58 protein-coding genes and 1 pseudogene (1 of these 59 cut by a window edge) are annotated in these 54,619 nt (G+C 63.2%); 32 read left to right on the top strand and 27 right to left on the bottom strand.

The window, feature by feature from the left end; all coding sequences use genetic code 11:
- The 7 genes from B5V02_RS03770 to B5V02_RS03740 all read left to right on the top strand — a co-directional run.
- Positions 1-99: the 3' portion of a type II toxin-antitoxin system RelE/ParE family toxin gene (locus B5V02_RS03770; RefSeq protein WP_208647038.1), read on the top strand. 204 nt of this gene lie to the left of the window's left edge; only the last 99 of its 303 coding nucleotides appear in the window; its start codon lies beyond the left edge, outside the window; its stop codon occupies positions 97-99.
- An 81-nt stretch (positions 100-180) separates the two neighbouring features.
- Positions 181-1,035 carry a prolipoprotein diacylglyceryl transferase gene (gene lgt / locus B5V02_RS03765; protein ID WP_111542888.1) on the top strand — a complete coding sequence of 285 codons (855 nt, stop codon included), beginning with the start codon at positions 181-183 and terminating at the stop codon, positions 1,033-1,035.
- Positions 1,032-2,120, top strand: coding sequence for a class I SAM-dependent methyltransferase (locus B5V02_RS03760; RefSeq protein WP_111542887.1), 1,089 nt, complete (start codon positions 1,032-1,034; stop codon positions 2,118-2,120). The genes lgt and B5V02_RS03760 overlap by 4 nt, the downstream gene beginning before the upstream one ends.
- A gap of 133 nt (positions 2,121-2,253) precedes the next feature.
- On the top strand, positions 2,254-3,048 hold the full coding sequence (pgeF, locus tag B5V02_RS03755) for a peptidoglycan editing factor PgeF (RefSeq protein ID WP_111542886.1): 795 nt from the start codon (positions 2,254-2,256) through the stop codon (positions 3,046-3,048).
- Entirely contained in the window at positions 3,048-4,199 is a 1,152-nt protein-coding gene (locus tag B5V02_RS03750; RefSeq protein WP_111542885.1) for a M24 family metallopeptidase, read from the top strand. The genes pgeF and B5V02_RS03750 overlap by 1 nt, the downstream gene beginning before the upstream one ends.
- A 43-nt stretch (positions 4,200-4,242) precedes the next feature.
- Positions 4,243-4,857, top strand: coding sequence for a hypothetical protein (locus tag B5V02_RS03745; protein ID WP_111542884.1), 615 nt, complete (start codon positions 4,243-4,245; stop codon positions 4,855-4,857).
- Between the two features lie 155 nt (positions 4,858-5,012).
- Positions 5,013-5,948: a ribose-phosphate pyrophosphokinase gene (locus B5V02_RS03740; RefSeq protein WP_019860650.1), complete on the top strand. Its 936-nt coding sequence runs from the start codon at positions 5,013-5,015 to the stop codon at positions 5,946-5,948.
- Between the two features lie 36 nt (positions 5,949-5,984).
- Here B5V02_RS03740 and B5V02_RS03735 read toward each other — a convergent pair whose 3' ends face one another.
- Positions 5,985-6,881: an SDR family oxidoreductase gene (locus B5V02_RS03735; RefSeq protein ID WP_111542883.1), complete on the bottom strand. Its 897-nt coding sequence runs from the start codon at positions 6,879-6,881 to the stop codon at positions 5,985-5,987.
- 125 nt (positions 6,882-7,006) lie between these two features.
- On the opposite strand from B5V02_RS03735, the gene B5V02_RS03730 reads away from it, so the two are divergent.
- Positions 7,007-7,981 (top strand): AraC family transcriptional regulator, encoded by a 975-nt coding sequence (locus B5V02_RS03730; protein WP_111542882.1) that lies wholly within the window; start codon positions 7,007-7,009, stop codon positions 7,979-7,981.
- Positions 7,982-7,996: 15 nt separating this feature from the next.
- Here the strand turns inward: B5V02_RS03730 and B5V02_RS03725 are convergent, their stop codons facing one another.
- On the bottom strand, positions 7,997-8,875 hold the full coding sequence (locus tag B5V02_RS03725) for an AraC family transcriptional regulator (protein WP_111542881.1): 879 nt from the start codon (positions 8,873-8,875) through the stop codon (positions 7,997-7,999).
- A gap of 153 nt (positions 8,876-9,028) precedes the next feature.
- On the opposite strand from B5V02_RS03725, the gene B5V02_RS03720 reads away from it, so the two are divergent.
- On the top strand, positions 9,029-10,273 hold the full coding sequence (locus B5V02_RS03720; protein WP_167458358.1) for an MFS transporter: 1,245 nt from the start codon (positions 9,029-9,031) through the stop codon (positions 10,271-10,273).
- A 227-nt stretch (positions 10,274-10,500) separates the two neighbouring features.
- Positions 10,501-11,250, top strand: a complete 750-nt coding sequence (locus B5V02_RS03715; protein ID WP_111542879.1) for an SDR family oxidoreductase — start codon at positions 10,501-10,503, stop codon at positions 11,248-11,250.
- Positions 11,251-11,316: 66 nt separating this feature from the next.
- Here B5V02_RS03715 and B5V02_RS03710 read toward each other — a convergent pair whose 3' ends face one another.
- A complete protein-coding gene (locus B5V02_RS03710; RefSeq protein WP_111542878.1) occupies positions 11,317-12,180 on the bottom strand; it encodes an alpha/beta fold hydrolase in 864 nt (287 codons plus the stop codon).
- A gap of 152 nt (positions 12,181-12,332) precedes the next feature.
- Between B5V02_RS03710 and B5V02_RS03705 the strand changes: the two genes are divergently transcribed.
- Positions 12,333-12,761 carry a MarR family winged helix-turn-helix transcriptional regulator gene (locus tag B5V02_RS03705; RefSeq protein ID WP_111542877.1) on the top strand — a complete coding sequence of 143 codons (429 nt, stop codon included), beginning with the start codon at positions 12,333-12,335 and terminating at the stop codon, positions 12,759-12,761.
- Between the two features lie 222 nt (positions 12,762-12,983).
- On the opposite strand, the gene B5V02_RS03700 is transcribed toward B5V02_RS03705, so the two are convergent.
- Positions 12,984-14,978, bottom strand: a complete 1,995-nt coding sequence (locus B5V02_RS03700) for a putative bifunctional diguanylate cyclase/phosphodiesterase (protein WP_378917703.1) — start codon at positions 14,976-14,978, stop codon at positions 12,984-12,986.
- Positions 14,979-15,284: 306 nt separating this feature from the next.
- On the opposite strand from B5V02_RS03700, the gene B5V02_RS03695 reads away from it, so the two are divergent.
- From B5V02_RS03695 to B5V02_RS03665, 7 genes are all read left to right on the top strand, one after another.
- Positions 15,285-16,319: a class I SAM-dependent methyltransferase gene (locus B5V02_RS03695; RefSeq protein ID WP_111542876.1), complete on the top strand. Its 1,035-nt coding sequence runs from the start codon at positions 15,285-15,287 to the stop codon at positions 16,317-16,319.
- A gap of 165 nt (positions 16,320-16,484) precedes the next feature.
- Positions 16,485-17,126, top strand: coding sequence for a 50S ribosomal protein L25/general stress protein Ctc (locus B5V02_RS03690; protein ID WP_111542875.1), 642 nt, complete (start codon positions 16,485-16,487; stop codon positions 17,124-17,126).
- A gap of 23 nt (positions 17,127-17,149) precedes the next feature.
- Positions 17,150-17,890 carry an aminoacyl-tRNA hydrolase gene (pth, locus tag B5V02_RS03685; protein ID WP_111542874.1) on the top strand — a complete coding sequence of 247 codons (741 nt, stop codon included), beginning with the start codon at positions 17,150-17,152 and terminating at the stop codon, positions 17,888-17,890.
- A 186-nt stretch (positions 17,891-18,076) separates the two neighbouring features.
- Entirely contained in the window at positions 18,077-19,180 is a 1,104-nt protein-coding gene (gene ychF / locus B5V02_RS03680) for a redox-regulated ATPase YchF (RefSeq protein WP_111542873.1), read from the top strand.
- 272 nt (positions 19,181-19,452) lie between these two features.
- Entirely contained in the window at positions 19,453-20,427 is a 975-nt protein-coding gene (corA, locus tag B5V02_RS03675) for a magnesium/cobalt transporter CorA (RefSeq protein ID WP_111542872.1), read from the top strand.
- Between the two features lie 124 nt (positions 20,428-20,551).
- On the top strand, positions 20,552-21,022 hold the full coding sequence (locus tag B5V02_RS03670) for a MaoC family dehydratase (RefSeq protein WP_111542871.1): 471 nt from the start codon (positions 20,552-20,554) through the stop codon (positions 21,020-21,022).
- Positions 21,019-21,489: a MaoC family dehydratase gene (locus B5V02_RS03665; RefSeq protein ID WP_111542870.1), complete on the top strand. Its 471-nt coding sequence runs from the start codon at positions 21,019-21,021 to the stop codon at positions 21,487-21,489. Before B5V02_RS03670 ends, B5V02_RS03665 begins: the two co-directional genes overlap by 4 nt.
- Positions 21,490-21,658: 169 nt before the next feature.
- Here B5V02_RS03665 and B5V02_RS03660 read toward each other — a convergent pair whose 3' ends face one another.
- The 6 genes from B5V02_RS03660 to petA all read right to left on the bottom strand — a co-directional run bounded on the left by B5V02_RS03660 (position 21,659) and on the right by petA (position 27,131).
- Complete coding sequence (locus B5V02_RS03660) at positions 21,659-22,204, bottom strand: adenine phosphoribosyltransferase (RefSeq protein WP_111542869.1); 546 nt, start codon at positions 22,202-22,204, stop codon at positions 21,659-21,661.
- A gap of 9 nt (positions 22,205-22,213) precedes the next feature.
- Positions 22,214-23,359: an alpha-hydroxy acid oxidase gene (locus B5V02_RS03655; RefSeq protein ID WP_111543717.1), complete on the bottom strand. Its 1,146-nt coding sequence runs from the start codon at positions 23,357-23,359 to the stop codon at positions 22,214-22,216.
- Between the two features lie 168 nt (positions 23,360-23,527).
- The gene (locus B5V02_RS03650; RefSeq protein ID WP_111542868.1) at positions 23,528-24,223 is read right to left on the bottom strand and encodes an acid phosphatase; all 696 of its coding nucleotides are present in this window, start codon (positions 24,221-24,223) and stop codon (positions 23,528-23,530) included.
- Positions 24,224-24,352: 129 nt separating this feature from the next.
- A complete protein-coding gene (locus tag B5V02_RS03645; protein WP_111542867.1) occupies positions 24,353-25,225 on the bottom strand; it encodes a cytochrome c1 in 873 nt (290 codons plus the stop codon).
- Positions 25,226-25,252: 27 nt separating this feature from the next.
- On the bottom strand, positions 25,253-26,554 hold the full coding sequence (locus B5V02_RS03640; RefSeq protein WP_111542866.1) for a cytochrome b: 1,302 nt from the start codon (positions 26,552-26,554) through the stop codon (positions 25,253-25,255).
- Between the two features lie 16 nt (positions 26,555-26,570).
- On the bottom strand, positions 26,571-27,131 hold the full coding sequence (gene petA, locus B5V02_RS03635; RefSeq protein ID WP_111542865.1) for a ubiquinol-cytochrome c reductase iron-sulfur subunit: 561 nt from the start codon (positions 27,129-27,131) through the stop codon (positions 26,571-26,573).
- A gap of 260 nt (positions 27,132-27,391) precedes the next feature.
- Here petA and B5V02_RS03630 point away from each other — a divergent pair, with 260 nt between their 5' ends.
- From B5V02_RS03630 to B5V02_RS03620, 3 genes and pseudogenes are all read left to right on the top strand, one after another.
- The gene (locus tag B5V02_RS03630; protein WP_111542864.1) at positions 27,392-27,667 is read left to right on the top strand and encodes a type II toxin-antitoxin system Phd/YefM family antitoxin; all 276 of its coding nucleotides are present in this window, start codon (positions 27,392-27,394) and stop codon (positions 27,665-27,667) included.
- Positions 27,667-28,089 (top strand): type II toxin-antitoxin system VapC family toxin, encoded by a 423-nt coding sequence (locus tag B5V02_RS03625; protein ID WP_111542863.1) that lies wholly within the window; start codon positions 27,667-27,669, stop codon positions 28,087-28,089. The genes B5V02_RS03630 and B5V02_RS03625 overlap by 1 nt, the downstream gene beginning before the upstream one ends.
- 6 nt (positions 28,090-28,095) lie before the next feature.
- Positions 28,096-28,439: pseudogene (locus B5V02_RS03620) on the top strand (cupin domain-containing protein).
- 58 nt (positions 28,440-28,497) lie between these two features.
- Here the strand turns inward: B5V02_RS03620 and B5V02_RS03615 are convergent.
- Genes B5V02_RS03615 through B5V02_RS03595 form a run of 5 tightly spaced genes read right to left on the bottom strand, consistent with a single transcriptional unit; the run spans position 28,498 to position 33,646 of the window.
- Entirely contained in the window at positions 28,498-28,809 is a 312-nt protein-coding gene (locus B5V02_RS03615; RefSeq protein ID WP_111542862.1) for a DUF6665 family protein, read from the bottom strand.
- 1 nt (position 28,810) lies between these two features.
- The gene (locus B5V02_RS03610; protein ID WP_111542861.1) at positions 28,811-29,278 is read right to left on the bottom strand and encodes a GNAT family N-acetyltransferase; all 468 of its coding nucleotides are present in this window, start codon (positions 29,276-29,278) and stop codon (positions 28,811-28,813) included.
- Positions 29,279-29,282: 4 nt separating this feature from the next.
- Positions 29,283-31,166 (bottom strand): ABC transporter ATP-binding protein, encoded by a 1,884-nt coding sequence (locus B5V02_RS03605; RefSeq protein ID WP_111542860.1) that lies wholly within the window; start codon positions 31,164-31,166, stop codon positions 29,283-29,285.
- Between the two features lie 10 nt (positions 31,167-31,176).
- Positions 31,177-33,060 (bottom strand): ABC transporter ATP-binding protein, encoded by a 1,884-nt coding sequence (locus B5V02_RS03600; RefSeq protein ID WP_111542859.1) that lies wholly within the window; start codon positions 33,058-33,060, stop codon positions 31,177-31,179.
- 28 nt (positions 33,061-33,088) lie between these two features.
- Positions 33,089-33,646 (bottom strand): hypothetical protein, encoded by a 558-nt coding sequence (locus B5V02_RS03595; protein WP_167458357.1) that lies wholly within the window; start codon positions 33,644-33,646, stop codon positions 33,089-33,091.
- A 285-nt stretch (positions 33,647-33,931) separates the two neighbouring features.
- On the opposite strand from B5V02_RS03595, the gene B5V02_RS03590 reads away from it, so the two are divergent.
- Positions 33,932-34,390, top strand: a complete 459-nt coding sequence (locus tag B5V02_RS03590) for a tRNA (cytidine(34)-2'-O)-methyltransferase (protein ID WP_111542858.1) — start codon at positions 33,932-33,934, stop codon at positions 34,388-34,390.
- Between the two features lie 219 nt (positions 34,391-34,609).
- Entirely contained in the window at positions 34,610-35,080 is a 471-nt protein-coding gene (gene soxR, locus B5V02_RS03585; RefSeq protein ID WP_111542857.1) for a redox-sensitive transcriptional activator SoxR, read from the top strand.
- Positions 35,081-35,182: 102 nt separating this feature from the next.
- On the opposite strand, the gene B5V02_RS03580 is transcribed toward soxR, so the two are convergent.
- Entirely contained in the window at positions 35,183-35,440 is a 258-nt protein-coding gene (locus B5V02_RS03580) for a hypothetical protein (protein ID WP_013529975.1), read from the bottom strand.
- A 115-nt stretch (positions 35,441-35,555) separates the two neighbouring features.
- Here B5V02_RS03580 and hemF point away from each other — a divergent pair, with 115 nt between their 5' ends.
- From hemF to B5V02_RS03565, 3 genes are all read left to right on the top strand, one after another.
- Positions 35,556-36,470: an oxygen-dependent coproporphyrinogen oxidase gene (gene hemF, locus B5V02_RS03575; RefSeq protein ID WP_111542856.1), complete on the top strand. Its 915-nt coding sequence runs from the start codon at positions 35,556-35,558 to the stop codon at positions 36,468-36,470.
- Positions 36,471-36,782: 312 nt separating this feature from the next.
- Positions 36,783-37,043, top strand: a complete 261-nt coding sequence (locus B5V02_RS03570; protein WP_095091696.1) for a DUF1344 domain-containing protein — start codon at positions 36,783-36,785, stop codon at positions 37,041-37,043.
- A 227-nt stretch (positions 37,044-37,270) separates the two neighbouring features.
- Positions 37,271-37,456: a DUF1059 domain-containing protein gene (locus tag B5V02_RS03565; protein ID WP_111542855.1), complete on the top strand. Its 186-nt coding sequence runs from the start codon at positions 37,271-37,273 to the stop codon at positions 37,454-37,456.
- A 62-nt stretch (positions 37,457-37,518) separates the two neighbouring features.
- Here B5V02_RS03565 and B5V02_RS03560 read toward each other — a convergent pair whose 3' ends face one another.
- The 3 genes from B5V02_RS03560 to B5V02_RS03550 are packed head-to-tail and all read right to left on the bottom strand — an operon-like array spanning position 37,519 to position 40,042.
- Entirely contained in the window at positions 37,519-38,784 is a 1,266-nt protein-coding gene (locus tag B5V02_RS03560) for a CCA tRNA nucleotidyltransferase (RefSeq protein WP_111542854.1), read from the bottom strand.
- Complete coding sequence (locus B5V02_RS03555; protein ID WP_111542853.1) at positions 38,781-39,413, bottom strand: CoA pyrophosphatase; 633 nt, start codon at positions 39,411-39,413, stop codon at positions 38,781-38,783. The genes B5V02_RS03560 and B5V02_RS03555 overlap by 4 nt, the downstream gene beginning before the upstream one ends.
- Entirely contained in the window at positions 39,413-40,042 is a 630-nt protein-coding gene (locus tag B5V02_RS03550; RefSeq protein WP_111542852.1) for a DUF1285 domain-containing protein, read from the bottom strand. Before B5V02_RS03550 ends, B5V02_RS03555 begins: the two co-directional genes overlap by 1 nt.
- Before the next feature lie 142 nt (positions 40,043-40,184).
- On the opposite strand from B5V02_RS03550, the gene B5V02_RS03545 reads away from it, so the two are divergent.
- The 4 genes from B5V02_RS03545 to B5V02_RS03530 all read left to right on the top strand — a co-directional run bounded on the left by B5V02_RS03545 (position 40,185) and on the right by B5V02_RS03530 (position 47,097).
- The gene (locus B5V02_RS03545) at positions 40,185-41,189 is read left to right on the top strand and encodes an AAA family ATPase (RefSeq protein ID WP_111542851.1); all 1,005 of its coding nucleotides are present in this window, start codon (positions 40,185-40,187) and stop codon (positions 41,187-41,189) included.
- Positions 41,189-42,151 carry a DUF58 domain-containing protein gene (locus B5V02_RS03540; protein WP_111542850.1) on the top strand — a complete coding sequence of 321 codons (963 nt, stop codon included), beginning with the start codon at positions 41,189-41,191 and terminating at the stop codon, positions 42,149-42,151. The genes B5V02_RS03545 and B5V02_RS03540 overlap by 1 nt, the downstream gene beginning before the upstream one ends.
- Entirely contained in the window at positions 42,148-44,955 is a 2,808-nt protein-coding gene (locus tag B5V02_RS03535) for a DUF4159 domain-containing protein (RefSeq protein ID WP_111542849.1), read from the top strand. Before B5V02_RS03540 ends, B5V02_RS03535 begins: the two co-directional genes overlap by 4 nt.
- 63 nt (positions 44,956-45,018) lie before the next feature.
- On the top strand, positions 45,019-47,097 hold the full coding sequence (locus B5V02_RS03530; RefSeq protein WP_111542848.1) for a hypothetical protein: 2,079 nt from the start codon (positions 45,019-45,021) through the stop codon (positions 47,095-47,097).
- 2 nt (positions 47,098-47,099) lie between these two features.
- Here B5V02_RS03530 and clpS read toward each other — a convergent pair whose 3' ends face one another.
- The 4 genes from clpS to B5V02_RS03510 all read right to left on the bottom strand — a co-directional run bounded on the left by clpS (position 47,100) and on the right by B5V02_RS03510 (position 48,703).
- Complete coding sequence (gene clpS, locus B5V02_RS03525; protein WP_111542847.1) at positions 47,100-47,405, bottom strand: ATP-dependent Clp protease adapter ClpS; 306 nt, start codon at positions 47,403-47,405, stop codon at positions 47,100-47,102.
- A gap of 139 nt (positions 47,406-47,544) precedes the next feature.
- Positions 47,545-47,910, bottom strand: coding sequence for a hypothetical protein (locus tag B5V02_RS03520; protein ID WP_111542846.1), 366 nt, complete (start codon positions 47,908-47,910; stop codon positions 47,545-47,547).
- Positions 47,911-48,127: 217 nt separating this feature from the next.
- Entirely contained in the window at positions 48,128-48,361 is a 234-nt protein-coding gene (locus B5V02_RS03515; protein WP_111542845.1) for a hypothetical protein, read from the bottom strand.
- 39 nt (positions 48,362-48,400) lie between these two features.
- The gene (locus B5V02_RS03510; RefSeq protein ID WP_111542844.1) at positions 48,401-48,703 is read right to left on the bottom strand and encodes a hypothetical protein; all 303 of its coding nucleotides are present in this window, start codon (positions 48,701-48,703) and stop codon (positions 48,401-48,403) included.
- A 233-nt stretch (positions 48,704-48,936) separates the two neighbouring features.
- Here B5V02_RS03510 and B5V02_RS03505 point away from each other — a divergent pair, with 233 nt between their 5' ends.
- Together B5V02_RS03505 and B5V02_RS03500 are read left to right on the top strand one after the other, a co-directional pair.
- The gene (locus B5V02_RS03505) at positions 48,937-49,653 is read left to right on the top strand and encodes a response regulator (protein ID WP_111543715.1); all 717 of its coding nucleotides are present in this window, start codon (positions 48,937-48,939) and stop codon (positions 49,651-49,653) included.
- Positions 49,650-51,056 (top strand): ATP-binding protein, encoded by a 1,407-nt coding sequence (locus B5V02_RS03500; protein WP_111542843.1) that lies wholly within the window; start codon positions 49,650-49,652, stop codon positions 51,054-51,056. Before B5V02_RS03505 ends, B5V02_RS03500 begins: the two co-directional genes overlap by 4 nt.
- A gap of 38 nt (positions 51,057-51,094) precedes the next feature.
- Here the strand turns inward: B5V02_RS03500 and B5V02_RS03495 are convergent, their stop codons facing one another.
- From B5V02_RS03495 to B5V02_RS03480, 4 genes are all read right to left on the bottom strand, one after another.
- Positions 51,095-51,385: a hypothetical protein gene (locus tag B5V02_RS03495; protein ID WP_146606013.1), complete on the bottom strand. Its 291-nt coding sequence runs from the start codon at positions 51,383-51,385 to the stop codon at positions 51,095-51,097.
- Between the two features lie 72 nt (positions 51,386-51,457).
- Positions 51,458-52,639, bottom strand: coding sequence for a choline ABC transporter ATP-binding protein (gene choV, locus B5V02_RS03490; protein ID WP_111542841.1), 1,182 nt, complete (start codon positions 52,637-52,639; stop codon positions 51,458-51,460).
- The gene (choW, locus tag B5V02_RS03485; protein ID WP_111543714.1) at positions 52,636-53,490 is read right to left on the bottom strand and encodes a choline ABC transporter permease subunit; all 855 of its coding nucleotides are present in this window, start codon (positions 53,488-53,490) and stop codon (positions 52,636-52,638) included. Before choW ends, choV begins: the two co-directional genes overlap by 4 nt.
- A 123-nt stretch (positions 53,491-53,613) precedes the next feature.
- Positions 53,614-54,549, bottom strand: coding sequence for a choline ABC transporter substrate-binding protein (locus B5V02_RS03480; RefSeq protein ID WP_111542840.1), 936 nt, complete (start codon positions 54,547-54,549; stop codon positions 53,614-53,616).
- Positions 54,550-54,619 lie beyond the last annotated feature (70 nt).

Genomic DNA, 54,619 nt, shown 5'->3' with positions numbered 1-54,619 from the left:
TATCTGATTTTCTATCGCGTTAGAGCTGACACCGTGGAAATACTGCACGTCCTGCACGGTGCAATGGATATTGGAACGATCCTGTTTCCCAACGACTGACGGCAACCGACTTGCCTTGACCCTGCCAAAACCCTGCCGCATGGTCCGCGCCCAAACGCGATCGCAACCGAGAGTTCCCCGTTGAACGACTATTTCCTGCTGCCGCTGGCCTCCTTGCCCTTCCCCAACATCAACCCGATCCTCATCCAGATTGGGCCGCTGGCGGTGCATTGGTACGGCGTCGGCTACATCGTCGGCATCCTGTTTGCCTGGTGGTACGCCAAGCGGCTTGCCTCTAACGCGAAGCTTTGGCCGAACGGCGTCCTGCCGATGAAGCCGGAGGACCTCGACGACTTCATCGTCTGGGCGGCCATCGGCGTCGTGCTCGGCGGCCGCACCGGCTACGTGCTGTTTTACGACCTGCCGCGCTATATCGCCCACCCGCTCGATATCTTCGCGGTCTGGCAAGGCGGCATGTCGTTCCATGGCGGCCTGCTCGGCGTCATCCTCGCCATGACGCTGTTTTCCATCAAGCGCGGCATCCGCACCTGGTCGCTGTTCGACGTTGTGGCCGCCGGCGTGCCGGTCGGCCTCGGCCTGGTGCGCGTCGCCAACTTCATCAATTCCGAGCTCTGGGGGCGCCCCACCGATGTGCCGTGGGCGATCGAGTTCCCCAATGGCGGGCCGTTTGCCCGCCATCCGAGCCAGCTCTACGAGGCCCTGCTCGAAGGTTTGGTGCTGTTCCTGGTCCTGCGCATTCTCACCCATTCGCGCCTCAAGCTGAAGACGCCGCGCTTCGTCGGCGGCGCCTTCATCTGCGGCTATGGCCTGTCGCGCATCTTCGTCGAGTTCTTCCGCGAGCCCGACCAGCAGCTCGGCTATCTCCTCGGCACCAACTGGTTGACCATGGGCATGATCCTGTCGTCGCCGATGGTGCTGGCCGGCATCTGGGCGGTGATGACCGCCAAACCGGTGCCACAATCGCAGCCGGCATGACACGACTGAAGACCCGTATCGTCGACCTGATCGAGGCGTTGGGCCCGCTTCCGGTCAACGAATACATGGCGCTGTGTCTGTTCGACCCCGAGGACGGCTACTACACGACGCGTGAGCCCTTCGGCGCGGCCGGCGACTTCATCACTGCGCCCGAGATCAGCCAGATGTTCGGCGAACTCGTCGCCGTCTGGCTCTACCAGGCCTGGCTGGCAGGCGACCAGCCGCTGCCGGCCACCATCGCCGAGATCGGTCCCGGCCGCGGCACGCTGATGAAGGACATGCTGCGCACGCTGTCGCGGCTTGATCCTGATCTGGCCAATGGCGCCACCTTCGCCATGATCGAGACCAGCCCACGCCTGACACAGGTCCAGCAGCAGACGCTTGGCGCGACGCCCTTGGCGATCGGTTGGCACGAAACCATCGACACACTGCCGCGGCAGCCGCTTTTCATCGTCGGCAACGAATTGTTCGACGCTGTGCCCATCCGCCAGTTCGTCCGCGCCGGCGCCGGCTGGCGCGAGCGCATGGTCGGCCTTGACGAGACCAACGAGCTGCGCTTCTTCGCCGGCGCCGGTTCGGTCGACCCGACGCTGCTGCCTGATGACGCCACCGACGCACCGCAGGGTGCGATCGTCGAGGTCGCGCCGGCACGAGCAGCCCTGATGGCGGCGATTGCCGAACGCATAGCCAGGCATGGCGGCGCCGGCCTGTTCATCGACTACGGCCATCTCCAGCCAGGTGTTGGCGACACGCTGCAGGCCTTGCGCAGGCACGATCACGAAGATGTGCTGGCCAATCCCGGCGAGGCCGACCTGACGACCCATGTCGATTTCGCCGCCCTTGCCGCAACCGTTCGCGCGCATGGCCTCGACGCCCATCTGTCGACGCAGGGCGACTTCCTTCTCGACATGGGCATTCTCGAGCGTGCCGGCCGGCTCGGCGCCGATGCCGACCAGGCAGTGCGCGACAAGATCGCCGACGATGTCGAGCGTCTCGCCGGCGCGCAAGCCATGGGCGAGTTGTTCAAGGTGCTTGCCGTGCTGCCGCGCGGCGTGGCCGTCCGGCCTTTTGCCACGGCGGATTGACTTTTCACTGCTACCCCTCCCAATCTCCCGTCCGGCAAGGAGCGTTCGGACCGCCGGCCGAACTCTGCCCCGCCTTCTTGTCGACAAAGCACTTCTTCTTGACGAAACCGCCCACACGGACAACAACGCCCGCATGCTGAATCAGACCAAACCGGATCCCGTTCGGTCGCCCCTGCTGGACAAGGCGCAGGCGCAAGGGATCCGCCACGGCTATTTCACCCGCGTTGGCGGAGTTTCCAGCGGCATCTACCAGGGCCTCAACATCGGCACCGGATCGAATGACGACCAGGCGCTGGTCGCCGAGAACCGCAGCCGCGTCGCTGCCTGGATGGGCGTGCCGGCAAGCCATCTGCTGACCGCCTGGCAGATCCATTCGCCCGATGTCACCATCGTGAGCGAACCCTTTACCGGCGAGCGGCCAAAGGCTGATGCCATCGTCACCGACCGGCCGGGCATCGCCATCGGCGCCTCGACCGCCGATTGCGGCCCGGTGCTGTTCGCGGATGCGCAGGCGCGCATCATCGGTGCCGCACACGCCGGCTGGAAAGGCGCCTTCACCGGCGTGCTGGAAAACACCATCCTCGCCATGGAAGGCCTTGGCGCCAACCGCAAAAACATCGTTGCCGTGCTCGGCCCCTCGATCGGCCCTGAAAACTATGAGGTCGGGCCGGAATTCGTCGCCCGCTTCGTCGAGGCCGACGCTGAAAACATCCTCTATTTCGCCCCCTCCGCCAACGCCGGCCATGCGATGTTCGACCTCAACCGCTACACGGTCGACCGGCTGGCCAAGGCCGGCGTGACGGCCGAGGGCCTCGGCCGCTGCACCTATGCCGAGGAAGATCTGTTTTACTCCTACCGGCGCACCACGCACCGCAAGGAGCCTGATTACGGCCGGCAGGTTTCGGCAATTGTTTTGGAGAGGCAATAATGGCGCTGCATTTTGAACGTTCGGAATTTGATGCGCGGCGCGACCGGCTGATGATCGAGATGGCCGAGAAGAAGCTCGACGCCATCCTGCTGTTCGCGCAGGAAAGCATGTACTGGCTGACCGGCTACGACACGTTCGGCTTCTGCTTCTTCCAGTGCCTGGCGGTGAAGGCCGACGGTTCGATGGTGCTGTTGACCCGCTCGGCCGACCTGCGCCAGGCGCGCCAGACCTCGATCATCGACGACATCGTCTTGTGGACCGACCGCAATGGCGCCAATCCGGCGGTCGACCTGCGCAACCTGCTCAACGAGCTCGACCTGCTCGGCGCCCGCATAGGCGTCGAATACGACACCCACGGGCTGACCGCCTACAATGGCCGGCGGCTGGACGAACAGCTGCAGACCTTTGGCCAGATCGCCGACGCGTCCGGCATCGTCGGCCGGCTGCGCCTGTTCAAGAGCCCGGCCGAAATCGCCAGGGCCGAGAAGGCCGCCAATCTCTCCGACGACGCGCTCGACGCGGCCTTGCCGCTGATCAAGCAAGGCGGCGACGAAGCGCTGATCCTGGCAGCCATGCAGGGCGCGATCTTTGCCGGCGGCGGCGACTATCCGGCCAACGAGTTCATCATCGGCTCCGGCGTCGATGCGCTGCTGTGCCGCTACAAGTCCGGCCGACGCAAGCTCACTAAGAACGACCAGCTGACGCTCGAATGGGCCGGCGTCTTCAACCACTACCATGCGCCGATGATGCGCACGGTGCTCACCGGCAAGGTCTCGAAGCGCCATCAGGAGCTGTTCGACGCCGCCCGCGCAGCACTTCTGGCCGTCGAGAAGGCAATGACGCCGGGCAACAGCTTTGGCGACGTGTTCGACGCCCATGCCCGCACCATGGAGGCACACGGCCTGACCAAGCACCGGCTGAACGCTTGTGGCTATTCGGTCGGCGCCCGCTTCACGCCGTCCTGGATGGACATGCCGATGTTCTATCAGGGCAATCCCGAGCCCATTGCGCCGAACATGACGCTGTTCGCCCACATGATCATCATGGATTCCGACACCGAGACGGCAATGACGCTTGGCCGCACCTACCTGACCACCGAATCCCAGCCGAAGCCGCTATCCCGCCATGATCTCGACTTGATCGTACAGTGAATCCACAATGGGAGGCGTTCTTCGCCAAGGAGTTAGAAGGCAAATGAGACGATCGCATGTGACGACCGTGTCATTGCTTGTGGCATTGGCTCTTGCCGCCTGCACCAATGCAAAGGACGTTCTCGAACCGTCTGCGATCACCCCGCCGGCGACCTCGACGCCGTCGACGCCAGCCACCCAGGGCGCCGTCCCTGCCCCGTCGCCCGCCGACCCCGCCACGACCATTACGAGCGCTCCCGCAACCGCCACCACTCCGGTCACGCCAGCCCAAAGCGCTGCCATCCTGTCGAAGACCCGTTTGCAGATCGCGCCGATCGTCGGTGCTTCGGTGGAAGCCGCGACGCCGCTGACGGCGGAACTGCAGACGCGCGCCAGGCAGCGCGGCATCACGCTTGCCGGCAGCGCCGACCAGACCGCGACCCATGTGCTCAAGGGTTATTTCTCGGCGATGTCGGAAGGCAAGGACACCACCGTCATCTATGTCTGGGATGTCTACGACCCGGCCGGCAACCGGCTGCACCGCATCAACGGCCAGCTGAAGGCGCCGTCGGTCAATGGCGGCGACAGCTGGAAGGCGGTCTCGCCGGCCACCATGCAGGCAATCGCCGACCAGACCATCGATCAGTTCGCGGCGTGGCTTGGCGGCAAGGCGGGCTGAGGTGTTGCTCGCTGGCGATGGCGCGAGGCTTTCTTGAGATTAGCCGGCGGATTCCCGATCTCGGCGCTTGCAATACCGGCGCGGGCCGCTAAAAGCCCGGTTAAAGGGCGCAGGAGAGTCTGTCTGGCCTCTCTATCCTCCACCAGGAACGGTGCATGAAACTCTTCGCGGGCAATTCCAACAGGGTGCTGGCCGAAGCGGTCGCCCGCTATCTCAACATCCCGCTGGGCAAGGCCAGTGTCAGACGCTTCGCCGACCAGGAAATCTTCGTCGAAATCCAGGAAAATGTGCGCGGCGAGGATGTCTTCATCCTGCAGTCGACCTCATTCCCGACCAACGATCACCTGATGGAACTGCTCATCATGATCGATGCCTTCATGCGCTCGTCGGCCAAGCGCATCACGGCGGTGATTCCCTATTTCGGCTACGCCAGGCAGGACCGCCGCGCCTCCGGCCGCACACCGATCTCGGCCAAGTTGGTCGCCAACATGATCACCCGCGCCGGCGTCGACCGCGTTTTGACGCTCGACCTGCATGCTGGCCAGATCCAGGGCTTTTTCGACATCCCGACCGACAATCTGTTTTCGGTGCCGGTTATGGCCCGCGACGTGAAGGCGAAATACAAGCAGCTCGGCAATGTCGTGGTGGTATCGCCCGACATCGGCGGCGTGGTGCGCGCCCGTGCGCTGGCCAAGCGCTTCGACGCCCAGCTGGCCATCGTCGACAAGCGCCGCGAGCGTCCGGGCGAATCGGAAGTCATGAACATCATCGGCGCCGTCGCCGGCAAGGATTGCCTGCTGATCGACGACATCGTCGATTCCGGCGGCACGCTGTGCAATGCCGCCGATGCGCTGCTGGCCAACGGCGCCACCAGCGTCACCGCCTACATCACCCACGGTGTCCTGTCGGGCGGCGCTGTCGCTCGCATCAGCGGCTCGAAGCTGCAGGAACTGGTGATCACCGATTCCATCCAGCCGACCCAAGGCGTGCTCGACGCTCCCAACATCCGCGTCATCTCGATCGCCGACCTGATGGGCGAAGCCATTTCGCGCACGGCGACCGAGGAATCGGTGTCGAGCCTGTTCGACTAGAACAAGCCGCGAGCGGCACGTTCGCCTCGAACCGCCTCAACCTTCGAAATAGCTGGGGCGGTCGAGGTCGGCAATCAACCCCGGCTGCTTCGGCTGCCATCCCAGCACTTGTCTTGTCTGTTCACTCGACGTCGGCCAGTCGAGACCAAAGAAGTGGCTGAGGAAGCCGAAATGGTCGGCTGCTTCCTCGCTGGTTTTGGACACCACCGGCAGGTTCAGGCGCCGGCCGATGATCTCGGCGATCTCCCGCGTCGGCACGCCCTGGTCGGCGACGCCGTGGTATCGGCCTCCGCCGGCCCCTTTCTCAAGCGCCAGCCTGAAGAGCATGGCGGCGTCGAGCCGATGCACCGCCGGCCAGCGGTTCATCCCGTCGCCAATATAGGCCGAAACGCCCTTTTGACGCGCGATGCCGATCAGCATCGGAACGAAGCCATGATCGCCGTCGCCGTGCACGGAGGGTGAAAGGCGCACCGCCGACGCACGCACCCCGCGCGCCGCTAGCGCTTCGGCCGTCACTTCCGACGAGCGGGGATAGGAGGCTGACGGAGGAACAGGCGCGTCGTCCTCGCTCGCCATGCGGCCGGCCGGCGTCAGCAGCGCCAGCCCGGAGGTGACCAGCAAGGGCCGCTCGGAGCCTTCGAGCTCCGCGCCGAGCGCTTCGATGGCGCGTCGGTCCGTCTCGCAATTCGCCGCGAATTTCGAGAAGTCATGATTGAAGGCGGTATGGATCACACCATCCGATTGGGCCGCACCGCTGCGCAGGCTTTCCAAATCCTCGATATCGCCGCGATGTGCCTCGGCGCCTGCAGCGACGATCGACCTGGCGCCGGCATCCGAACGAGCAAGACCGAGCACCTGATGGCCCGCTCCAATGAGCTCCCGCACAGCCGCCGAACCGACAAAGCCGGTGGCACCGGTCACAAATACACGCATCGCGATTTCTCCTTTGTTTTGGTCAAGGCCGTATGAGCAGCCCGTTGCCGAAGGAGATACGGGATTGAGGGAATACGATCTATGCTGTAAAGTCCGTATTATCTTCGCAATCGTCCGGAATGCCCATGGATCCGCTCTCAGACGTGCTGTCGCTGCTGAAGCCTCGCAACTACCTGTCCGCCGGCCTGGAGGCCGGTGGCGACTGGTCGATCCAGTTCCCCGACCAGCAGGTGGCCATCAAATGCGGTGCCGTGGTGTCGGGCCAATGCTGGCTGTCCGTGGACGGCGTCGCGGATGCGGTCCGGCTGGAGACCGGCGACTGTTTCCTGCTGCCGCGCGGCCGGCCCTTCCGCCTTGCCAGCGATATGGACCTGCCGCCGGTCGACGCCCGCACCATCTTTTCCCCCGCCCGCACCGGTGGCGTCACCTCGCACAATGGTGGCGGCGATTTCCTTCTCGTCAGCAGCCGCTTCGCCCTGTCCGGCGACCATGCCGGCATCCTGTTGCGGATGCTGCCGCCCATCGTCCACATCCGCAGCGACTCCAATCATTCGGCGCTGCGCTGGCCGGTGGAGCGGATGATGCAGGAATTGCGCGAACGGCGGCCGGGCGGCTTTCTCATCGTCGAGCATCTCGCCCACATGATCCTGATCGAGGCCTTGCGCCTGCATATGGCGGAGGGCTTGAGAGGCGGCGTCGGCTGGCTGTTTGCGCTGGCCGACAGACAGATCGGCGCGGCGATCGGCGCCATGCACGACGATCCGGCGCATGGCTGGACCTTGCAGGCTCTGGCCGAGCGCGCCGGCATGTCGCGATCGACCTTTGCGCTGAAATTCAAGGCCATGGTCGGCGCTTCGCCGATGGACTACCTGACGCGCTGGCGCATGCTCTTGGCCGGCGACAGGCTGGCGAGTTCCAGCGATCCTGTTTCCATCATTGCGCTCTCGCTCGGTTATGAATCCGAAAGCGCCTTCAGCACCGCCTTCAAGCGGGTCATGGGCTGTTCGCCAAGGCAACATAGCCGTGGCCGGCCACCGGCTTCCACCTCACATGGCGAGGAGATCATCCGCACCGGCCTGCCCGAGCCGGTCGCGGGTTGAAAGGCCACGCCGAAATCATGGGCTTTCCAGTCGAAGCGAACCGCTTGGCCGACGGACGCCTTCGCCGCTGTCGCGCGCACCGCGCATATAACCGCGCGGTGACGCGCCCAGCATGCGCTTGAACATGGTGATGAAGGCCGGCACGCTGTCATAGCCGAGATCGAGCGCCACCCTGGTGATCGGCTCGCCATCGGCCAGCCGCGGCAGCGCTGCGAACAGGCAGGCCTGCTGGCGCCATGTCGACAGCGACAGGCCGGTCTGGCGCTGGAAGGCACGGGTGAAGGAACGGCGGCTCATGCCGGCGGCATCGGCCCACTCGTCGATCGTCGCATGCGGCGAAGGTGCCGCCACGAAGCGCCGGCAGAGCGCCGCCAGCCTGTGATCGGACGGGAACGGCAGGCCGAGCGGCCGCTCCGGCAGGGTCGGGATTTCATGCAGCAGGAGGTTCATGATCAGCCCGCCACGTCCTTCCAGCACACCGCCTTGCGGCAGCTTCTCGGATTCCACGATCAGGCTGTGCATCAGGTCGGTAACGCCGACCACGCGCAAGCCTTCCGGCAGCCCGGGAATTGCCTGCGGCATGACATAGACCGAACGCATCGAGACATCGCCCAGCATCTCGACCGAATGCTCGGTGCCGGCCGGAATCCACATCGCGTGATCGGGCGGCACCATCCAGCGCCCATGCCGCGTTGTCACCAGCACGACGCCGACCAGCGCGTGCAGCAGCTGGCTGCGGCTGTGGCGGTGTTGCGGCACATGATAACCGTCGGGATATTCGGTCGGCAACGCCACCGCCGGGCCGACCGCTTGCTCCAGCCATTGCCAACGGCTTTCGTGCAATTGACCGAGATCGGCATTGCCGGCGTGAAAAATTTCCCTGCCATGTGGCATCAGCTAATGGCCCACTTGCGAAACTATTGGACCAAACCACGAAAGAAGTCGCCCCGCAAGCAGCTTATAAGGCAATCGTCCTAAGGCGGCCTGCAGCAGCGTCCGCCAAATCTGCCCGCGGGCGTGCCCGCCAAAAAGACCACGGAGCCTACCTTGACCGATACGACAGCCGCCAGCGTCGCGCCACCAGCGACCGCCAGTCACGCTTCAGCCCAGGCGACGGCCTTCACCGTCATCCTGGCGGTGAGCTTCTGCCATTGCATCAACGACATCATGCAGTCGCTGCTATCGGCCATCTATCCCTTGCTGAAAGAGAATTACGGCCTCGACTTCTGGCAGATCGGCCTCCTGACCTTCACCTTCCAGGTGACCGCATCGCTGCTGCAGCCGGTGATCGGCATGGTCACCGACAAGCGGCCGATGCCCTATTCGCTGCCCTATGGCATGGCGTCGTCACTGATCGGCCTGGTCGTGCTCGCCCATGCAGGGCACTATGCGCTGCTTCTGATCGGCGCTTCGCTGATTGGCATCGGCTCGGCGATCTTCCACCCGGAATCCTCGCGTATCGCCCGTTTCGCGTCCGGCGGCCGCTTCGGCCTGGCGCAGTCGCTGTTCCAGGTCGGCGGCAATTTCGGCCAGTCCATGGGGCCGCTGCTGGCGGCCTTCATTGTCGTGCCGTTCGGCCAGACCAGCATCTCATGGTTCGCCGTCGGCTCGCTGATCGGCATCATCGTGCTGTGGCAGGTCGGTGGCTGGTACAGCCGCCTGCGCGCCGCACAGGGCAACCGCAAGACGGTAAGCTTCGTCTCGCCCTTTCCGCGCCGCAAGGTGATGTGGGCATTGGCGGTGCTGACGCTGCTGGTGCTGAGCAAGAACGCCTACATCGCCAGCCTTGCCAGCTACTACACCTTCTATTCCATCCATAAGTTCGGCGTTTCGGTGCAGATGTCGCAGGTCATGCTGTTCCTGTTCCTCGGCGCCTCGGCGCTGGGCATCCTGCTTGGCGGCCCGTTTGGCGACCGCTATGGGCAGAAAGCGATGATCTGGTTCTCGATCGTCGGCGTGCTGCCCTTCACGCTGGCCCTGCCCTACGCCAACCTCGAATGGACGATGGTGCTGACGGTGCTGATCGGCCTGATCCTGTCGTCGGCCTTCTCCAACATCGTCGTCTTTGCGCAGGAGTTGGTGCCGGGACGTGTCGGCATGATCGCCGGCATCTTCTTCGGCTTCGCCTTCGGCATGGGCGGCATCGCCGCCGCCGTGCTCGGCGTCGTCGCCGACATGAAGGGCATCGAGTTCGTCTTTCAGATCTGCTCGTATCTGCCGCTGCTCGGCCTGCTGACGGTGTTCCTGCCGAACATGAAGGAAGCGAGGAAGGTGGAGGCGGCGATCCGCTAAAATCAGCTGGTGTTCAGGATTGACGTGAGGGCGTGGCAGCTGCCATGCCCTCAATGGTTCTTTTCGTCATACGCCGGGTGAAAGGCCTGTTATTGTTCGAAACGCGCGCGACAAATGGCGCTGACGGCAAGGCTGGGTCGGCGAACGCCTTCAAGTTGAACATACGGTAACGGGCTCAGCGCGGCCGATCGATGCGCAGCGCTCCGAGTCGGGAAAGGCAATCTGTTATGTCCAGACTTAAAGGCAAAGCCGCGCTGATTACGGGTGGCACCAGCGGCATCGGCCTGGTGACGGCGCGACGTTTCATCGAGGAAGGCGCGCGCGTCGCCATCACCGGCACCAATGCGGGCCGTCTCGAGGAGGCGCGCAACATCTTGGGCGGCGATGTGCTTATCATCGCCGCCGATGCCGGAGATGCCGCCGCCCAAAGCGACATTGCAGGGCGGATCAGGGAAACCTTCGGCAAGCTCGACGCTCTCTTCCTCAACGCCGGCATAGCCGATCTGCGCCCGCTTGGCGACTGGACCGAGGCAGCGTTCGACAGGAGCATCGATGTCGACCTCAAGGGGCCGTACTTCCTGGTCAAGGCGCTCGTTCCCCTGCTTTCGAACCCGTCATCGATCATCCTCAGCGGCTCGGTCAACGCGCATATGGGAATGGCAGGAACGCATGTCTATTCGCTGGCCAAAGCTGGCATGATTTCGCTGGCGCGAACGCTGTCGGGCGAACTGATAGGGCGCGGCATTCGCGCCAATGTAATCAGCCCGGGCCCGATCGACACACCGCTCAATGACAAACTTGGGCTGGATCCGGCAGCGGCGAAGGCCCGCGCGAAAGCGGTGGTCGGCCTGGTGCCTGCAGGCCGTTTCGGAACCGCCGAGGAAATTGCCAATGCGGTGGTGTTTCTGGCCTCGGACGAATGCCCGTTCATGGTCGGTGCGGAAATGCTGATCGACGGCGGCTTGAGCATCGCCTGAAATCGGCAAGACCTTAGACAAATGCACCCGCCACATGGCGGGTGCATTTATCTATCTAGCGAAAGCCTAGGCCTTGAAGAAGGCCAGCAGGTCGGCGTTGATGATGTCGGCATGGGTCGTGGCCATGCCGTGCGGGAAGCCCTTGTAGACCTTGAGCTCGCCCTTCTTCAGCAGCTTGATCGTCAGCAGTGCCGAGTCGGCGATGGGGACGATCTGGTCGTCGTCGCCATGCATGACTAGCACCGGCACGTCGATTGCCTTCAGGTCCTCGGTAAAGTCGGTCTCGGAGAAGGCCTTGATGCAATCGTAGTGCGCCTTGGTGCCGCCCATCATGCCCTGGCGCCACCAATTGTCGATGATCCCCTGCGAGACTTCGGCGCCCGGACGGTTGAAACCGTAGAACGGACCGGCCGGAACGTCGCGGAAGAACTGGGCGCGGTTGGCTGCCTGCGCCGAGCGGAAGCCGTCGAAAACCTCGATCGGCAGGCCGCCGGGATTGGCCGGGGTCTTGAGCATGATCGGCGGCACCGCGCCGATCAGCACTGCCTTGGCGACACGACCACCCGAGCCATACTGGGCGACGTAACGCGCCACCTCACCGCCACCGGTCGAATGGCCGACATGGATGGCGTCCTTGAGGTCCAGATGCGCCGCCAGTACCGCGACATCGGCGGCGTAGGCGTCCATCTCGTTGCCGATATCCGTCTGGGTCGAGCGGCCATGGCCGCGGCGATCATGGGCAATGACGCGGTAGCCCTTGGACAGGAAGAACAGCATCTGGGCGTCCCAGTCGTCGCTGCTCAATGGCCAGCCATGATGGAAGACGATCGGCTGACCGGTTCCCCAGTCCTTGTAGTAGATCTGCGTTCCGTCCTTGGTGGTGATCGTGCCGCTGCCGGAGCCGGGCTTGGACTGCGAGGCTTGGTTCATCTCAATCTCCTTCGATTGTTGTCGCGATAAACAATATCGCGATATTTATATGACTAGCGCAGCTCGAACCGCTTGTCCAATGGAAATATGTATCGCGATATCATTTTTCGTGGTATGGAATTGGTGCCTGTGTCGGCAAGAAGGAATGCGCCGTGCCTCTCCCATTGGACAATCAGCTCTGTTTTACGCTCTACGCCACCAGCATGGCAATCAATCGTACCTACAAGCCGATGCTGGACGAGATGGGGATCACCTACCCGCAATATCTCGTACTCAATGCGCTGGGCGAGGCCGACGGCATGTCGGTCGGCACCATCGCCCACAGGCTCGCTTTGGAATCGAGCACCGTCACGCCGCTGGTGAAGCGTATGGAACAGGCTGGGCTGGTGACCCGCCGGCGCAGCCAGGTCGACGAGCGCCAGGTGCAGGTCGATCTGACCGCAGATGGGCGCGCGCTGCTTGTCCAGTGCAACTGCCTGAATGAGACCTTGATCGAGCGCTCGGGCATGACGCTGGCACAGCTTGATGCCCTGAACCGGCAGATCCGGGCGCTGCGCGACGCGTTGACCGGCGACCGATAAGCCCCGGATGCCGGAAAGCCGGAAGCGGGTGCGGTGATCAGGTGAAGTTTGTTAGACTTCGGCTTTTGACCAAACAGCGGCCTAGTGCATGTCGCTCAAAAGTGGCCCCGGTTTTGAGACAGCGACATGCATACAAACAAAGACTTAAAGCGCGTCGCATGAATCCGTTTCGACGCGACGCGCTTTAAGCCAAAAGCCGCAATGCCGCCGCCCGCACCGTCGTCATGCGGACTTGAGGACAGTGAATGTGCGTTTGCGGAGGGTCCGCTTTGCCTGGAAACTAACGGCGGGAGCGGGACGGCCGACATGAAAGCCCTGGACCTTGTCTATGCCGAATTCGCGCATAAGGGCCATCTGCTCGTCCGTTTCCACCCCTTCGACCAGGATTTTATGGCCGCGATTTCGGACCAGGGTAATGATGTCCTGGAGCATTGCCTTGCCGCTCGGGGTGCCGCAGTCGTGAAGGAACGAGCGGTCGATCTTCACCGTATCGAAATCGATTAGACGAAGCCACGAAAGGCCCGCGAAGCCCGTCCCAAAGTCATCAAGCCATATCTTGATGCCGAGCAGCTTCAGGTCGCTGATGCAGCGAAGAATGTCCGAATGCATCTCCATCTCCAGTCCTTCGGTGATTTCGAAGGCCAGCCTGCTGCCGGCTACGCCGGTCTCGCCCAAAATAGTCGCGACAGACGTTGCGAAGCCAGGTGTCTTGAGCTGAATTGGAGAGACGTTGACACTGACGACACGGACGTGGTCGTCCGCCAGGAGCTCAGCGCACACGGTCCTTATCGCCCAGCGCCCGAGTTCCAGGATAGCGCCGGTTCGTTCCGCGACGGGAATGAACAGGCTCGGCGGAACCGATGTGCCATCCAGCATTTTGAGGCGCATCAGAGCCTCTACGGCTTCAACTCGGTCCGATTTGACATCTTGGATAGGTTGATAAACGAGTGAAACGAGATTCTGACCGATGGCGATCTTCAGCAAAGCCGCGATGTTCTCACTTTCGTCGCTGCTCTGGGGATCGGTCGGATCGAACAGCCGAGCACAATTTCGACCACCCGCTTTTGCCAGATAGAGCGCGCGATCGGCCTCGTGGATGATCTTCTCCAGCTTGGCACCAGTCTGCGTCCTGGTGAACGCAGCGCCAACGCTCACTGTCACAATCGAGACACCGTCTCGCCGCAGCTCGTGGGTAAGCGCCAGGTTCTCCACCGTGCTGCAAATGGCTTCCGCGAGATCCAAGATCTGCTCTTTTTTCTCCACGCGAGCCAGGACAATGAATTCTTCACCGCCGTAGCGGCCGATCGAGCCATTGTACTGCTTGATCATTTCGCTAAGGGCATTTGCGACATGGATCAGGCAACGGTCGCCTTCTTGGTGGCCGTAGCAGTCATTGAACTTTTTGAAGAAGTCCACGTCGATGAGGATCGCCCCAAAACTGGTGCCGACCCGTTGCCAGTCGCTCCAGTAATCCCGCAGCTTCTCGTCGATCGCCCGCCGATTCTCCAGACCTGTAAGCGGATCGGTCCGCGACAGTCTCAGCAGGGCCTTGCCTCGTTCGGTCGCCTCGTTGTGCTGAATTCTGGCTTCCAGGGCGTTCAGGAAGACGTTGTAGCGCTCCTCATTCAGTTTCCAGTTCACATATGAGGTGAATGTGAAGCAAGAAATGTAGAAAGTTCCAAACACCAGCTTGTATGTCAGCGTAGAAGGCACAAAGTAATTTACGATATACAATATGCATAAGATTATAGTGGAAGTTATAATGGATACTTTGAATCTAAACGTGAAAAAGAGATTGGCACTCATCATGAAGATGGTGCCGAAGACCATATAATAAGATACGCTTTCCTTGTCCGCACCCATAACTGCTGGGGACAACCAGCCGACATAGCCAAAGATAATGGCCCCGGCGCAAGTCATGTCGAGCCATTCCGTTCCGACGCCCCGGCGAAGCTGCTCTTCCAGGATTAAAAGCGCAGTCAGTCCAACCGCGAAGCGCGCCGTGATCGTATAGACGGCCACATCTGGAATCAGCAGCAGATCCGTTGCCGAAAACAGCAGATAGATGGCAACGGCCATCCAAAGCCCGGGCCTGGCTTCCCCTCTTCGCGTCGTTTGGGCTTCCGTCCGGTAAAGGCTGCGAAGCTCGTCGGACGCCAGTTCGTAACGCGGTTCGTACGGTTCCGCATCAGCCGCTTCGGCCAATACGGATGCCACGCGTTCGTCCATCACAACGAACCCCGTTTGAAGAGGATCCTGTATTCCGAACTCATCTCTAGCTTCTGCCCTCACGCAGGCCGGCTCCTTGGGGCGCAACAGCGATTGCGACGCCGGGCAAACAAATGCAATCGCGCAAGACAAGTTTCCGTTAACTCGAACGCGAAATCCGACCCGAAAGCTGTCTAACGAACTAACATGGTTTGCGGGAAATTAATCATACCGCTAAAATGCGCCCGACCCGGCATTGGCAAATGGAGCATTCTACGCAATAAGTTAACTGACTGTTAACTATGGAGTGATGGGTTGCAAACCGTGTTTGATGGCAAAAGCCTGATTACTGCCAAGATGATCGCCGGCACTCTCCGCCGAGGAAAGCTCGAGCATCATGGCGAAGAATTCGAAAACGCCCGCGTAGAGCTTGCGCTCATTCTCCACGCGACACACCAGCAAATCGAACAACGAAAAGACCCCGCCGAGATCATTCGCCGGCTGATGTCGTACCTCAACGCGACGCGTTCCAAGGTTCATCCCGACGTTTGGCAAGCATTGATACCAGTGGTGCAGAACCACCCGATCCTGGAGTACTTTCTCGAGGATCCGCTCACGCGGTGGTCCTTCAGCAAGCCCAGAGGCTATTCTGGCGACGCGGAGTTGCTCGACTACATCTATTGTGATCCGCACGTGGCCGAGACCGTGGCAAACGCCTCGGAGATCGGCAAGGCACTCTATACCCATACCCAGGACGTCCCGTCATGCGTCGCGGCACGGGAACGGCGCGATCTTTTGACCCGATATGTCGATGAGACTGCGACCAAAAACGGACCGCAAACCGAGGTCCTGGCGATCGCGGCCGGCCATTTACGGGAGGCCAATCGTTCCGCCGCCTTGGCGGAGGGCCGTCTCAAGCGCTGGGTTGCGCTCGACCAGGATCCTCAAAGCGTTGGATTGATCGCGCGCGACTTCCAGGGCACCGCGGTCGAGGCCATCGACGGCTCGGTGCGGACCGTGCTCACGAGGGGCCACAAACTTGGCAAGTTCGACTTGATCTACGCCTCTGGCCTTTACGACTACCTTGCGCACAACGTCGCCGTAAAACTCACGAAGACTTGCCTGCAGATGTTGAAGCCGAACGGGACATTCCTGTTCGCGAACTACGCGGAGGGCAATCCTGACGCCGGGTACCGGGAGACGTTCATGGACTGGGTGTTGCTGCTGCGATCGGAGGTCGATATGTGGAACATCGTCAATGCCAGCGTCGACCGCAACGCCGTCGATGCGCAGGTGTTCTTCGGCGAGAACCGCAACGTGCTGTACGCCGTCATCGAAAAGCGCGGCTAGCCTTTGGCTTGCACCTCCGGCCGCCTTCCGCTATAGAGCCGCCACCCGCGTAGACACCCTTGGAGGCAACGCGGCGGAAAGCCGCCTCACCCGGCGGCTTTCGACGTTTACGGCCAAGCACGTTGCCGGCCGCGAACGCTCCAGAACAAACCGAAAGGAAATGCCATGAGCCACGACACTTACGAGCTCAAGGCCGAAGCACGCGAACAGGTCGGTAAGGGGTCCGCCCGTGCAGTTCGCCGCAACGGTAAAGTGCCTGCAGTAATTTATGGTGACAAGCAGCCTCCCCTGGCTATCGCGCTCACCTACAAGGACATCTACTACAAGATCCATGGCGGCGGGTTTCTGACCACGATCGCCACGATCGATGTCGACGGCAAGAAGATCCAGGTCCTGCCGAAGGACTTCCAGCTCGACCCGGTCAAGGATTTCCCTGTCCATGTCGACTTCCTGCGCATCGGCAAGGACACCCAGGTCAATGTCGACGTGCCTGTCCACTTCATCAACGAGGACAAGTCGCCCGGCATCAAGCGCGGCGGCGTGCTCAACATCGTGCGTCACGAAGTCGAGTTCCACTGCCCGGCCAATGCGATCCCGGAATTCATCACCGTCGATCTCACCGGCGCCGACATCGGCGATTCGATCCACATCTCGGCGGTCAAGCTGCCGGCCGGTGTGAAGCCTGTCATCTCCGACCGCGACTTCACCATCGCGACGGTCGCCGGCTCGTCGGCGATGAAGCCGGAGACGGAAGTCACGGCTGAAGTGGCGACCCCTGAAGCGGCGCCTGCCGCCGAAGAGAAGTAACTCTTTCACGCCCGGAGCAGGCGATGCTGCTGTTTGCAGGTCTCGGCAATCCGGGCGCGAAATACGCCAATAACAGGCACAATGTCGGTTTCATGGCGGCGGACGCAATTGCCCGCCGCCATTCCTTTTCGCCCTGGTCGAAGAAGTTCCAGGGTCTCATTTCTGAAGGCTCGCTTGGCGGCGAAAAGATCGTCCTGATCAAGCCGCAGACCTTCATGAACCTGTCCGGCCAATCGGTTGGCGAAGCCCTGCGCTTCTACAAGCTCGGCCCTTCGGCGCTAACTGTCTTCTATGACGAGATCGACCTTGCCGCCGGCAAGCTGCGGGTCAAGGTCGGCGGTGGTTCCGGCGGCCACAACGGCATCCGCTCGCTCGACCAGCATGTCGGCAAGGACTATCGCCGGGTGCGCATCGGCGTCGGCCATCCCGGCGTCAAGGAAATGGTGCATGGCCATGTGCTCGGCGATTTTGCCAAGGCCGACCACGAATGGCTGGACGTGCTGCTCGACTCGATCGCCGACGACGCCGGATTGCTGGCCAAGGGCGACGACAATTCCTTCATGAACCGCGTGACGCTGGCTTTGCGCGACAAGCTCGTGCCAACCGGCGACGATGACCGCCCGCCGCCCAAGGCGCCGAAGGCCCAGAGCCCAAAAGGCCAAAGTCACGTCCGCCAGGCTCGCCCGCAGCAGCCGGCGGTCAAGCTGCCGGAAAGCGGCCCGATGGCCGCGATGCTGAAGAAACTCTTCGGCAACAAGGACTGAGCCCAATGTGTGCCGCCTCGGTTTTGGGGCAACGACATGCATAAAAATAAAGACCTAAGCGCGTCGCCTGAATCCGTTCAACGCGACGCGCTTTAGGAGCATGCGGCGTTACAGGGCTTGACGATCATCGACCCTATCGCCCATAGCCCTGATCAAATTTCGATTTCCCGATAGGACCGGACAAAAATGGGTTTCAAATGCGGCATCGTCGGCTTGCCCAATGTCGGCAAGTCGACGCTTTTCAACGCGCTGACCAGGACGGCGGCGGCGCAGGCCGCCAACTATCCGTTCTGCACCATCGAACCGAACACCGGCGAGGTGGGGGTGCCCGACCCGCGCCTGCAGAAGATTGCGGCGATCGGCAAGTCGAAGGAGATCATCCCGACCCGCATCTCCTTTGTCGACATTGCCGGCCTGGTGCGCGGCGCCTCGAAGGGCGAAGGGCTGGGCAACCAGTTTCTCGCCAACATCCGCGAGGTGGACGCCATCGTGCATGTGCTGCGCTGTTTCGAGGATGACGACATCACCCATGTCGAGGGCCGCATCGATCCCGTCGCCGACGCCGAGACGGTCGAGACCGAGCTGATGCTCGCCGACCTCGACAGCCTCGAGCGCCGCATCGCGCAATTCCGCAAGCGCGCCGGCAGCAAGGACAAGGAAGCGACGACCGTGCTGCCGATGATGGAGGCAGCGCTCGAGCTGCTGCAAGCCGGCAAGCCGACCCGCGTCCTGCTCAATGGCATCTCGGCGGAAGATCTGCGCATCCTGCAGGGGTTGAACCTTTTGACCTCGCACCCGGTCCTCTACGTCTGCAACGTCGCCGAGGCTGACGCAGCCACCGGCAACGAGCACACCAGGGCCGTCGAAAAGATGGCTGCCGCGCAGGGCGCCCGCACCGTCGTCATCTCGGCCGCGATCGAGGCCGAAGTCGCCCAGCTCTCCGATGAGGAAGAGATGGAATTCCTGTCCTCGCTCGGCCTCGACGAGCCCGGCCTGAACAAGGTCATCCGCGCCGGCTACGAGCTGTTGCACCTCATTACCTATTTTACCGTCGGGCCGAAGGAGACGCGCGCCTGGACCGTGCACAAGGGCGACAAGGCACCGCAGGCGGCCGGTGTCATCCACACCGATTTCGAACGCGGCTTCATCCGCGCCCAGACCATCGCCTACAACGACTTCATCACGCTGGGCGGCGAAGTAGCGGCCAAGGAAGCCGGTAAGGCGCGCGACGAAGGCAAGGAATATGTCGTCCAGGACGGCGACATCATGCTGTTCAAGTTCAACACCTGATTTCGTGAAGGTCACGCCGCTTGGGTGCAGCTGTCCCTCGACCGCGATGGCGTCCCTGGGGTCGATCCCGGCAAGCTCTCCCGGTACCGGTTTCTCGACGAGTTTTTCTGAGCCGCCAGGGCTATTCGGCCCGGCGGTTGCTTGTCTTGATTTTGTCACGCCACAGGTCTAAGCGGCAGGCGCACGGTCGGCGCACGCGCTGAAGAACCGTGCAATCCGACACGACGCGTCAATCTGAACGCACCCTTTGGCCCAGCAAGGGAGACCCGGCGATGATCAAGGCCTTCGTCGTGGACAATGACCGCCTGCGCGTCATCGATGATCTCCTGGCAAACAGCGAGAACGTCGTCTGGGCCGATCTGCTCAACCCGACCAGGGAAGAGGAATTGGCGATCGAGAGCTGGCTCGGCATCGCCATTCCGACACGCGAGGAGATGGAGGAGATCGAGATTTCGAGCCGCCTCTATGTCGAGGACGGCGCCTACTTCATGACCGCCACCCTGCCTGCCCAGACCGAGATAGACGACCCCCTGATGTCGCCGGTCACCTTCGTGCTCGCCGGCACCAGGCTGATCACCGTGCGCTACCACGAACCGAAGGCGTTCAAGACCTTTCCATTGCGCGCCGAAAAGGTGGCGACCGGCTGCACCAGCGGCGACACCATCCTGATCGGCTTGCTGGACGCGATCGTCGACCGCCTCGCCGATATCCTCGAACGCGCCGGCCGCGACATCGAGACGATCTCACGCGATATCTTCGAGGCGCGGTCGACCAAGGTTTCCAAACGCAATCGCGACTTCCAGGAGCTCTTGAAAGCCATCGGCCGCAAGGAGGACATCGCCTCCTCGATCCGCGACAGCCTGATCTCGCTGCAGCGCCTCGCCGGCTTTTTCGCCCATGCCTCGACCCGGGCCAAGATGAGCAAGGACACCAAGGCGCGCATCAAGACGCTGTCGCGCGACGTGCTGTCGCTTGCCGACCACGCCACCTTCCTGTCCCAGAAGATCAGCTTCCTGCTCGATGCCACGCTCGGCATGATCTCGATCGAGCAGAACGCCATCATCAAGATCTTCTCGGTCGCCGCCGTCATCTTCCTGCCGCCGACGCTGGTGGCTTCGATCTACGGCATGAATTTCGATGTCATCCCGGAGTTGAAGTGGGAGTTGGGCTATCCCTTCGCCATTGCCATGATGGTGCTGTCGGCAATCCTGCCCTTCTGGTATTTCCGCCGCCGCGGCTGGCTTTGACCCGTCCGCCAAGGGCCATGCAGCCACGACGTGGCGCTATAGAAATCTCTTGACCAAACGGCGCCCTGCCTGCATCCGGAAACCCCGATCCGAAATCGTGGGTCTATGAACCGGATTCCAGACCATGACCGCAAAAAACTGGGCCTATGAGGATTTCGTCGAGAGTGCCTCGTTCGACCTCGGCACGAAAGAGGTAAGCGCGGCCGAGATCATCGAATTCGCCAGCGAATTCGACGCGCAGCCGATGCATCTCGACGAGGAAGCCGGCAAGGCCAGCATCCTGGGCGGCCTGTCTGCTTCGGGTTGGCACACCTGCGCCATGTTCATGCGCATGCTGTGCGATGCCTTCCTGCTGGACTCCACCTGCCAGGGCGCGCCGGGCGTCGATCAGGTCAAATGGAAGAAACCGGTTCTGGCCGGCGACATGCTCACCGGCAGCCTGGTGGTCGTTGCCAAGCGCCTGTCGAAATCGAAGCCGCAACTCGGCTTCGTCACCATGCGCAGCGAGCTGGTCAACCAGCGTGGCGAAAGCGTCTTCGAGCTTGAGAACTCCGTCATGTTCCTGCTGCGCGATGCCGCGGGGAGCCCAGCATGACTTTGGACGAATTCTTCCGCATCGGCACCACCGTCACGCTGGGCTCGCACACATTCGAGCCCGAGGCGATCAAGGCGTTCGCCCGCAAATACGATCCGCAGATCTTCCATATCGACGAGGAGGCCGCGAAGAAGAGCGTACTCGGCGGGCTCTGCGCGTCCGGCTGGCACACCGCGGCGACCTGGATGAAACTCAATCTGGAAAACCGCATGGACGCCGAAGTCGCCGCGTGGAGTGGCCCCGGCCCGGTGCCGGAATTCGGCCCCTCGCCCGGCTTCAAGAACCTGAAGTGGCTGAAGCCGGTCTATGCCGGGCAAACAATCACCTTCACCCGTACGGCACTTTCCCACCGCCCGATCGCCTCACGCCCCGGCTGGCGGCTGCTGGCGCTGCGTTCGGAAGCCTTCGATTCGACCGGCGACAAGGTGCTGGAATTTGAGAGCGCCGTGCTGGTGAAGGTGGAGTAATCTCCTCCTTCTCCCCGTTTACGGGGAGAAGGTGCCCGAAGGGCGGATGAGGGGCGGCACCGGTATTGGTGTCCCAAATTCGACCGCCGTGCTGCCCCTCACCCTGCTTCGCTCGCGTTGCTCGCTTCGCTTCCCTCTCTCCGTATAGAGACGGGGCGAGGGAAGGCACTCAATGCCCTTCAAACCCGATCAGCGTCCTCACCGGCACGCCGAGCGCTTCGAGCTTGGCGCGGCCGCCGAGATCCGGCAGGTCGATGACGAAGCAGGCGGCAAGGATGTCGGCGCCGATCTGGCGCAGCAGCTTGACCGCCGCCTCCGCGGTGCCGCCAGTGGCGATCAGATCGTCGACCAGGATCACCTTCTCGCCCGGAGAAACGCCGTCCTTGTGCATCTCCATCTCGTCCAGCCCGTATTCCAGGCTGTAGGCGACGCGCACAGTCTCGAAAGGCAGCTTACCCTTCTTGCGGATCGGCACGAAACCGGCCGAGAGCTGATGAGCGACGGCGCCGCCAAGGATGAAGCCGCGCGCCTCGATGCCGGCGATCTTGTCGATCTTCTGGCCGGCATAGGGATGCACCAGCTCGTCGATGGCGCGGCGGAAGGCGCGCGCATTGCCGAGCAGCGTGGTGATGTCGCGAAACAGGATGCCGGGCTTGGGATAGTCCGGAATGGTGCGGATCGCGGCAAGCAGTGTGTCTTCGAGGGAGGATTTCATGGTTCGAGATTACCTGAAACGGAGATTCTTGCGCGACAATTGTTCGATCGAACTGCAGCCCATCAGCTTCATGCCGCGTTCGATCTCGACCCGCATCTGTTCGAGCGCCCGTTCGACGCCCGGCTGGCCGGCTGCCGCCAGCGGGAACAGGTAGTAGCGGCCGACGCCGACCGCCTTGGCGCCGAGCGACAGCGCCTTCAGCACATGCGTGCCGCGCTGCACGCCGCCATCCATGATGACGTCGATCTTGTCGCCGACCGCATCGACGATCTCGGCAAGCTGGTCGAACGCCGCCCGCGAGCCATCCAGTTGCCGCCCGCCATGGTTCGACAGGACGATGCCGCTGCAGCCGATCTCGACGGCGCGTTTGGCATCCTCCACCGACATGACGCCCTTGAGGCAAAACGGGCCCGACCACAGCCTGACCATCTCGGCGACATCGTCCCATGTCATCGACGGATCGAGCATCTCGGTGAAATAGCGGCTGATCGACATGGTGCCACCGCCCATGTCGACATGCTCGTCCAGCTGCGGCAGCTTGAACCCCTCATGGGTGAAATAATTGATCGCCCAGGCCGGCTTGAGCGCGAACTGCAGCATTCCGGCCAGGTTGAGCTTGAAGGGAATGGCAAAGCCGGTGCGTTTGTCGCGTTCGCGGTTGCCGCCGGTGATGCTGTCGACGGTCAGCATCATCACTTCGACGCCAACCTCCTTTGCCCGCTGCATCATCGCCCGGTTGAGGCCGCGATCCCGGTGGAAATAGAACTGATAGACCTGCGGGCCGCTGCTGATCCTGCGCGCCTCCTCGAGGCTGACGGTGCCAAGCGAGGAGACGCCGAACATCGTCCCGTATTTGGCGGCGGCCTTGGCGACCGCCCGCTCACCCTGATGATGGAACAGCCGCTGCAAGGCGGTCGGCGAGCAATAGACTGGCATCGCCAGTTTCTGGCCCATCACCGTCACCGACATGTCGATCTCGCTGACGCCGCGCAGGACGTTGGGAACCAGGTCGCAGGTCTCGAAGCTTTCGGTGTTGCGGCGATAGGTGACCTCGTCGTCCGCCGCGCCGTCGATGTAGTTGAAGATCGGCCCCGGCAGCCGTTGCTGCGCCATCCGGCGGAAATCGGAAAAATTGTGACAGTCGTTGAGGCGCATCATCGATTCCAAATGCCATATCGGGGCCACCGTTCCTGCGTCGAATATCAACCGGAAGTCTTCGTGCCAACGGCCTAATTGCCGGGCTGCCTCCCGAGCCCTGGCCGCGAGCACAAAAAGGGGCGCCCGAAGCGCCCCTCTGGTCGAAAATCGACTGCTGACGAAAGATTACATGCCGAGATCGGAACGAAGCTCGGCCTTGGCCACGTCGTATTCGGCCTTGAAGTCGTCCCGGTTGAGCAGGACCGCGGCGATGACGCTGCCCGAAATCTTCCCCATCTCGACATCGGAGGCGTAATGGATGCCGCCGACCTCACGATTGTGGGCGTATTCAGCCGCGCGCGCCATGATCTCGGCGCGCTTTTCCGGGACCATATCGGACAGGATGATGCCCATCATGGCGCCGACGGTCGCGTGGCCCGAAGGCCACGAACCAGAGCTGGACAGCTTGACCGCCGGCTTGACAAGGTCGCTGAGTTGGTGCGGACGCGGACGCTTCCAGACATCCTTGGCCGGATCGACGACGGCGCCTTCTGTGGCCACCACACGATCGAAGAAAGCGCTGAATTTCGGCAGCGTCTCCCTGTTGAATTTCGGCCCCATGACGTTGGCGAAGCGCCAGACATTCTCCTCGGCGTCGGCAACGGCGCTGGCCACCATCTCGGGCGTGCGCGTCACCTGCAGCGTCAGCACCTCGCCGAGTTCGGCCTTGGTCTGCGCCGAATCGTTTGCCGGCGGCGGCGGCAGGATCATCGTCAGGTCGACATCCTTGTTGGTGACGAAGGGCTGGGCGTCTTCCGCGTGGGCGGCGGAACCGATGACCAACAGCAGAAGGCCTGCCGCGAGCGATGCATATCTTTTCATGGGTGCGATCCTTTGATGAGAGCGGCACAGGATCGCCAGACGCAGTGACGGCCATGTGACACCACCGGTCTCCGCAAATGCAAAAGGGCACCTTTCGGCGCCCTTTTGTGATCACATGGCTGTGTGCGGTTAGTGCGCCACGCCTTCCCATACCTTGCGCTTGGTGAGATAGACCAGCGCGCCGAACAGGAGCAGGAACACCAGCACGCGAAAACCGGTCTTCTTGCGGTCTTCCATATGCGGCTCGGCTGCCCACATCAGGAAGGCCGACACGTCGCGGGAATACTGGTCGACGGTCTGCGGCGAGCCGTCATCATAGGTCACCTGGCCGTCGGAAAGCGGCTTGGGCATTTTCAGTGAAACGCCGGACATGAAGTACGGGTTGTAGTGGGTGCCCTCCGGAATGACCATGCCGGCAGGCGGCGTCTCGTCGTAGCCGGTCAGCAGCGAATGGATGTAGTCCGGCCCGCCCGCGGCATACTGGGTGAAGATGTCGAAGAAGAACTGCGGAAAGCCGCGCTCGACGCCGCGCGCCTTGGCCAGCAGCGACATGTCGGGCGGTGCGGCACCACCATTGGCGGACGCCGCTGCCTGCTCGTTGGCAAACGGCGCAGGGAAGTGATCAGACGGCTTGCCGGGACGGTCGAACATGTCTCCGGCATCGTTGGGGCCGTCATGGATGGTGTACTCGGCCGACAGCGTCTTGATCTGCGCATCGGAATAGCCGAGGTCCGACAGCGTGCGGAATGCCACCAGATTCATCGAGTGACAGGCCGAGCAGACTTCCTTGTAGACTTTCAGGCCGCGCTGCAACTGCCCCTTGTCATAGGTGCCGAACGGGCCGGCGAAGCTCCAGCTGATTTCCTTCGGCTCATCGATCGGAAAATGCGTCGGCGCGGCCGCGTTGTGTGCCTCTTCGGCTGCGATCGCCCAAGTGCCTGCGGCCCCAGTGCCGGCGGCCACAAGGCCGATCAGCGCCAGCGAGGTGAGAATCTTTTTCATGCCAAATCCCCTTAGATTCTCTACCGCTCAGCCCTTGGTCTCTGGTGCGGCCGTGGCGCCCGCCGGATGTCCGCCGCCGCCCTTGTTCTTCTCGAGCACAGCCTCGGTGATCGAATTCGGCAGCCGCCGCGGTGTCTCGATCAGCCCGAGCACCGGCAGCGCAACCAGGAAGAAGGCGAAGTAGAACAGCGTCGCCATCTGCGCCATGAACACATAGCTGCCTTCCGCAGGCTGCGAGCCCAGCCAGCCGAGCAGGATGGCATCGGCCACGAACAGCCAGAAGAACAGCTTGTACCAGGGCCGATAGACAGCCGAACGCACCTTCGAAGTGTCGAGCCATGGCACCAGGAACAGCATGACGATGGCGCCGAACATGCAGATCACGCCGCCGAGCTTGGAATTGATCGGCCCGATGTTGAACGTGATGGCCCGCAGGATCGCGTAGAACGGCAGGAAGTACCATTCAGGCACGATATGCGCCGGTGTCTTCAGCGGATTGGCCACGATGTAATTGTCGGGCGCCATAAGGAAATTCGGAATGTAGAAGACGAAATAGGCGAAGAAGAACAGGAACACGATCATGCCGAACGCGTCCTTGATGGTCGCGTAGGGGGTGAAGGCGACGGTGTCGGTCTTCGACTTGACCTCGATGCCAGTCGGGTTCGACTGGCCGACAACATGCAGCGCCCAGACATGCAGCACGACGACGCCGGCGATCATGAACGGCAAGAGGTAGTGCAGCGAGAAAAAGCGGTTCAGTGTCGGGTTGTCCACGGCGAAGCCGCCGAGCAGCAGCTGCTGGATCCATTCGCCGACCAGCGGGATGGCGCTGAAGAAGCCGGTGATGACGGTGGCGCCCCAGAAGCTCATCTGGCCCCACGGCAGCACATAGCCCATGAAGGCCGTCGCCATCATCAGGAGATAGATGATACAGCCGAGGATCCACAGCAGTTCGCGCGGCGCCTTGTAGGAGCCGTAGTAGAGGCCACGGAAGATGTGGACATAAACGGCGACGAAGAAGAACGAGGCGCCTGTGGCATGGAGATAGCGCAACAGCCATCCCGAATTCACGTCGCGCATGATCTTCTCGACCGAATCGAAGGCGAGACTGGTGTCGGCCGCATAGTGCATGGCCAGCACGATGCCGGTGATGATCTGCGACACCAGCATGATCGCCAGGATACCGCCGAAGGTCCAAGCATAGTTGAGGTTGCGCGGCACCGGATAGGCGATGAAGCTGTCATAGACCAGCCGCGGCAGCGGCAAGCGGGCGTCGAACCAGCGTTCGATACCGGTCTTGGGCGTATAGGTCGAGTGTCCCTCGCTCATCGAAATATCCCCTGCCTCAACCGATAAGGATCTTGGTATCGGAAATGAATTTGAATACCGGCACTGCCATGTTCTCGGGCGCCGGGCCTTTGCGGATGCGGCCGGCCGTATCGTATACCGAGCCGTGGCACGGGCAGAACCAGCCGCCGAAATCGCCTTCCTGGCCGAGCGGAATGCAGCCCAGATGGGTACAGACCTGGACCATCACCATCCAGGCTTCCTTGCCGGGCGTGGTGCGGTTGGCGTCGGTCGCCGGCGCATCGGCTGGAAGGTTGGCGTTGCGGGCGATCGGATCCTTGAGGTCTGTCAGTTTGACCGCCTCGCCGTCCTTCATCTCCTGCTCGGTGCGGTTGCGCACCACGACAGGCTTGCCGCGCCACTTGACGATCAGCGACATGCCCGGCGTCAGCGAGGCGACATCGACCTCGACGGAAGCCAACGCCAGCGTCGAAGCGTCGGGGCGCATCTGGTCTATGAACGGCCATGCGAAGGCACCCGCGCCGACCACAGTGGCCATGCCGGTGGCGACGTAGAGAAAATCACGACGATTGGGATCCTGGGTGTCGGTTGCGCTCACGGGTGCCTGATCCTTTCGCCTCTTCCGCGCCGGTGGCTGAGCCTTGTTCCCCGCTCAATTGCGCCAACCCGACAGCGCATGGCGAACAGGCTTGCGAATTCCTCCGGCATTTGGACTTCGGTTTATGCGTGAAGCCCGTTTTTGTCCAGACGGGTGAAGGCACAAGGGCAGATTGTCGCGGGCGTTCCGCACAGCGATAAATTTGACGGGCTTGGCTAATTGTAGCAATATGTCTACATCTTCTCGACGGAGGTGCTGAAATGAACATCTCGACGAAGACGATCACCATCATGTCGAGCCGTGAATTTAACCAGGACACGGCGCACGCCAAGCGGGCAGCAAGGAACGGACCGGTTATCATCACCGACCGTGGCAAGCCTTCTCATGTACTGATGTCGATGGAAGAATATCAGCGGCTGGAGAAGAAGCCGAGAAGCCTCGCCGAAGCGCTTGCCGACGATCGTCCCGAAGCGGATTTCGACTGGGAGCCGCCTCGCCTCGAAGGACCGTTTTTCAAGGTACCCGAACTCGATTGATGTTCATTCTCGACACCAATGTCGTTTCGAATCTGCGCCGCCGGGACAAGGCCGACCCCAACGTGTTGGCCTGGGCGGAGAATCACGACATCGCCGGTTTTTTCATGTCGGTGATTTCGATCCTTGAGCTCGAAATCGGGACGTTGCTTTTGGCAAGGAAGGACGCAAGGCAAGCCGCGATCTACCGCGAGTGGTTGGTCCGGACACTCATTCCGGAATTCGACGAACGGATCCTGAGTGTGGACACGGCCATCGTCGTGCGTTGCGCGAACCTCCACGTTCCCGACCCCAGGCCGGAACGCGATGCTCTCATCGCTGCCACCGCGCTCGTCAACAACTTGACGGTTGTGACCCGCAATACGAAGGATTTCGAAGGCACCGGCGTGAAACTGTTCAATCCCTGGATATCGGCGAAGGGTTAGATGGCCATGGCACATGTCATAGACCGCGACACATGGGCTGTTCGCTCCGACCGCTGGAAGGGCGAGCTGCAATGCGGCGCCTACGGCTCCAACTCCTGCCTGATCTTCAACTATCTGCCTGATGTCGGCGGCGGCCCGCGCCTGCACACGCATCCCTACGCAGAGATCTTCATTATCCGCCAGGGCACCGGCCTGTTCACCGCGGCGACAAGGAGATCGAGGCCTCCGCCGGCCAGATCGTGATCGTTCCGCCCAACACGCCGCACAAATTCACCAATCTCGGCCCGGGCCCGCTGGAAACGACCGACATCCACGAGAACGGCACGTTCATCACCGAATGGCTGGAGTGACCATGATCCCGAAAAGCGGGAACCGGTTTTCGCTGGAGATCATGGTCAAGCAAAAGAGCTATTTCGCGCCAAGCCTGGCCAGAACCGCCTTGGGGATGTTGTATTCGCGGATGACCGCGTCGTGCTTTCGCAAGCCGCACAGTTCGCGCTGGATGAAATAGCCGTGCACCGCTTCGGCCGCCTCCTTGAGGAGCCGGGGGCGCAGTTGCTCATCGCCATTGTCGCGCAGCCTCGCCAGCGTTTCCTCGACCCGCTGGCCGGCGCGGCCGAGTGCTGCCGCCTTCTCGGCGAGGATTTCATGGCCGAGCGCGTCGAAGGCGGCTTCGGCAGCCGAGGCGCCGGCGAGATGAGATGGCGGACGCAGCGACATTTCAGCCCCCTTTCCCAAAAATCATGCGGTGTGTGACGAATTCTTCGCCTATCACCGGCTGGAAGCCAAGCCGCTCATAGAAAGCGAAGGCTTCTTGCGGCGCGCGGGTGTTCAGCACAGCGAAATAGTCGCGCGCCCTGTCGATGACGGTCTCGACCAGCATGCGGCCAAGGCCGGCGCGGCGGTGACGCGCACTAACGAACAGGTGCCGGACCCGGCCCTGGCCCCTGCCCTCGAAATAGGGATCGACGTTCAGCCCGCACACGCCGGCGAGTTCCCGGCCATGCCATGTCCCGTACAGCGCCTCGCCCCGCTTCAGGAACTTGTTGCGGCCGCTTGCCCAGCCATCCGCCAGGCGCACCAGCATCCAGTAGCCTTCCAGCCGGCTCTCCTCCTTCAGCGCGTCGAAGGCCGGCATGGTTGGCCGGAGCCGCTTGAGCACATAGCTCACCTCCGCCGATCCACCCATGCCTTCACTCCGCCGGCCGCGTCTCTTCGAGCACGCTGTCCTCGTGATAGAGGAAGCCGCCGGACTGCCGCTTCCACAGCCGCGCATAGAGCCCATCAAGCGCCACCAGCTCGTCATGCGTGCCTTGCTCGACGATGCGGCCACCGTCGAGGACCACCAGCCGGTCGAGCGCGGCGATGGTCGACAGCCGGTGAGCGATGGCGATGACCGTCTTGTTCTCCATCAGCCGCGTCAAATTCTCCTGGATCGCCGCTTCGATGTCCGAGTCCAGCGCCGAGGTCGCCTCATCGAGGATCAGGATCGGCGCGTCCTTGAGGAAGACGCGGGCGATCGCCACGCGCTGGCGCTGGCCGCCCGACAGCTTGACGCCGCGCTCGCCGACAAAGGCCTCGTAGCCGGCGCGGTCCCGGTTGTCGCGAAGGCCCAGGATGAATTCGTGCGCCTCGGCTTTCCTGGCCGCCGCGATCACTTCGGCGTCGGTCGCGTCAGGCATGCCAAGCTTGATGTTGTCGCGCAGCGAACGGTGGAACAGTGCGGTGTCCTGGCTGACGACACCGATATTGGCGCGCAGCGAATTCTGCGTGACACCAGCGACGTCCTGGCCATCGATGGTGATGGACCCGCTTTCCAGATCGTAAAGCCGCAGGATCAGATTGGCGAGCGTGGTCTTGCCGGCGCCGGACGGTCCGACCAGCCCGACCTTCTCACCCGGCCGCACGACAAGGTCGATGCCATTGAGCACGCCGAACCCCTTGCCGTAGTGGAACTCGACGTTCTTCACCTCGATGCGCCCGCCGGCTACCACGAGTTCCTTTGCGCCGGGCGCATCGGTGAGGCCGAGCGGCTGCGAGATCAGCGCCTTGGAGTTTTCCAGCACACCGAGGTTACGCAGGATGCCGTTGAGCTGCATCATCAGCCGGCCGAGCAGCATGTTGAGCCGCAGCACCAGCGACAGCGTGAAGGCGACCGCGCCAACGGTGATCGAGCCCTCGACCCAGAGATAGACGGCAAAGCAGCCGATCGCCGTGATCATGATGCCCGACAGCGTCGTCAGCGCCATGCGCACGCCGGTCAGCCGGCGGGTGAAGGGGCGTAGCGCGTCGAGATAGATGTCGAAGCCGTTCTTGATGTAGCGGTCGTCGCCATCGGCCGAGAACAATTTCAGCGTCTGCACGTTGGAATAGGAATCGACGATGCGGCCGTTGATCATCGAGCCGGCCTCGGCGGTTTCCTCGGCGTGCTTGCGGATTGCCGGCACATAGAGCTTGGCCAGCCAGCCGAAGGCGGAAATCCAGATCACCACCAGCAACGCCAGCCTGAGGTCCAGCCCGGCCACCAGTGCCAGCGTCGTCACCGTATAGACGAGCATGAACCAGACGACCTCGATGAAGCTTTCCATCAGGTCGCCGGTGGCCTGGCCCGCCTGCCAGACCTTGGTGGCGATGCGGCCGGCGAAATCGTTCTGGAAGAAGGCGTAGGATTGGCGCGACACATGCCGGTGCGCCTGCCAGCGCACCAGATTGTAGAAGCCGGGCGTGATCGTCTGTTCGTCGACCAGCGCCGACAGGCCAACGACGATGGTGCGGATGACCAGCACCACCGCGATCATGAACACAAGTTCGGAGCCGGCGGCATTCCACAGCGCGTGCCAGCTGCGCTCGCCGGGAAGCTGGTCGAGAATGTCGACCAGCCGCCCGACGAAGTAGAACAGCCCGGCCTCGACCAGCGGCGCGATGCCGCCGATGACCAGCATGGCGAAAAAGGCGAACTTCGCCTGACCGACATAGTGCCAGAGAAAACCGCCGACGCTGGTGGGTGGCCGAAGATTCGCCGGCTCCCTGAACGGATAGACCCAGTTCTCGAACCAGCGATAGACGGCAGTCATCATGCGGCGGCCATCATTCTGCGGCTTGCCCCTTTGCAAGTGCGTCATTGGCGGCATCGGCCGGGCCGTCCTCGAGCAGGAACCCGCCCGACTGACGCTGCCAGAGCTGCGCGTAGAGCCCGCCCTGGGCGACGAGCTCCTCGTGCGAACCTTCCTCGATGACGCGGCCCTTGTCCATCACCACCAGCCTGTCCATCGCCGCGATGGTCGACAGCCGGTGCGCGATGGCGATGACGGTCTTGCCTTGCATGAGCTTGTAGAGATTCTCCTGGATGGCCGCCTCAGCTTCGGAATCGAGCGCGGAGGTCGCCTCGTCAAGGATAAGAATCGGTGCGTCCTTCAACATAACGCGAGCAATGGCGATGCGCTGCCGCTGGCCGCCGGACAATTTGACGCCGCGATCGCCGACGTGAGCATCGAATCCCTTGCGGTCCTTGGCATCCGAAAGCCCGGCGATGAAGTCCAGTGCCTCGGCGCGCCGTGCCGCCTCGACAAGCAACTCGTCGCTGGCATCGGGCCGGCCATAGAGGATGTTCTCGCGCACCGAACGATGCAGCAGCGAGGTGTCCTGCGTGACCATGGCGATCTGCGCGCGCAGCGAATCCTGCGTCACGCCAGCGATCTCCTGGCCGTCGATCAGGATCTTGCCACTCTCCAGGTCGTAGAAGCGCAGCAGAAGGTTGACCAGCGTCGACTTGCCGGCGCCCGAGCGGCCGACAATGCCGACCTTTTCCCCGGGCTTCACCGTCAGCGACAGGCTCTCGATGACACCTTTCTGCTTGCCATAGTGGAAGCGGATGTCGTCGAAGCGGATCTCGCCCCTGGTGACGGCGATATCCTTCGCCCCCGGCCGGTCCTCGACCAGGCGCGGCAACGAGATCGAGGCGATGCCGTCCTGCACCGTGCCGATGTTCTCGAACAGGCCCGACATCTCCCACATGATCCACTGCGACATGCCCCACATCCGGAGCACCAGCCCGATGACCACGGCAACCGCGCCGATCGTCACCGCCTGGCCCAGCCACAGCCACAGCGACAGTGCGGTGACCGAGAACAGCAGCAGCGCGTTCAGGATATAGAGGACGCCATACAGCACCGTCACCAGCCGCATCGACCGGTAGACCGTGTCGAGGAAGCCGGCCATGCCCTCCTTGGCGAAGGATGCTTCGCGGCGAGCATGGCTGAACAGCTTGACCGTCTGGATGTTGCTGTAGCTGTCGACGACGCGGCCGGTCATGGTCGATCGGGCATTGGCCTGTTCTTCGCCGACCTTGCCCAGCCGCGGAATGAAATAGCGCAGCAGCAGGACATAGCCGACGAGCCAGACAACAAGCGGCGTTGCCAGCCGCCAGTCGGCCGAGCCGACGATGAACAGCATGCCAAGGAAATAGACGATGACGTAGTTCAGCACATCGATCAGCTTGATGACGCATTCGCGCACGGCGAGCGCCGTCTGCATCAGCTTGGTGGCGATGCGGCCGGCGAACTCGTCCTGGTAGAAGCTCATCGATTGCTTGAGCAGGTAGCGGTGCACCTGCCAGCGGATGCGCATGGGATAGTTGCCCATCAGCGTCTGCTGGTTGAGCAGCGAATGGAGCCACACAGTGCCCGGCAGCGCGAACAGCACGATGAAGGCCATGCCGGCGAGCTTCCAGGCTTCCGTCTGCAGGAAGGTTTCGCGATTCTGGCCCGACAGCCAGTCGACGATGCGGCCGAGGAAGCCGAACATCCACACTTCCGCGATGGCGATGGCCGTCACCAGCACCGCGTCGACAAGGATATAGGGCCAGGCGCCGCGTGTGTAATGCACGCAGAAGGCTACCAGCGTCTTGGGCGGCTCGACCGGTTCCGCTGCCGGGAACGGGTCGAGCCTTTTTTCAAACCAGCTGAACAACATAGATCATGCTCACAAATCTGATTTCCGCTCACGCGGCACGCGAACGTACGAAGTCCCCGGACCGCACGGCGTCGAGGGCCGACGGTCCGGAATCACCCGGACCGTCGGCCTCGCTTCGCGCAATATAGGGGCTCGCGGCCTTTTCGCCGACAGGCTCTTTTGCTGATCCTGACGGTGCGGTGTCGACAAGTCGGATCTTCGCGCCAGGTCGGATCAGCCGGATGATCCGGCGCACCAGCGACGGCCGGCTGTGATCGGGAACCGCGCGCGAGAAATCGACATCCGGCAGCATGCCGCGATGCGGCCGACGGCGAACTTCGGCATGAACCGCCGACGAATAGGTTTCGCCGATCAGCAGCGCCCAGGTAGCCCTTTTCTGGTCGTGCAGGCTCCTTGAGCCCGGTATTCTGTAGGGATCGAACATCGGCCCGTCCTCCGTGTGAAAATAGAGATAAAAAGGCGAATCCATATCGTCCGCCGGCATTCGGCCGGAGGCATGGATTGCGTCGGTCGAGACATGACGGCGAGCGTCGGTCCGGACATGTTCAGGTGGGGCGTTCAGCCCCTTTGACAGTTTGAAAAACATCGCAGGATTCCTTCGAGAGCCGAAAAAGCGTTTCGGCGGGAATCGGTGCGATCAAGTCTTAGAGAGTCAGGAGAATCGTCGTACCGAAACCGCCGTGGGGGCGTACAAGCCCACAAGAGGGGCGCTGGATGTGCATGGTCATCATGAATTTCCCCTCCATCGGTTCGGGTTGACAATGGACCTGACATACCCGACTTCGCAGAAAATGGCCACCCGCAGGTCCAGCAATTTCCAAAACCGCGAGCCCGCTGTGGCCGATCTGCCACTTATTAGAAGGACGCGGAAATGAACGACCGTCTCCGCATCGCGCTCTACCAGCCTGATATCGCCGGCAACACCGGAACAATCCTGCGCTTTGCCGCTTGCCTCGGACTTGGCGTCGACATCATCGAACCAGCCGGCTTTCCGCTCTCCGACCGGGCGCTCAAGCGAGCCGGCATGGATTACCTCGAAATGGCCGATCTGACCCGGCATGTCGACTGGCACGCCTTCGAGGACTGGCGCAAGGCCGGCACGCGCCGGCTGGTGCTTCTGTCGACCAAAGCCGCGGTTCCCTACACGAGCTTCACCTTCGCCAGTGGCGACATCCTTTTGTTCGGCCGCGAATCCGCAGGCGTGCCGGATCCTGTCCATCAGGCGGCGGATGCGCGGCTGACCATCCCCATGCAAGGTGCGGCGCGCAGCATCAACGTCGCGCTTACCGTCGCCATGGTGGCGGGCGAAGCCATCCGGCAACTCGGGTAAAGCAATTCCAGGAAAAGTGTGAAGCGGTTTTCCCGGGAAAAGCGCATAGCGCTTTCCCTTGGGAATTGCGTCAAGACGCTCTATCGGCTTGCCGTCTCCCGTCATCTTGACCCAGGCGCACATCGCCTTCTCCTTCGTTTGAACATCCTGGGTTTCTTCGCTACAAGCTCAACTTAACTTGAGGTCAAGCGGAAAAAATTGGGGGCGGAAAAGTCAGGAATGGCACCGGCAACGGAATTGACGGTCGGCCAGGTGGCCATGCGCAGCGGGGTGGCGGTGTCGGCGCTGCATTTCTATGAGGCGCGCGGCCTGATACGCAGCCACCGCACATCGGGCAACCAGCGCCGCTACGGCCGCGACGTGCTGCGGCGCGTGGCGATCATCAAGGTCGCGCAGGAGGTCGGCATCTCGCTGGCCGAGATCGGCGCGGCATTGGCATCCCTGCCCGAGGGCCGCACGCCGACGCGCGACGACTGGAACCTTTTGTCGACCACCTGGCGCGACGGACTCGATCACAAGATCGCCCAGTTGAAGAAACTGCGCGACGGGCTGACCGACTGCATCGGCTGCGGCTGCATGTCGATCGACAAATGCCCGCTGCGGAACAAGGGCGACCGGCTGGCAAGGGAAGGCACGGGAGCGAGAAGGCTGGTTCATCCTTCTCCCCGTTCACGGGGAGAAGGCGCCTGAACGAAGTGAAGGCGGATGAGGGGCAGCGCCGACATTGAAGGTTTGCGCCGCCCCTCACCTGCCTGCCGGCATCCTCTCCCCGTAAACGGGGCGAGGAAATCCTTAATCCGCCGCCGGCAACCGCCTGATTGTGAACTCGATCAGGTCACCCGGCCGCTCGAACCAGCTTTCGATTTCGGTCCAGTAGGCCTGTTTGGGAAAGCGCTCGAACCATTCCTTGGCCTTGAGGCGCGCATCGGAGCGCGGCAGCACGAACGTCTCGCGCAGGAAACCGTCGCGCGGCATACGCACGCGCTCAGCCCGGCTTTGGTCGAGCCTTTTCTTCAGGCCATCCAGCGGTGGTCTTGCCGGGGTGCGCACGAAACAACTCCTTGCACCGTAATGACACTTGACCCTTGCCCTTAAGAGATTAGGGATCGCGCCGGCAAAAGACGAGTCATTTGTAGGGCTAGCCGCCCGCAACCGGAGACGGCACTTGGAACGACCTGAAATACCGGCAGGCCTGCCCGCCGACATCGAACAGAAGAAGATGAAGGCGCGCCTGTGGTTCGAGGCGCTGCGCGAACGCATCTGCAGCGCCTTCGAGCAGATCGAGCAGGATCTTGGCGGCCCGCTGGCCTCGTGGTCGCCAGGCCGTTTCGAAAAGACGCCGTGGGAGCGCGATCAAGGCAAGGGCGGCGGCGGCACCATGTCGATGATGCACGGCCGCGTCTTCGAGAAGGTCGGCGTCCACACCTCGACGGTCTATGGCGAGTTCTCACCCGAATTCAGGAAGCAGATGCCCGGCGCCGAGGAAGACCCGCGCTTCTGGGCCAGCGGCATTTCGCTGATCGCCCACCCCTGGAACCCCAACGTTCCGGCCGTGCACATGAACACGCGCATGGTTGTCACCTCGCGCCAATGGTTCGGCGGCGGCGCCGATTTGACGCCGGTGCTCGACCGCCGCCGCGCCCAGGACGATCCCGATACCATCGCCTTCCATCGGGCAATGCAGTTCGCTTGCGAGAAGAGCCCCGAGGTCGCCGACTATCCGAAATTCAAGGCCTGGTGCGACGAGTATTTCTATCTGCCGCATCGCAACGAGCCGCGCGGCACCGGCGGCATTTTCTTCGACTGGCTGCATTCAGGCGAGGACAAAGGCGGCTGGAATGCCGATTTCAACTTCGTCCAGGATGTCGGCCGCGCCTTTCTCGTCGTCTACGGCCACCTTGTGCGCGCCAACTTCAACGAGAACTGGACCGACGGCGACCGTGACGAACAGCTCATCCGCCGTGGCCGCTATGTCGAATTCAACCTGCTTCACGATCGCGGCACCATCTTCGGACTGAAGACCGGCGGCAATGTCGCGTCCATCCTCTCCAGCCTGCCGCCCGAGGTCCGCTGGCCGTAACAAAATGGTGAGCGCGATGTGAGCCCCATTGATGTCCCATTTGCTCGAAATGGGCATGGAATGTGGCACGCGGCGCTTCGAAAAATTTCTTTTTTCGTCTAATAGGCGATTGAAAAGACTGGCCTATTTTTTGCGCCGGGTCGGGAAGCGCCGGCGGTTCGCCTGACAGCAATTCCAGGAAAAGCGTGAAACGGTTTTCCGTCCGGAATTGCGTCAAGACAACGCGAGCCGCGACCCGACGCGACCGGACGGCCCAGACGATGCGGGACATCTTCGTCAAAGGATACCCGCTTTCTCCAGGAGTACTTCGCAATGCGCAAGATCATTGTTTCGGCTGCCGCCGCTGCCCTTCTCGCTTCCGGTTCAGTGGCATTCGCCGCCGTCAAGCACACCACCGGAACGATCAAGACCTTTGACGCAACGGCCATGAGCCTTGTCCTCGATGACGGATCGTCTTTTACGCTTCCTAAGACCTTCAAGGATCCTGGCCTGCAGGTCGGTGAAAAGGTTCGCGTCTCATGGGAGATGAGCGGCAAGAACAAGGTTGCCGAGGCCGTCAAGATCGCAAAGTGACGGCCTGCCTTCCACAGCAGGACGAGACAATGTCTGGTCCTGTTTCGGGGTAGCGTAAGAGGGCGGAGCAGCGCTGCTCCGCCTTTTCGCCGTTGACTGCAACCAATGCCACCCCATCTGTGTTATGCTGTCCCCCGCTTGCGGCACCGAGATCCAATCCTGGATTTGGACCATGAGCCAAAAAAGTACCGGAGCCTCAGGCTCCACGGAGGAAAAGGAGAAATCCAATGAAGGAATTTCACTGCGGGTCGCTCGTGCCCGGCTGTGACTGGCACACGCGTGCCGGCGAGGAGGCCGAGGTCATGCGCCGTGCCGTCGAGCACATGCGCGAGACGCATGGCGAGGCGGTCATCCGCGAGACGATGATCGAGGCGATCCGCTCACGCATCGAGAAGACCCGCGACGCGGCGTGATACCAGCAATTCCACGAAAAGTGTTCAGCGGTTTTCCGTCTGGAATTGCGCTGACAAATACTCTACCCGGCCTTCAAGGCTTCCGCGGCGCGTTCAAGCAGCGCGCCGCGATCGGGCGCAAATCCCGCTTCGACCCATTCCGTCTCAAGGTTCTTGAGGATTTCGCCAAGCTTCGGCCCTGGAGTTGCGCCGAGCGCGGTCAGATCGGCACCTTTTAGCGGAAACAACGGCTTTTCCCATTTCAGAGCAAAGGCAAGCAGACGCGAAAAGCCGCCGGCTTCGAGCAACGCGTCATTGTCCTCGACAGCGCGCACCCGCGCTGCTGCAAGCGACAGCCGCAGACGGTCGACAAACCCTCGCCGGTCGCCACGATAGAGCCGCTTTGCCAGCTCGCCCTCGGTCGTCTTCGGCTCGACGGCGGTGGCAAGCGCCCAGTGGCGCAGGCGATCCGCTTCGGCAGTCGAAAATTTGAGCCGCTCGGCGAGCGTCTTCATGCGCGCGGCATCCGGCGGCACGATCGCTTCCAGCCTGAGCAACGGATCGGGTGCCCAGCCCAGATCCTTCTCGGCCTTGGTCAGCCCGTGGATCGCATCGATGCCCCATTTCTCGCTTTCCGGCAGCGCGGCGGTCAAGACGCTGGCCTGCCGCATCCAAAGCAGCGCCCGCGAGGGATCAGGCGCCGACAACAGCTTCTTCAGTTCCGACCAGATGCGCTCGGCCGAAAGCTGGGCCAGCCCTTCCTTCAGCCGGGCACAGGCTTTCAGTCCCTCGGCATCCGGCCGGCCATCGCCATACCAGGCGAAGAAACGGAAGAAGCGCAGGATGCGCAGATAATCCTCGCGGATGCGCGCTTCCGCATCACCGATGAAGCGCAGCCGGCGCGCCTCGATGTCGGCGATGCCGCCGACCAGGTCGATGACAGCGCCGTCGGCCTCGGCATAGAGCGCGTTGATGGTGAAATCGCGCCGCTCGGCGTCAAGCTTCCAGTCGCGCCCGAACGAGACCTTGGCGCGACGGCCATCGGTCTCGATATCGGCGCGCAAGGTGGTGATCTCATAGGGCTTGCCGCCCGCGACCACCGTGATCGTCCCATGCTCGATGCCGGTCGGCACCGCCTTGAAGCCTTCCGCCTCGGCGCGGCGAATGGTTTCCTGCGGCAGACACGTGGTGGCGATGTCGATGTCGGCGACCGGCTGGCTCATCAGCGTGTTGCGTACGGCACCACCGGCAACACGCGCCTCTTCACCGCCTTGCGCCAGTGCGGCAAGCAGGCGCTGCAGATGCTTGTCGCCGAGCCAGTCGGCCCTGCCCGCGATCGAGACACTCACGCATAGAGCCTTTCATACAGCGTACGGATGATGCCGGCGGTGACGCCCCAGATGCGCCGATCGCCATAAGGCATGTCGTAGAAGAACCATTCGAGATCGTTCCACATGCGGCTGTCGCGCTTGTGGTTGGCCGGGTCCATCAGGAAACGCAGCGGCACTTCGAAGGCGGCATCGACCTCGTCGACATTCAAGGTGAGCTGGAAACCCGGCCGCACGATGCCCAGCACCGGCGCGATGCGGTAGCCGCTGCCGGCGACATAGTCGGGCATGCGGCCGATGACCTCGACGCGATCCGGGCCAAGGCCGATTTCCTCGAAGGTCTCGCGCAACGCCGCCGCTTCGGGACTGGCATCGGTCGCATCGATGGTGCCGCCGGGAAAGGCCACTTGCCCCGAATGATTGCGCAGCTTTTCGGCCCGTTTGGTCAAGAGAACCGTCGCGTCGCCCTCATGATCGACCACCGGGATCAGCACCGCGGCATCGCGGAGTGCCTTGCTTTGGTTGAGGCGCGGATGGCCGGGATTGAAGCGATGATCGCCATAGTCGTCGCCGGCATGCGCATCCGGCTGCGCGGCAAAGCGCGCGCGAAAGTCCGCTGAGGAAAACGGCGCCTGCGACACCTGGTCCATCACGCGCTCAGCCGCTTCAGCTGGTCCGCCGGCATGATCGGAAAGACCGCTCCCTTGGAGCGCACGGCGAACATGGTCTTGCCGCCGATCTCGATCTCCTCGCCATGCCCGACCAGCTCGTACATCACCGGCCGCGCCACCAGCGCTTCCAGCCTGCCGCGCACCAGCACATAGGGCTTCAGTCCGCCAGTCTCGCTCTCGTCGACAAAGCGCAGCGGCCGCTCCGGCCCGGCCTCGACGACATCGCCGACATTGGTGCGGAAGGTGATGATCTGTGCGTCGCCGCTGCCCGAAACATCCATCTCCACGGCGATGAACGGCGCATCGGCGACGCGGATGCCGACCCGTTCCACCGGCGTCACCAGATAGGTCCTGCCGTCCGCATCCTTGCGCAGCACCGAGGAAAAAAGCTGCACCAGCGGCATGCGCCCGATCGGCGTGCCCAGATAGAACCAGGTGCCGTCGGCCTTGATCTCCATGTCGAGATCGCCGCAGAAGTCGGGATTCCAGCGCTCGACCGGCGCCGCGCCCTTGCCGGCACGGGCGGCGCGCGAGATCAGCGCCTCGAGACCGCGCGCTTCGGTGGCGGTCGTAAGGCTTTGTTGGCGATGTTCGGAGTGATCCGTCATGGTCACGAAATAGTCACTGTTGTTCCGCTTGTCAGCCTAAGTCTGTGATTTAAGTTCGAACATGGGCGCCACGCGAGGCCGAATCGCGGCAAACTATGCTATGGTGCGGGCCGGTATTTCCAACCACAAGGATCGATGCTGCATGAGCGTGATGGTCAAGGAAAGCCCGATCAGCGAAACCGATATGATCGCCGAGGCCGAAAAGGCGCTGGCCGACATCTCCCGGATCCGCGACGGGGTCGGCCGGGTCATCTTCGGCCAGGAAAGCGTCGTCGAGCGCACGCTGGTGGCGCTGCTGGCCGGCGGCCATGCGCTGCTGGTCGGCGTGCCGGGCCTCGCCAAGACCAAGCTGGTCGAGACGCTGGGCGTCGTGCTCGGCCTCGATTCACGCCGCATCCAGTTCACGCCCGACCTGATGCCGTCCGATATCCTCGGCTCCGAGGTGATGGAGCAGGACGAGTTCGGCAAGCGCTCCTTCCGTTTCATCTCCGGGCCGATCTTCGCCCAGCTTCTGATGGCCGACGAGATCAACCGCGCCTCGCCGCGCACCCAGTCGGCGCTGCTGCAGGCGATGCAGGAATACCACGTCACCATTGCCGGCGCCCGCCATGACCTGCCGGCGCCCTTCCATGTGCTGGCAACGCAGAACCCGCTGGAGCAGGAAGGCACCTATCCCCTACCCGAGGCCCAGCTCGACCGCTTCCTGATGCAGGTCGACATCCTCTATCCGGAAATCGAGGCCGAGCGCCGCATCCTTCTGGAAACCACCGGCATCGAGGACGCGAAGGCGCAGAACGTGCTGCAGCCGGTGCGGCTGAAGGAAATCCAGACGCTGATCCGCCGCATGCCGGTGCCGGAAAGCGTCGTCGAGGCGATCCTGACGCTGGTGCGCTCGGCGCGTCCCGGCCAGGGCAATGCCGAGACCGACAAGCATGTCGCCTGGGGCCCCGGTCCGCGCGCCAGCCAGGCGCTGATGCTGTGCACAAGGGCGCGCGCACTTTACGACGGGCGGCTGGCGCCCTCCATCGACGATGTCCGTGCGCTGGCCGAGCCGGTGCTGCAGCACCGCATGGCGCTGACCTTCGCCGCCCGCGCCGAGGGCACCAGCGTGCGCGACGTGGTGGCGAAGCTGGTGAAAGGGATTTGATGGCGCGCATCGGCGAGGTCCAGGCTCCGGCAGCGACGCGCGACGCGCTCGCCCGTGGCCGGTTGCGAGCCTCGCTGGTGCCCGACCTGCTGGTCGAGGCGCGCCGTATCGTCAACACCGTGATCGCCGGCTGGCACGGCCGCCGCAAGCGCGGCATCGGCGAGAATTTCTGGCAGTTCCGGCCCTATGTCGAAGGCGATTCCTCGCGCATCGACTGGCGCCGCTCGGCCCGCGACGATCATACCTATGTGCGCGACCGTGAATGGGAAGCCGCCCATACGGTCTGGCTGTGGGCCGACCCCTCGCCGTCGATGCTCTACAAGTCGACCGGCGCCAGCGTCTCCAAGCAATCGCGCGCGCTGGTGCTGGCGCTGGCCATGGCCGAGCTGTTGTCGCGCAGCGGCGAGCGCATCGCCTGGCCGGGCCTCACCGATCCGTTCACCGCCCGCAACGGCGCCGAGCGCATCGCCGCCCAGCTCATGCACGCCGGAGAACTGCCGGCAAAACCCGACCTGTCCGACATCCGCCGCTTCTGCGACATCGTCATCGCCAGCGATTTCCTCGACCCGGTCGAGGAAACGATGGGCTGGCTCGACGTGCTCGCCCGCCATGGCGTGCGCGCGCATCTGATCGAGGTCGCCGACCCGGCCGAGGAAACCTTTCCCTATGCCGGCCGCACCGAATTCACCGATCCCGAGACCGGCGACAAGCTGACCGCCGGCCGCGCCGAAATGCTGGGCGATGAGTACCGTCTGCTCTACACCGCCCGCCGCCACGAACTGGCCGCCTGGTGCAAGCGGCTCGGCTGGAGCTTTACCGTCAACCACACCGATCGGCTGGCTTCCGACGCGCTGGTGCGCCTGCACATGGCGATGACCGCCGATGGCGGTTATGCCGGGCTGGCCGGAAGTGGCCGGGCCGGGCTGACCGGAAGCGGTCATGCCGGAAAGGTCAGCGCATGAGCTGGCTGCCGCTCTCCTTTGGCGCCCCCACGGTGCTGTGGGGCCTGCTGGCGCTGCCGGTGATCTGGTGGCTGTTGCGGCTGACGCCGCCCAAGCCGCAGACCGAGATCTTCCCGCCGCTGAAGATCCTGGCGCGCGTGCTGAAGCGCGAGGAGACGCCGCATCAGAGCCCGTGGTGGCTGACGCTGCTCAGGCTGCTGATGGCCGCACTCATCGTCGCCGCCCTTGCCGAGCCGGTCTTCAACCCGCGCGAGAAACTGCCGGCCGAGGGGGCGGCCCTGGCGTTGGTCATCGACAATGACTGGGCAAGTGCCGCCGACTGGAACAAGCGCGTCGCCACCGCCGAGCGGCTGATCAACGACGCCGGCTCGAACGGCGTGCCGGTCGTCATCGCCTTCACCGCCGAAAAGCCCAATTCGGAAATCGGACCGTTCGATGCCGCCGCCGCCCTTGACCGGCTGCGCGCCGCCAAGCCGCGGCCGATCCCGACCGACCGGCCCGCCATCTATGCCCGCGTCGCCGGTGTGCTGGACACCTTGCCCGGCGCCAGCGTCGCCGTGCTTGCCGACGGCCTGGCGGCGAAGGGCGACGAGGCCGCCTTCAACACGCTGTTGTCGAAAAATGCCGCCCATGTCGTCTGGGCCAGTTCCGACCGGCTTTCGCTGACCGGCCTGATTGCCGCCGACAACCAGGTCGATGGCTTTGCCCTGACCGCCATCCGCGCGCCGGGCGACCCGGCTCCGGCGCAAGTCACCGCCGGCGCCTTCGACGACAAGGGCCGCCGCATCGCCGATGCGACGCTGACCTTCTCCCCAGGCGAAACCACCGCGACCGGCACCATGGCGGTGCCATTCGAGCTGCGCAACGACTTCGCCTCGATCGCGCTCGATGGCGAGCGGCAGGCCGGTGCGGTCCGTGTCTTAGACGAAAGCTCCAAGCGCCGTCGCGTCGGGCTGCTGTCGCAGGCCGAGGCCGACCAGGCGCAGCCGCTTTTGTCGCCGCTCTACTACATCAGGCGCGCGCTGCAGCCCTTCGCCGATCTTGTCGAACCCTCCAGCGCCGACCTCGCCGACGCCATCCCGCAGATCCTCGACCAGAAGCCGGCGATGATCGTCATGGCCGACATCGGCACTATTCCCGCACAGGTCCGGCAAAGGCTGGTCGACTGGGTCGACAATGGCGGCACGCTGGTGCGTTTCGCCGGCTCGCGGCTGGCCGCCGCCGGCAATGACGACGACCTGCTGCCGGTCCGCCTGCGCACCGGCGAGCGTTCGCTCGGCGGCGCGCTGTCATGGACCTCGCCGCAGCCGGTCACCGAATTCCCCAAGGCCGGCCCGTTCGCCGATCTTGCGCCGCCCACCGAGGTCACCGTCACCAGGCAGGTGCTGGCCGAGCCGACGCCCGACATCGTCGAGCGCACCTGGGCCGCACTCGCCGACGGCACGCCGCTGGTCACCGGACTGAAGAAAGGCAAGGGCACGCTGGTGCTCTTCCACGTCACACCCGAGGCGACCTGGTCGAACCTGCCGATCTCCGGCAGCTTCGTCGAGATGCTGCGCCGGATCGTGCAGCTGTCGCGCAACCAGGGAGCGGCGATCGCCAATGCCGAAGCTGCCGCGACCTCGCTGGCGCCTTACCGCATGATCTCAGCCGACGGCACACTGGTGCCGCCGACGCCGGATGCACGGCCTCTGGTGCCGGGTCCCGCGCTGGTGGTGACCTTCGAGAACCCGCCCGGCCTCTACGGCTCCGAGACCGGCGTCTTCGCCCACAATTTGCTCGATGCCGCAAGCACGCTGGCGCCACTGGCGCGCCCGCAAATCACTATTCCGGTCACATCAATCCAGTATGCCTTTGACGAATCGCGCAACCTGAAGGGCGCGCTGGTCGCGACCGCCCTGGTGCTGATGCTGCTCGACACGCTGGCGGTGTTCTGGATGGCCCGCCGGCCGCGCCGAGCCGGTGGCGTGGCCACCACCGCCGCGATCCTGATTGCGCTCGGCGCACTGTTCGGCCATGCCGATCCTGCCCGCGCCGACGACGCCAAACCGGGCGACGAGGTCGCCATCGAGGCGATAGCGAAGACCCGCATCGCCTATGTGCTGACTGGCGTGCCGGGCGACGATTCGATCAGCCGCGCCGGGCTCGAAGGCCTGACCCGCTTCCTGGTCGAGAAGACGGCGCTGGAACCCGGCACGCCGGCCGGTGTCGACATCGCGAAGGACGAGCTGTCGTTCTATCCGCTGATCTACTGGCCGATCGATCCGGCCGCACCAATGCCGAGCCAGGCCGCGATCGCCCGCATCGACGCCTATATGCAGCAGGGCGGCACGGTGCTGTTCGACACCCGCGACCAGTTCGCCAACGGCATCGGCGCCGATTCGACCAGCCCGGCGACGGAGCGGCTGCGCGACATCCTCGGCAACCTCAACGTGCCGCCGCTGGAACCGGTGCCGTCCGACCACGTGCTGACCAAATCCTTCTTCATCCTGCCCGAATTTCCCGGCCGCTTCAGTGGCAGCCCGCTCTGGGTCGAGGCCTCGCTCGACGCCAGCAATGCCGAGAACCGGCCGGTGCGCACCGGCGACGGCGTCTCGCCGATCATGATCACCGCCAATGATTTCGCCGGCGCCTGGGCGGTCGACGAGAATGGCGATCCGCTGCTGCCGACCGTGCCGGCGGACCCGATGCAGCGCATCTACGCGCTGCGCGCCGGCGTCAACATCATGATGTACATGCTGACCGGCAACTACAAATCCGACCAGGTGCACGTGCCCATACTGCTCGAACGGCTGGGGCAGTAGGATGACGTTCCTTGCTGCGCTCCCTACGCGGATCGACCCTCCCCACACGGGCGAGGTTAACGCATGAACTGGTCGATCTCGCTCGAACCGCTGATCTCCTGGCCATTGCTGGCCGTGGTGCTGGTGCCGCTGGCGCTGCTGGCGCTCATCGGCCTGTGGTTTCGCCAGCGTGGCGCCATCTTCCGCTTCGTCGCCCTGCTGGCGCTCGCCGCCGCCCTGTTCAACCCGGTGTTCCTCAACGAGGAGCGCGAGCCGCTGAAAAGTGTCGTCGCCCTGATCGTCGACCGCAGCCAGAGCCAGGACATCGGCGACCGCACCAAACAGACCGACGAGGCGCTGGCCGGGCTGCAGCAGCGTCTTGGCCGCTTCAAGCAGTTCGACGTGCGCGTCGTCGAGGCCGGCAAATCGCAAGCCGCCGAGGAGCGCACGGAAACACGGCTGTTCGGCGCGCTCGAAGGCGCCTTCCGCGACGTGCCGCCGTCGCGCATCGGCGGCGCCATCATGATCACCGATGGCGAGGTGCATGACGCACCCGCAGGTAGCCCCGATTTCAACGCGCCGCTTCATGCCCTGATCACCGGCAACGACCACGAGAAGGATCGCCGCATCCGCTTCGAGAACGCGCCGCGCTTCGGCCTTGTCGGCAAGCCGCTCGACATGACCTACCGCGTCATTTCGACGGAAAAAGAGACCGGCCCGGTCGATGTGCGCGTCTCGGTCAATGGCGAGCAGGTCGCGGTCGAGCATGCCACCGTCGGCCAGGCCATGCCGCTGCAGGTGACCATTCCGGGCGCCGGCCGTAACATCATCGAGCTCGCCATCGACCGCGAACCGGGCGAACTGACCGACACCAACAACCGCGCCATCGCCCTCATCGACGGCATCCGCGAAAACCTGCGCGTGCTGCTCGTCTCCGGTGAGCCGCATGCGGGCGAGCGCACCTGGCGCAATCTGTTGAAATCCGACGCCTCGGTCGATCTCGTCCATTTCACCATTTTGCGGCCGCCGGAAAAGCAGGACGGCACGCCGATCAACGAATTGTCGCTGATCGCCTTCCCGACCCGCGAGCTGTTCGTCGAGAAAATCAAGGATTTCGACCTCATCATCTTCGACCGCTACCAGCACCGCGACGTGCTGCCGATCCTCTATTACGACTACATCTCCGAATATGTCGAAAAGGGCGGCGCCCTGCTGATCGCGGCCGGTCCCGAATATGCCGGCGAAAGCTCGATCGCACGCACGCCGCTGATGTCGGCCTTGCCGGCAATGCCGACCGGCGAAGTGGTCGACAAGGCCTTCTATCCGCGCCTCACCGAACTCGGCCAGCGCCACCCGGTGACCCGCGGGCTGGACGGTTCGGCCACCGAGCCGCCGCACTGGAGCCGCTGGTTCCGCACCATCGGCGTGCAGAATCCCGAAGGCGAAGTGGTGATGAAGGGCGCCGACAACCGGCCCCTGCTCTTGCTCGACCGCAAGGGAGAGGGCCGCGTCGGCATGCTTCTGTCCGACCAGGGCTGGCTGTGGGCGCGCGGCTTCGAAGGCGGCGGCCCGCATGTCCAGCTCTACCGGCGCATTGCGCACTGGCTGATGAAGGAGCCCGAGCTCGAGGAGGAGCGGCTGACCGCCGACGGCCGCGGCATGGTGCTGGAAATTCGCCGCCAGACGATGGCCGATGATCCTGGTTCCGCGCAGATCATCACCCCCTCCGGCAAGACCTTGACGGTCAAGCTCGAGAAATCGGAGCCCGGCGTCTTCCTTGGCAGCGTCGAGACCAGCGAGATCGGCCTCTACCAGGTCGCCAATGGCGACTTGACCGCGCTCGCCCATGTCGGACCGGTCAACGCGCCGGAATTCGCCGACGTCATCTCCACCGAAAACCGGCTGAAGGCGCCGGCGGAAGCCACCGGCGGCAGCGTGCGCCGGCTGGCATCATCCTCGGTCGTTGGCAGCGACGTGACGCTGCCTTCGGTCGTGCCGGTGCGCTCGGCAGGTGACGCATCTGGCAGCGACTGGATCGGCCTGCGCACGACCAACGACAGCGTGCTCAAGGCGGTCTCGCGCGTGCCGCTGTTCGGCGGCTTCCTGGGCCTCGGCCTACTGCTGCTGGCAATGGGTTCGATGTGGTACCGCGAGGGGCGGTAGGACTACTCCTCCGGCTCGGTCGTGAACAGCAGCGGATAGCCCTTGGCCTTGCCGGCATCGGTGGCCCGTGTCGCCTTGGTCTCGGCGACATCCTTGGTGAAGACGGCAACGACGCAGACGCCACGCCGATGCGCGGTGATCATCACCCGGTGCGCCTGGTCTTCGCTGAGCTTGAACTCGCCCTTCAGCACCGTCACCACGAATTCGCGCGGCGTGAAATCGTCATTGATGAGGATGACCTTGTAGAGCTTTGGCCGCTCGGTCTGCGGCTTGACCTGGGTACGTGGTTTTGTGGTGATTTCAGGCATCGGAACCGACAATTAGCGCAAGCGACCTGGCTCGCATTCTGACACCGGCGAAAGCGGCCGTCTATTTTGATTGACGCGCAAAACCGGTGTCCGGCGGGCGCCGCCATGCACAACTATGTGGGAAAGTGTCGGGTGCCGTTCAACGGCCCTGGCGGCCAAACATGCGGCGGCTGGGAACCTGCCGCGCGGCTGTGACGGACGGCATATCGGGCCGAAGGCGGTTTCCGCCCGCATCCGCCCGGCGTTCCAGCCATGCCGCGATCGGCCACGCGACGACGCAGAGCAGCGTTGTGCCGGTGAGCACGATCAGCAGCCAGGTCTGGGCTGGTGTGATGTAGTCCCAGTTGGTGGAAATCGCCGGTGCGAACAGCGAAGGCTCAGTGCGTCCGCTGGCCGGATCGGGCACCGGGCTGGCGGTGAGCAGGATCAGCACCCTGGCGGCGCCTGTGACAACCAGGCCGCCGAGCACCATCGAACGCAGAGTGGACGAAAGCCGCTTCTTCATGCGGACTGCCCTACACGGCCGGCATTGCAAACGGGTTAAAGTCGGTCAAGGCGGAAGCTGCCGGCACCGGGCTTCGGCCAAACATTGGTAGGGGCCTATCCGTCCGCTTCATCGCCGATATAGAGGCTTCAGCGGCTCGGATAGGAAGAAGGCCGCTCCAGCCGAAACCAACTGGAGCGGCCTTGTCATTAGGCAGGCATGTTATGCCGGATCTGGATTAAGCCTTCGGGGCGTCCTTCTTGACGGCCTTCTTCGGAGCCTTCTTGTGCTTCTTGACGGTCTTCTTGACGACCTTCTTCGGAGCAGTCTTGGCCGGAGCGGCGGTAGCCGGAGCGGTGGTCGTCGAAGCAGCCGGAGCAGCGGTCGTGGTGGCAGCGGCATTGCCGAGAGCCGGCATCGCGAAAGCGAGAGCGACGGCGAGACCGGTTGCGGAGAGGATGGACTTTTTCATGGCTTCATTTCCTTTTTTAGCGGGTCGAGTTTTCGAGCGTCACTGAACCGGGTCGTTCGGTGTCACTCCAAGCAGCTTCAAAGCGTTGGCGAGCATCCGGATGCCCTGTGCCTGTTTCTTGGCGGCGCAGTACCGGTTACCCTTTCTCTGAAGTGCCTTTGCCGCGGTGACCTGCGTTGCCGCGGCATGGGTTTCGAGGGCTTCATCGAATTGGTGGCTGAGATTGGCGCACCGTTCGCTCCGGGTGGTGAGCGTCACCTTTGCGTCCGATTGTTCGACAGCGGCAGTGACCAGGCAAATGCCCAGCAACGCACCCAACAAACTGATCGACAACCTTGGCATCGGTTTATCCGTAAACCCGGAGACTAGCGTCGCAGCCGATGACCTGACCGCCACGAGACCAGTTATGCCTTTGAATTTTTTCAGGAGTTTTTCTGAACTGTAGAATTTTGTTTCTAGATTGTGTCTGAGAAAGCCGGTGTGAACGCATCATCGCCACTGGCCAACATATGGCCTGAATTCTATCGTGTGGGTTGCGACAGAAGGGCTTGGTAATCAACAATGACAGGGCTGCTGTGAAATCCGACGCACACATACTGATCGTCGACGACGACAAGGGCATCCGCGACCTGCTGCAGGAATTCTTCCAGAAGCGGGGCCTGCACACCTCGGTTGCCGCAGACGGCACCGAGATGGAGGCCATCCTGCGCCGTACGCAGGTGGATCTCATCGTCCTCGACGTGATGCTGCCCGGCAAGAGCGGGCTGGAGCTGTGCCGCGACCTTCGCGCCCAGTATTCGACGCCGATCATCATGCTGACCGCCGTCACCGAGACCACCGACCGCGTGGTCGGCCTGGAGATGGGCGCCGACGATTATGTGCCCAAACCGTTCGACCCGCGCGAGCTTCTGGCGCGTATCCGCGCCGTGCTGCGGCGCAACGGCGCCGCCGAGCCGAAGCGCGCCACCACCAAGCAGATCTATCGCTTCGCCGGCTGGACGATGGACTGTTCGCGGCGCCGGCTGATCGCACCCGACGATGTCAGGGTCGAGCTGACGATGGCGGAATTCAATTTGCTGCAGACCTTCGTCAAGAGCGCGCAGCGTGTGCTGACCCGCGACCAGCTCATCGAACTGTCCGGTGGCGATAGCGACTATTCCTTCGACCGCAGCATCGACATCCTGGTCAGCCGGTTGCGGCGCAAGATGGAAGACGACCCGAAAACGCCCAAGCTGATCCTCACCGTGCGCAGCGGCGGCTACCAGTTCCTGCCCGAGACGACCTCCGAATGAGACGGTTCCTGCCGCAGACCTTGCCTGTCTGGGTGCTGCTGATCGTCATCGCCGGCCTGCTGATCAGCCAGGTCGCGACCCTCTATATCGTGTCGCGCGACCGCGCCGCCGCCAATGGCGTCGTCGACCTCTATCGCCTCAACGACCGCGCCTTCTCGCTGGTGCAGCTCATGCATGACGCCAGTCCGGAGCAACGCAAGGCGACGGCGACCGGCCTGTTCAATGCCACCTACGCGCTCACCATCACGGACACGCCGGCGGTCACCTCGTCGATTGCCGGCGACGACGAACTGGCGGAACTGGAAGACATCCTCGTTGGCCGGCTGTCGAAATTCGGCATCACCGATGCGCGGGTGCGACGCGACCCGGCGACGCGCGAGGCCGACGACGCCACCGGCATGGCGCCAGGACCCGATATCGGCCAGGTCGAGCGCGACCTCCTGGTGCTGGCCGCCAACTTCGCCCAGAGCGACAAGCTGACGGCGTCGCTGCGCTTCGCCGACGGCCAGTGGCTGAATTTCACCGAGCCGATCACGCCCGTCGGCCCGATCCTGAGCTTCGACAGCCTGCCGCTCTATTCGCTGATCGCAGGCCTGGTGGTGATCATGTCGATCTGGTCGCTGCGCCGGCTGACGGCGCCCTATAGGATGATGGAAACCGCCGTGAACCGGATCGGCAAGGATCTGAAGAGCCCGCCGATCACCGAAAGCGGCAGCCGCGAGGTGCGTGCCGCCGCCAAGGCGATCAACGCCATGCAGGCGCGGTTGCGCGAATATGTCGAGGACCGCGAACATCTGGCGGCAGCGCTGGCGCATGATCTGCGCACCCCGATGACGAGGATGCGCCTGCGCCTGGAGCTGTTGCGCAAATCGGCGGTTCGCGAGGCGCTGGCGCACGATCTCGCCGATGTCGAGAGCATCGCCAGTTCGGTGATCGACTTCGCCACCTTCGAGGTGACGGAGGAAAAGAGCGAACGCATCGACTTCTGGTCGCTCGTGGAGTCGATCGCCGACAGCTATGACGACGTCTGGTTCGACGACGACACCCGCTCGCGTGGCCTGATCTGTATGGCGCGGCCGGTCGCGCTCAGGCGCTGCGTCACCAATCTGATGCAGAACGCGATCACCTACGGCAAGAAGGCGCATATCAGCCTGCGCCGGTCGGAAAACATGATCCTGCTTACCATCCGCGACGAAGGGCCGGGCATACCACAGGCGCAGATCGACGCCGTGTTCGGCTCTTTCGTGCGCCTCGAACAATCCCGCAACCGCCAGACCGGCGGTCTCGGCCTCGGCCTGACCATTGCCCGCAACATCGCGCGGGCCGCCGGCGGCGAGGTCCGCCTGTCCAACAACCCGGGCGGCGGCCTGCTGACCGAGCTACGCCTGCCGCTGGCGGCCTGACGCAGTCGCCTCGAGGTGCCGGCCTTGTTTTGCCGTTTTCAACGGATGACAGCGATCTTCCATGCCAGCAGGGCAACTATTGCTGCTACGCTGGAGAGGGTCGCCCACCCATGCCGCCCGAATGCATGCAGGACAAGAACTGCCAACGCGGCAGTGATCGCTGCGAGCGTCCCTTCGATATAAAAGAGCTGATTTGCACTTAATTGCGTGGCGGTCGCACCGCCGATCCTGAAAAACTCCAGGATCGATCGCATCGCAATCACAAGCAGGACCCCGACCGCCGTTTGCGCGGTCCGCGGTTTAGACAGCCAACTCCAAATCCGTTCCAAGGCGCTTTTTCCCTGATAGCCGACGGTCCTGGAGTTCTCGCGACTCCTCTATTGCCGCGAGATCGCGCTCAGCTAACGCCGCAGCACAGCGCTCAGCACATCGCGGATGCCGATGGCGCCGACAAAGCGCGACTGGTCGTCGAACAGCGCCACTGGTGCGGTCTGCGAACGGTGCATGGCCAGCATTACGGTTTTCAGCGAGGTGCCGGGATTGGCCCAGAACACCTGCGCCAGTTCCTCCGGCTGGCCCTCGACATCGGCGCACGACACCCAGACCGCCGGCTTGCCGTCGCGTTCGGCCGCTGCCACCAGCCCATGCTCGTCGATCTTGAAGCGCGTCGTCTTGCGCCGGTCGAGCCATACCCAGCCATTGTCGCCGTGCTCCAGATCGCGACGGTCGCGCATCACGTTCCAGGCGGTCAGCACCGACAACGGGTTCACATTGGCGATGAAGTCGCGGACATAGTCATTGGCCGGGCGCAGCACGATGTCCTCCGGCGCGCCGGTCTGCACGATGCGGCCGCCTTCCATGATGGTGATATGGGTGCCGATCTTGAGCGCCTCCTCGAGATCATGGCTGACGAAGATGATGGTCTTCTTCAATTCGGCCTGCAGCTGCAGCAATTCGTCCTGCAGCTTGGTGCGGATCAGCGGGTCGAGCGCCGAGAACGGCTCGTCCATCAACAGGATCGGCGCCTCGGTGGCAAAGGCGCGGGCCAGGCCGACGCGCTGCTGCATGCCGCCCGACAGCTCATGCGCGTATTTCTTCGACCACTGGTCGAGATTGACCAGCTTGAGCTGGCGCTGCACGCGCTCCTTGCGCTCTGCCTCCGGCACGCCGGCAAGTTCGAGGCCAAGGCCGACATTTTCCTCCACCGTGCGCCATGGCAGCAGGCCGAACTGCTGAAACACCATGGCGACCTGCTTCTGCCGCAGCCTTCTCAGCGTCACCTCATCGCAGGTGACGACGTCGACCGTGCCGTCGCCGTCTTTGACCAGCACCTGGCCGCGCGAAACGACGTTCAGCCGGTTGACGGCCCTGAGCAGCGTCGATTTGCCGGAGCCGGACAGGCCCATCAGCACGGAAATCTCGCCCTCATGCACGGTCAGGCTGGCGCCGGCGCAGCCCAGCACATTGCCGGTCTTTTCGAGGATTTCGGCGCGGGTGGCGCCGGCGTCGACCATCGCCAGGGCGCCGGCCTGATCCTGGCCGAACATGATGTCGACATTCCTGAAGTCAACGGCGACGGTCATTTCTTGCCTCCCACGCCGATGCGTGTCATCCGGTCTAGCACGATGGCCAGCACGACGATGGCGAGGCCGGCTTCAAGCCCGAGGTCGATCTTGCGCGAACCCAGCGCCCGGTTGATTTCGGTGCCGAGGCCGCCGGCGCCGATCAGTGCGGCAAACACCACCATCGACAGCGACAGCATGATCGACTGTGTCAAGCCCGCCATGATGGTCGGCAGCGCCGAGGGCAGCTCCACCTTCCACAGCAACTGGCTCTTGGTGGCGCCGAACGCCTCGCCTGCCTCGACGATCGACTTCGGCACCGAGACGACGCCGAGATGCGTGAGACGAACCGAGGTCGGGATGACGAAGATGATGGTGACGATGAGGCCGGGCGCATTGCCGAGGCCGAACAGCGTCAGCACCGGGATCAGGTATACGAAGGTCGGCAGCGTCTGCATCAAGTCGAGCACCGGCAGCATGATGCGGTAGACCTTCGGCTTGTGCGCGGCCCAGATACCGAGTGGCACACCGATGGCCATCGAGGCGGCGGCAGCGGCAACCACCAGCACCAGCGTCTCCACCGTCTGCTTCCAGAGGTTCTGGTTGAGGATGAACAGCAACCCGAGAAAGACGGCCACCGCCAGGCCTCTCGATCGCTGCAGATAATAGGCAAGCAGCGCAATCAGCGCGATGAGAAGGACGGGCGGTACCAGCAGCAGCGTGTCGACCACTCCGTCGAGCAGGAAATTCAGGCCGCCGGAGAGGCCGCGGAAGAAGGTGTTGAAATTGTCGGTGAGGAAGGTGAAGAACGCTTTGCCCCACTCGCCTATGGGGATCTTATAACTGACAAAGAATTTTGAAATCGGATCCATCTTGCCCCTCTTTGGCAGTCGCCGTCCTTGCCGGACGGTCATCTTGTCACAGGATATGGAAAAGGGCAGCCCTTTCTACAGTGACTGCCCTTCTTGATCGGTCACGCCGAACGCAAGGCCGGCTCAGCTTCCGAGCGCAGTCTTCACGGCTGCAGCCGCGTCGCCGCCATCGAAAGTGGTCACGCCGGCAATCCACGGAGCAACCGCGTCCGGATGCTTCTTCAGCCAGTCGGTCGCGACCGTGTTGGCGTCGCCGCCCTTGAGGATCGCGTCCATCATCTCGCCTTCCATGTCGAGGTTGAACTTCAGGTTGGCGATGAACTTGCCGGCATTCGGGCACTCGGTGGTGTAGCCCTTGCGCACATTGGTATGCACGGTGGCGGCGCCGAAGCCGCTGTCGCCCATGCCATCGAGATAGGTGATCTTCATGGCACCCATCACCGGATGCGGCGTCCAGCCGAGGAAGGCGATCCACTCATTGTTCTTGATCGACTGCTCGGCCTGGGTGAGCATGCCGGCCTCCGAGGATTCGACCAGCTCGAAGCCTTCGAGATTGTCCTTCGGGTTCTTGATCATGTCGAGGATGATGCGGTTACCGTCATTGCCGGCCTCGATGCCGTAGATCTTGCCGTCGAACTTGTCCTTGAACTTGCCGAGGTCGGTCAGCGTCTTGACGCCGGCATCCGCCACATAGGTCGGCACGACGATACCGTAGCCGGCGCCACTGAGGTTTTCGCTGATGGTCTCGACCGAACCGTCGGCGGTGTAGTCCTTGATGTCGTTGGTCATCGACGGCATCCAGTTGCCGAGGAAGACATCAAGATCCTTGTTCTTCAGCGACGCCATGGTCACCGGCACCGACAGCTGGATCGTCTGCGGCTCGTAGCCGAGCGCGGTCAGCAGAACGGAAGCGACACCGGTCGTCGCCTGGATGTCGGTCCAGCCGACATCGGAAAGACGCACCGCCTTGCAGCTTGCCGGATCACCGGCGAAGGCAGCGCTCGTGGACAGCAGAGCCGCCAGGCCGAGGCCGGCGACGAAGGAATTCATGCGCGACATAGATATTCTCCCATTGCAATTCTTTGGCGAAGCGAAGTTACGGTTTCTCTGCCCGCCTTGTTTCGTCAGC

Origin of the sequence: Mesorhizobium kowhaii (assembly GCF_003253745.1) — a bacterium.
GTDB classification, from domain to species: domain Bacteria; phylum Pseudomonadota; class Alphaproteobacteria; order Rhizobiales; family Rhizobiaceae; genus Mesorhizobium; species Mesorhizobium kowhaii.
Note: the sequence above shows the minus strand (reverse complement) of the source record. Positions and strands in the feature narration are given on the sequence as shown.

Bases quoted from the DNA above. Each gene is read 5' to 3' on its own strand.
- B5V02_RS03760 (WP_111542887.1), top strand. From the start codon at position 1,032: ATGACACGACTGAAGACCCGTATCGTCGACCTGATCGAGGCGTTGGGC.
- pgeF (WP_111542886.1), top strand. From the start codon at position 2,254: ATGCTGAATCAGACCAAACCGGATCCCGTTCGGTCGCCCCTGCTGGAC.
- B5V02_RS03750 (WP_111542885.1), top strand. From the start codon at position 3,048: ATGGCGCTGCATTTTGAACGTTCGGAATTTGATGCGCGGCGCGACCGG.
- B5V02_RS03745 (WP_111542884.1), top strand. From the start codon at position 4,243: ATGAGACGATCGCATGTGACGACCGTGTCATTGCTTGTGGCATTGGCT.
- B5V02_RS03740 (WP_019860650.1), top strand. From the start codon at position 5,013: ATGAAACTCTTCGCGGGCAATTCCAACAGGGTGCTGGCCGAAGCGGTC.
- B5V02_RS03735 (WP_111542883.1), bottom strand. From the start codon at position 6,881: ATGCGTGTATTTGTGACCGGTGCCACCGGCTTTGTCGGTTCGGCGGCT.
- B5V02_RS03730 (WP_111542882.1), top strand. From the start codon at position 7,007: ATGGATCCGCTCTCAGACGTGCTGTCGCTGCTGAAGCCTCGCAACTAC.
- B5V02_RS03725 (WP_111542881.1), bottom strand. From the start codon at position 8,875: ATGCCACATGGCAGGGAAATTTTTCACGCCGGCAATGCCGATCTCGGT.
- B5V02_RS03715 (WP_111542879.1), top strand. From the start codon at position 10,501: ATGTCCAGACTTAAAGGCAAAGCCGCGCTGATTACGGGTGGCACCAGC.
- B5V02_RS03710 (WP_111542878.1), bottom strand. From the start codon at position 12,180: ATGAACCAAGCCTCGCAGTCCAAGCCCGGCTCCGGCAGCGGCACGATC.
- B5V02_RS03690 (WP_111542875.1), top strand. From the start codon at position 16,485: ATGAGCCACGACACTTACGAGCTCAAGGCCGAAGCACGCGAACAGGTC.
- pth (WP_111542874.1), top strand. From the start codon at position 17,150: ATGCTGCTGTTTGCAGGTCTCGGCAATCCGGGCGCGAAATACGCCAAT.
- ychF (WP_111542873.1), top strand. From the start codon at position 18,077: ATGGGTTTCAAATGCGGCATCGTCGGCTTGCCCAATGTCGGCAAGTCG.
- corA (WP_111542872.1), top strand. From the start codon at position 19,453: ATGATCAAGGCCTTCGTCGTGGACAATGACCGCCTGCGCGTCATCGAT.
- B5V02_RS03670 (WP_111542871.1), top strand. From the start codon at position 20,552: ATGACCGCAAAAAACTGGGCCTATGAGGATTTCGTCGAGAGTGCCTCG.
- B5V02_RS03665 (WP_111542870.1), top strand. From the start codon at position 21,019: ATGACTTTGGACGAATTCTTCCGCATCGGCACCACCGTCACGCTGGGC.
- B5V02_RS03660 (WP_111542869.1), bottom strand. From the start codon at position 22,204: ATGAAATCCTCCCTCGAAGACACACTGCTTGCCGCGATCCGCACCATT.
- B5V02_RS03655 (WP_111543717.1), bottom strand. From the start codon at position 23,359: ATGCGCCTCAACGACTGTCACAATTTTTCCGATTTCCGCCGGATGGCG.
- B5V02_RS03650 (WP_111542868.1), bottom strand. From the start codon at position 24,223: ATGAAAAGATATGCATCGCTCGCGGCAGGCCTTCTGCTGTTGGTCATC.
- B5V02_RS03645 (WP_111542867.1), bottom strand. From the start codon at position 25,225: ATGAAAAAGATTCTCACCTCGCTGGCGCTGATCGGCCTTGTGGCCGCC.
- B5V02_RS03640 (WP_111542866.1), bottom strand. From the start codon at position 26,554: ATGAGCGAGGGACACTCGACCTATACGCCCAAGACCGGTATCGAACGC.
- B5V02_RS03630 (WP_111542864.1), top strand. From the start codon at position 27,392: ATGAACATCTCGACGAAGACGATCACCATCATGTCGAGCCGTGAATTT.
- B5V02_RS03625 (WP_111542863.1), top strand. From the start codon at position 27,667: ATGTTCATTCTCGACACCAATGTCGTTTCGAATCTGCGCCGCCGGGAC.
- B5V02_RS03615 (WP_111542862.1), bottom strand. From the start codon at position 28,809: ATGTCGCTGCGTCCGCCATCTCATCTCGCCGGCGCCTCGGCTGCCGAA.
- B5V02_RS03610 (WP_111542861.1), bottom strand. From the start codon at position 29,278: ATGGGTGGATCGGCGGAGGTGAGCTATGTGCTCAAGCGGCTCCGGCCA.
- B5V02_RS03605 (WP_111542860.1), bottom strand. From the start codon at position 31,166: ATGATGACTGCCGTCTATCGCTGGTTCGAGAACTGGGTCTATCCGTTC.
- B5V02_RS03600 (WP_111542859.1), bottom strand. From the start codon at position 33,060: ATGTTGTTCAGCTGGTTTGAAAAAAGGCTCGACCCGTTCCCGGCAGCG.
- B5V02_RS03595 (WP_167458357.1), bottom strand. From the start codon at position 33,646: ATGTTTTTCAAACTGTCAAAGGGGCTGAACGCCCCACCTGAACATGTC.
- B5V02_RS03590 (WP_111542858.1), top strand. From the start codon at position 33,932: ATGAACGACCGTCTCCGCATCGCGCTCTACCAGCCTGATATCGCCGGC.
- soxR (WP_111542857.1), top strand. From the start codon at position 34,610: ATGGCACCGGCAACGGAATTGACGGTCGGCCAGGTGGCCATGCGCAGC.
- B5V02_RS03570 (WP_095091696.1), top strand. From the start codon at position 36,783: ATGCGCAAGATCATTGTTTCGGCTGCCGCCGCTGCCCTTCTCGCTTCC.
- B5V02_RS03565 (WP_111542855.1), top strand. From the start codon at position 37,271: ATGAAGGAATTTCACTGCGGGTCGCTCGTGCCCGGCTGTGACTGGCAC.
- B5V02_RS03555 (WP_111542853.1), bottom strand. From the start codon at position 39,413: ATGGACCAGGTGTCGCAGGCGCCGTTTTCCTCAGCGGACTTTCGCGCG.
- B5V02_RS03550 (WP_111542852.1), bottom strand. From the start codon at position 40,042: ATGACGGATCACTCCGAACATCGCCAACAAAGCCTTACGACCGCCACC.
- B5V02_RS03545 (WP_111542851.1), top strand. From the start codon at position 40,185: ATGAGCGTGATGGTCAAGGAAAGCCCGATCAGCGAAACCGATATGATC.
- B5V02_RS03540 (WP_111542850.1), top strand. From the start codon at position 41,189: ATGGCGCGCATCGGCGAGGTCCAGGCTCCGGCAGCGACGCGCGACGCG.
- B5V02_RS03535 (WP_111542849.1), top strand. From the start codon at position 42,148: ATGAGCTGGCTGCCGCTCTCCTTTGGCGCCCCCACGGTGCTGTGGGGC.
- B5V02_RS03530 (WP_111542848.1), top strand. From the start codon at position 45,019: ATGAACTGGTCGATCTCGCTCGAACCGCTGATCTCCTGGCCATTGCTG.
- clpS (WP_111542847.1), bottom strand. From the start codon at position 47,405: ATGCCTGAAATCACCACAAAACCACGTACCCAGGTCAAGCCGCAGACC.
- B5V02_RS03520 (WP_111542846.1), bottom strand. From the start codon at position 47,910: ATGAAGAAGCGGCTTTCGTCCACTCTGCGTTCGATGGTGCTCGGCGGC.
- B5V02_RS03515 (WP_111542845.1), bottom strand. From the start codon at position 48,361: ATGAAAAAGTCCATCCTCTCCGCAACCGGTCTCGCCGTCGCTCTCGCT.
- B5V02_RS03510 (WP_111542844.1), bottom strand. From the start codon at position 48,703: ATGCCAAGGTTGTCGATCAGTTTGTTGGGTGCGTTGCTGGGCATTTGC.
- B5V02_RS03500 (WP_111542843.1), top strand. From the start codon at position 49,650: ATGAGACGGTTCCTGCCGCAGACCTTGCCTGTCTGGGTGCTGCTGATC.
- choV (WP_111542841.1), bottom strand. From the start codon at position 52,639: ATGACCGTCGCCGTTGACTTCAGGAATGTCGACATCATGTTCGGCCAG.
- choW (WP_111543714.1), bottom strand. From the start codon at position 53,490: ATGGATCCGATTTCAAAATTCTTTGTCAGTTATAAGATCCCCATAGGC.
- B5V02_RS03480 (WP_111542840.1), bottom strand. From the start codon at position 54,549: ATGTCGCGCATGAATTCCTTCGTCGCCGGCCTCGGCCTGGCGGCTCTG.